A 54,045-nucleotide genomic window follows, 5' to 3' on the forward strand; every position below is an offset into this window, starting at 1 on the left:
GTGAAGCTGACACCCTCATCATCGCTTGCGCTAGAGGGCCGACATGCAAGCTTCAAGGTCGAAAACCGACCAAACCGCCCGCATATCTCTTCAGATATCCATCAATGTCAAAAAGCAGAGGAAACAAAATCGCGGATCAAGCGCCAATCTCTCGACGCCCAGCCCGGTCATCCATTCCCAAAATCTCTTCCGGTCCAGACCCGCGCCTCGCAGCGCTCCCCTTCCCGGCCCCTCCAGCGTTCCCGCCTTCGGTGAAGCGGTATTTACGGAGACACGCACCCACCCGCAAGTCCAAAACGACAGAAAAATGACGGAGCCTTGCAGAAAACTTGCAACCCATTGCGCGCATTTGTCTTTTTCACTTCGGCCGGCGCGCAGGCCCTCGAGGCGCCTCCAGAAGGCAGCGGAAATGACGAAGGGCGCGCCCTGCGGCGCGCCCTTGATGATGTCGATGCTGGAAAGCTCAGCGCTTCGAGAACTGGAAGCTGCGGCGGGCCTTCGCCTTGCCGTATTTTTTCCGCTCGACGACGCGGCTGTCGCGGGTCAGGAAGCCTGCCGCCTTCAACGCGGCGCGCAGGCCGGGCTCGTACAGTTGCAGCGCCTGGCTGATGCCATGCTTGACCGCGCCGGCCTGACCCGAGAGCCCGCCGCCCTTGACCGTCGCCTGCACGTCGAACTGGCCGACGACGCCGGCAACCTCGAACGGCTGCTTCAGGATCATCTGCAGCACGGGGCGTGCGAAGTAGGCGTCGATGGCCTTGCCGTTCACGGTGACCTTGCCCGAACCGGGCTTCACCCAAACGCGGGCCACGGCGTCCTTGCGCTTGCCGGTCGCGTAGGAGCGGCCCAGCTCGTCGCGCTGCGCCTCGCGGCGCGGAGCCTCGGCAACGGCGGCACCGCCCGAGACGACCGATTTCAGATCGTCGAGAGTCTTGATGTCTTCGGCCATGATCATGCGCTCCGCGTGTTTTTCTTGTTCAGGACCTTCACGTCCAGAACCTCGGGCTGCTGTGCCTCATGCGGGTGGTCTTCGCCCGCATAGACGCGCAGATGGGTCATCTGCAGCTTACCCAGCTTGTTGCGGCTGATCATGCGCTCGACAGCCTTGGTGACGACGCGCTCGGGATGGGCGCCTTCCAGGATCTGGCGCGCGGTCCGGTGCTTGATGCCGCCCGGGTGGCCGGTGTGCCAGTAGTATTTCTTGTCGTCACGCTTGTTGCCGGTCATCTGCACCTTGTCGGCGTTGATGACGATGACGTTGTCGCCCATGTCCATGTGCGGCGTGAACGTCGGCTTGTGCTTGCCGCGCAGGCGGTTGGCGACGATCGTGGCGAGGCGGCCCAGAACGACGCCCTCGGCGTCGATCAGGATCCACTTCTTCTCGATCTCCGCCGGTTTCGCGGTATAGGTCTTCATCTGTCGTCCCTTCAGGGTCGTGATATTCGAGATGCGCCTATATCAGGGAAGCCGCCCGATGCGTCAAGATCGGGAAGCGCGATATTGCCGTGCAAGATCAGCGGTTTGAAAGATAGGTAACAGAATACCGCGCCGCAGCCCCCCGGTGCGGCGGTCATTTCTGCGGAATCGCGTAGGTCATCGAGGCGCGGGCGACGGGCGGCTCGCTCCCGTCGGAGCGGATCAGCGCGTCGGCCACGGCCAGCAGCCGACCCAGCTTCAGAAGCCGGCATACCGCCAGCAGGTCACGTCCCGCCGCGGGCTTTCTGAGGAAGTCGACCGAGGCGCTGGTCGTCACCGCCAGCGGCACCTGCCCGATCCGCGACAGGATCACGCCATAGATGGCAAGGTCCGCCAGCGCGAAGATCGCGGGTCCGCTGACCGTGCCGCCGGGCCGCAGATGCGCCTCGGTCACGTGCAGCCGGGCGGCCAGCCGGACCTCGTCGACGTCCTCGATGGAGAAGCTGCCGTTCAGCTGCGGAAAGACCTCGGCCAGATATGCGTTCAGTGCCGCGGCCCCCATCACGATCTTCATGCTTCCCCCTGCACGTCCCTGCCGCTTACGCTTTCCGCAAAAGAGGAGGAGTTCAAGATGCCCGATCTGCTGCGGCGCGAGGATCATGGCGCCATTGCCCGGCTGGTCCTGTCCGATGCGTCCCGCCACAACGCCCTGTCAGCCGGGATGATCGCCGCGCTGCGACGCGCCTTGAACGCGATCGCGGACGACGAGACGATCCGTGTCGTGATCCTGGCCGCCGAGGGTCGCGCCTTCTGCCCCGGCCACGACCTGCGCGAGCTGCAGGCGCTGGCGGGCGAGGCATCCGCCGTGCGCCGGCTGTTCGAGGAGTGCAGCGCGCTGATGCAGCAGATCGTCGCCCTGCCCCAGCCCGTTATCGCCGAGGTTCAGGCGGTCGCGACCGCCGCCGGCTGCCAGCTGGTCGCCTCCTGCGATCTGGCCGTCGCGGCCGAACGGGCACGCTTCGGGGTCAACGGCATCAATATCGGGCTTTTCTGCACCACGCCGATGGTGGCCCTGACCCGCGCCATCCCGCCCCGCGCTGCCTTCGAGATGCTGGTGACGGGCGAATTCATCCCGGCCGAGCGGGCGCACGAGCTGGGCCTTTTGAACCGCGTGGTCCCGCCTGAGCAGCTGGCGGAGGCGACGATGGAGCTGGCGCGGACGATCGCAGCCAAGCTGCCGACGGCCGTGCGCCTCGGCAAGCGCGCCTTCCGACAGCTTCAGGACCGGACGCTGGAGGCGGCCTATGGCGAGGCGGCCGGGATCATGTGCGCCAACCTCATGGACGCCGACACCGCCGAGGGCATCAAGGCGTTCCTCGAGAAGCGCCCGCCCTCCTGGGCGTGATCAACGCAGCGCTTCGACCAGCCGGACGAAATGCTCGCCGCGCTTCTCGAAGTTCGGATACTGGTCGAAGCTGGCGGCGGCGGGGGCCAAGAGAACCGTCTCGCCCGCCTCGGCCTCGGCTGCCGCGCGGGCGACGGCCTCGTCCAGCGTCTCGACGACCTCATGCGGCGTGGCGCCCAGCTCCAGCGCAAAGTCGCGCGCCGAATGGCCGTAGAGATAGGCCTTCACCACCTGCGCCAGATGCGGGGCGAGCGCGGCGATGCCGCCGTCCTTGCCGAGGCCGCCGGCGATCCAGCGGATGCGCGGAAAGGCATCCAGCGCCTTGGCCGCCGCATCCACGTTGGTCGCCTTCGAATCGTTCACGAACCGCACGCCGCCGATCTCGGCGACCAGCTGGCTGCGATGCGGCAGGCCCTTGAAGCTGTGGAACGCCGCCTCGATGTCGCGCGGCGCAAGGCCCACGGCGCGGCAGGCCGCATAGGCGGCGCAGGCGTTCTGGTGGTTGTGCGCACCGGGCAGGCCCGCAATCTCGCGCAGGTCGATCGAGGCCGCCTGCCGGCCCTTGCGGTATTCCGACAGGAAACCCTTGCGCGCGAAGACGGTCCAGGCGCCCTTGTCCAGCTTCTGCCCCGAGGACACGCGGATGACCCGGTCGTCGCGCGGCCCCATTGAAAGCTGGTTGGCGATGAACCGCCCCTCGATCTCGTCGACGCCGATCACGGCGCGGTCCGGCCCGCCCTCGGCGAACAGCCGGCGCTTGGCGGCGAAATAGCCGCCCGGCCCGCCATGCCGGTCCAGATGATCCGGCGAGAGGTTGGTGAAGACCGCGACATCCGGGGTCAGCGCGCGGGCCAGCTCGGTCTGGTAAGAGGACAGCTCCAGCACCACGACCTCGCCATCCGTCGCGGGCTCCAGCGACAGGACGCCCCGGCCGATATTGCCGCCCATCTGGCTGGGCCGTCCGCATTCGGTCAGGATGTGATGGATCAGCGCCGTGGTGGTGGACTTCCCGTTCGAGCCGGTGACGGCGATCACCCGCGGCGCACGCTCGAACTCGCCCCATTCGTTGGTGGCGTAGCTGCGGAAGAAGAGGCCGATGTCGTTGTCCACCGGCACGCCCAGCTCGTAGGCAAGCGCGATGGCCGGGTGAGGGCGCGGATAGAGATGCGGGATTCCCGGGCTGACGATAAGCGCCGCAACTCCCTCCCACGCCGCGGGGCGGGTCAGGTCGACGAGGTCCAGCCCCTCGGCGGCGGCGGCCTCGCGGGTATCCTGCCCGTCATCCCAAGCGATGACGCGGGCGCCGCCGGCGGCCAGCGCGGCAGCGGTGGCCTTGCCCGATCGGCCGAGGCCGAGAACGGCGATGGTCTGGTCTTCGACGCCTTCTACGGGGATCATGTGCGGCTCCTGTGGCAAGAGGCGAGGGCTTCGCGCCCGTCGCCGGCCGGTTCTTGAACCGGTGGCGTACCGACCGGCAACCCCCCGCGGGATATCTGAAGATCAAAGCAGGACTAGCGCAGCTTCAGAGTGGCGAGGCCGATCAGGGCGAGGATCAGGGCGATGATCCAGAAGCGGATCACGATCTGCGCCTCGCCCCAGCCCTTCTTCTCGAAATGGTGGTGGATCGGGGCCATCAGGAAGACGCGCTTGCCGGTCCGCTTGAAGTAGAGGACCTGGATGATGACGGAAAGCGCCTCGACCACGAAGAGGCCGCCGACGATGGCAAGGACGATCTCGTGCTTGGTGACTACCGCGATGGCGCCGAGCGCGCCGCCGAGGGCGAGAGAGCCGGTATCCCCCATGAAGACGGCCGCCGGGGGGGCGTTGTACCACAGGAACCCAAGCCCGCCGCCGATCAGGGCCGAGACGAAGATCAGGATCTCGCCGGTGCCGGGGACGTGGTGGACGCCCAGGTATTCGGTGAAGTCGACGCGGCCGACGGTGTAGGCGATGACGCCGAGCGTGCCGGCCGCGATCATCACCGGCATGATCGCGAGCCCGTCGAGCCCGTCAGTCAGGTTCACCGCGTTGGCCGCCCCAACGATCACGATCATCGCGAAGGGCACGAAGATCCAGCCGAGGTTGATCAGCACGTCCTTGAAGACCGGCAGCGCCAGCTGGCCGGTAAGCGCCGCCGGGTGCAGGCTGGCCGCCGCCACCGCCGCGGCTGCCGCGATGGCGAGGCCCAGCAGCATGCGGATGCGCGAGCTGACGCCCTTGGTGTTCTGCTTGGTGACCTTGGCATAGTCGTCGGCGAAGCCGATGGCGGCGAAGCCCATCGTCACCAGCAGCACGATCCAGACATAGCCGTTGTCCAGCCGCGCCCAGAGCAGGGTTGAGAAGATCAGCGCCGACAGGATCAGGATGCCGCCCATCGTGGGGGTGCCGGCCTTGGCCAGGTGCCCTGCGGGACCGTCGTCGCGAATCGGCTGGCCCTTCTTCTGCACGCGCCGGAGCCATGCGATCATCCGGCCGCCGAAGAGGAAGCCGAAGAACAGCGCCGTGAAGAAGGCTGCCCCAGCGCGGAAGGTGATGTAGCGGAAGAGGTTGAAGACGTCCCCGCCCTCGGAGAGGCTGCTGAGCCAGTAGAGCATGGCTACTCCTTCTTTTCTTCTTGGGCCAGGTGGGCTCGCAGGGCGTCCACTACGGCCGAGATGCGCGACGATTTCGAGCCCTTGACCAGGACCACGTCGCCCGGCCGCACCAGCGCTGCCGCGTCGGCCGCCAGTTCCGCGGCCGTCTCGCGCCACGCGCCGCGCTTTTCCTCGGGCAGCGCGTCGTGCAGGTGCCGCATCCGCGGGCCGGCCGAATGGACCAGCGCGATGCCGTCCATCGCCGGGTCGGTGGCCAGGGCGCGGTGCATCGCCAGTTCGTCCGCGCCCAGCTCCAGCATGTCGCCGAGGATTGCGACGCGCCGGCCGGGCAGGCCCGCCAGCGTCGCGAGGCCCGCGGCCATCGAGGTCGGGTTGGCGTTGAAGGCGTCGTCGATAAGGCGGATGCCGCCCAGAGCCTCGACCGCGCCGCGGCCCTTGGGGGGCTGCCAGTCGCCGATGGCGGCGGCGGCCTTGGTCAGGTCCGCGCCGGCCGCCGAAAGCGCCGCCAGCACGCCGACCGCGTTCATGACGAAGTGCTGGCCGGTGGTTGCCAGCGTAAATCCGACACTTTCGCCGGTGATGCGGGCGCGGCAGGCGAGGGCGCCGTTCTGCGGCTCGATCCTCAGCGGGCGGGCCATGCCGTCCTTGCCGAAGCCGATGACCACCGCGCCGGCCGCGTCCGCGCAATCGCGCAGGATCTGGGTCACGGGCAGGTCCTCGGGCAGGATGGCGGTGCCGATCGGCTCCAGCCCCTCGAAGATCGCGCCTTTCTCGCGCGCGATGCCCTCGATCGCGCCGAAGGCCTCCAGGTGCGCGGCGCCGACGGTGGTGATCAAAGCGACATGCGGGCGGGCGAGGCGCGAGAGCGGCGCGATCTCGCCGGGGTTGCTCATGCCGATCTCGATGATCGCGAAGTCCGCGTCGGCCGGCATCCGCGCCAGAGTCAGCGGCACGCCCCAATGGTTGTTGTAGCTGGCCTCGGCGGCATGGATCACGCCCTGCCCCGCCAGCGCGATCCGCGCCATCTCCTTGGTCGAGGTCTTGCCGACCGAGCCGGTGATCGCGACGACCTTGCCGCCCATCCGGGCGCGGCCCGCGCGGCCGAGCGCCTCGAGGCCCGTCAGCACGTCATCGACCACCAGCAGCGAGGCGTCCGGGGCACAGCCCTCGGGGATGCGGCTGACCAGCGCGGCGGCGGCGCCCTTCTCAAGCGCCTGCGCCACGAAGTCGTGCCCGTCGCGCGCCGCCGACAGGGCGACGAACAGATCGCCCGGCTGGATCGTGCGGGTGTCGATGGAGACGCCCGTGACGCTCCAATCCCCCTGCGCCCGCCCGCCGGTGGCGGCGGCGGCGTCCTTGGCTGTCCAGAGCGCGCTCATATCGTGCCGTCCAGCGCGGCCACCGCGACCGAGGCCTGTTCGGCGTCGTCGAAGGGATAGACGTCGGTGCCGATGATCTGGCCGGTCTCGTGCCCCTTGCCCGCGATCAGCAGCGCGTCGCCGGGCTGCAGCGCATCGACGCCGCGCAGGATCGCCTCGGCCCGGTCGGCGACCTCGGTCGCCTCGGGGCCTGCGCCTTCCATCACGGCGGCGCGGATGGCGGCCGGGTCCTCGGTCCGCGGGTTGTCGTCCGTCACGATGACCACGTCGGCATGCTCGCGCGCGGCGGAGCCCATCAGCGGGCGCTTGCCGGTGTCGCGGTCCCCGCCCGCGCCGATGATGCAGATGATCCGGCCCAGCACATGCGGGCGCAGCGATTGCAGCGCCGCGATCACCGCGCCGGGCTTGTGGGCGTAGTCCACGAAGACTGCCGCGCCGTTCGCCCGCTGCGCGGCCAGCTGCATCCGGCCGCGGACCGTCACCAGTTCGGGCAGGACGCGGATGATGGCTTCCGCCGAATCGCCCGCCGCGAGGCAGAGGCCCATCGCCGCCAGCGCGTTCTCGGCCTGAAAGCCGCCGATCAGCGGCAGGCGCACCATGTGGGTCTGGCCCATGACCGAGAAGCGCAGGTCCTGGCCCGTCGCGTCGAAGCGCTGGCCGAGGATGCGGAGCATCGCGCCCTCGCCCGTCCCGACCGTCGTCAGCGCCAGCCCGCGATCCGTCGCGATGTCCGCCATCTGCCGACCGCGCGGGCTGTCCACGTTGATCACCGCGGCCGAGCCATCCTCGAGGATGTGGTTGAAGAGCAGCGCCTTGGCCGCGAAATACTCGTCGAAGCCGGCGTGGTAGTCGAGGTGATCCTGGCTGAGATTGGTGAAGGCGCCGGCCTCGACCCGCACCCCGTCCAGCCGCCGCTGGTCCAGCCCGTGCGAGGAAGCCTCCATCGCGGCATGGGTGACGCCCGCCGCCACCGCCTCGGCCAGGACACGGTGCAGCGTCAGCGGATCGGGCGTCGTATGCGCCAGGCGCGCGTGGAAGTCGCCCTCGACCCCCATCGTCCCGAGGCTGATCGCCTTGTGGCCCAGCCCCTGCCAGATCTGCCGCGTGAAGCTGGCGACCGAGGTCTTGCCCGAGGTGCCCGTCACCGCCACCACATGCGCGGGCTGCTCGCGGAACCACAGGGCGGCGGCGCCGGCCAAGGCGGCGCGGGCATCCTCGGCCACGACCAGCGCGCCGTCCCAGCCTGCCAGCACGTCAGCCGCGATCTCGGCCCCCGCGCGGTCGGTCAGGACGGCCGCCGCCTGCATCCGCAGCGCGTACTGGATGAACTCGCCGCCATGCAGGGCCGAGCCGGGCAGCGCGGCGAACAGGTGGCCGGGCTTGACCTGCCGGCTGTCGAGCGAGAGGCCCGTGATCTCGGGATCGCGCCCGTCCCTTGCCCGCAGCCCCAGCTGCGACAGCCTCGTTCCCGTCGTCACGTCCTGCCCCTCATTGGTTCGCGACGAGCTTTATCTCACCGGGCTCGCCGGGTTCAACACGCGGCTCGAATCGCGGCGCGATGCTCGGCAGGTTTTCGTCGGTCTTCGGCTCGAGGCCCAGCAGCGGCGCGATGCGGCGGATCACCTCGGCCGCGACGGGCACGGCGGTGGTGCCGGCGGTGCGGCTCTCGCCGCCGCCCGCGGTCTGGGTCGAAGGCTCGTCCAGCGCCACGATCAGCACGTATTCGGGGTCCGAGGCCGGGAAGACAGAGGCGAAGGTCGCGATCACCTTGTTCTTGTAGTAGCCGCCCGAGGCGCGCGGCTTGTCGGCGGTGCCGGTCTTGCCCGCGACCTCGTAGCCCGGCACGTCGGCGCCGCGCGCGGTGCCGCGCGTCACCACCTGCCGCAGCATGTCCACCGACATGGCGGCGGCGCGCGGCGACAGGACCTGCTCGCCTTCGGGGCGCTGGCGGCCATGCACCAGCGTCGGCGTGACGCGGCGGCCGTTGTTCGCGATGGTCGCATAGGCGGCCGCCAGGTGCAGCGGGCTGGCAGCCAGCCCGTGCCCGAAGCTGACCGTGGCCGAGGTCACGGCCGGCCAGCGTTGCGGCACCAGCGGCTGGCCCGTCGGCGCCTCGACCATCTCGATGGTGGTCGGCACGAAGAGGCCCAGCTTCTCCAGGAAGTCCTTCTGCCGCTCGACCCCGATCATCTGCGCGATCCGCACCGTCGCCACGTTCGAGGATTTCACGATCACGTCCGTCGCCGACAGCTCGCGTCCGTAATTGTGGAAGTCGTTGATCAGGAAGCGCCCGATCCGCATCGGCGCCTGCGCGTTGATCCCCGAGGAGGGATTGATCAGCCCCAGGTCCAGCGCCTGCGCGACGGGGAAGATCTTGAAGGTCGAGCCAAGCTCGTACTGCCCCTGCACCGCGCGGTTGAAGAGCGGGCTGTCCGAAGGATCGCCCTTCAGCAGCGGGCGCGGGCGGTCGTTCGGGTCGAAATCGGGCAGGCTCGCCATGGCGAGGATCTCGCCGGTCTTCACCTCCATGAGGATGCCGGTCGCGCCTTTGGCGTTCATCAGCCGCATGCCGGAGTAAAGGACGTCCTCCATCGCCTGCTGCGTCGTCAGGTCGATCGACAGGGCCAGCGGCGCGCCCTCGTTCGCCGGATCGCGCAGCCAGGCGTCAAACGCCTTTTCCACGCCGGCGATGCCGATCACCTCGGCGCTGTTGACGCCCTCGTTGCCGAAGCCCGAGCCGCCGAGGATATGGGCGGCCAGATCGCCGTTGGGGTAGACGCGCATCTCGCGCGGGCCGAACAGCAGGCCCGGCTCGCCGAGGTCATGGACCGCCTGCATCTGCTCGGGGCTGATCTTGCGCTTGATCCACATGAACTTGCGCTCGCCGGTGAAGTCGCGCGTCAGCCGCTCTTCGTCGAGGTCGGGGAAGATGCGGGCGAGGCCCCTCGCGGCGCCGAGGGGATCGACCATCTGGTGGGGATGGGCATAGACCGAATGGGTCAGGAGGTTCGTCGCGACCACCCGGCCGCGCCTGTCGGTGATGTCGGCCCGCTGCGACATGATCTGGGCCGAGAGCACCTCGGCCCGCGGCTCGGTCGGCTGGCTCGAGGCCAGCGCCCCCATGCGGACCCCCACCGTCGCGAAGGCCATCGCGAACAGGCCGGCCATCAGCAGCAGCCGCCCCTCGGCGCGGCGATGGGCCCGAGCCTGGATCTCCTCGTGGCGGCGGCGGCGGTTCTCGGCCTCGATGTCGTCCGGGTTTTCGCCGCGCTCGCGGGCACGAAGGATGCGGGCCAGGGGGCGCAGGGGGGTGCGGATCATGGCTGTGTCTCCGTGGGGGAAGGGGTGGCGGGGTCGGCAAGCTCGGGTTCGGGCGGCGGCGGGGGCTTGGGGTAGTCGATGTGGCGCAGGTCCATCTGCTGCCCGGCTTCCAGCGGCACCAACTGCAGCCGCTCGAAGTTCAGGTCGACCAGCTCGCGCAGCCGGTCGGGGCGGTTCAGATAGGCCCATTCGGCCCGCAGGATGCCCAGCTCGTCGCGCAGGGCGGCGATCTCGCGCCGGACCTGCGACATCTCCCCGATCGAGGCCTGCGTCGCGTAATTCTCGCGATAGGCCCAGAAGGCGAGGCCCATCACCGTCAGCACGCAGAGCAGATAGGTCAGCGAGCGCATCAGCCGCGCTCCTTGCCGGGCAGGCGCGGCATCGCCAGCGCGCGGGCGTCGATGCTGCCGGCGGGCGCCTCGGTGCGGACGGCCACCCGCAGAAGGGCGCTGCGGGCGCGGGGATTTTCGTCCAGCTCGTCGGGATCGGGGCCGACGGCGCGGCGGAAGGGCAGCGTGAAGGCCGGTTCCTGGGTCTGCTGCACCGGCGCGTAGCGGTTTCCGCCCCCGCCCGCATCGGCGCGGGCCTGCATGAAGCGCTTCACGATCCGGTCCTCCAGCGAGTGGAAGCTGACCACGGCCAGCTGCCCGCCGGGCTTCAGCGCCCGCTCGGCCGCCGAAAGGGCCGCGACAAGCTGGCCGAACTCGTCGTTGACCCAGATGCGGATCGCCTGGAAGCTGCGGGTCGCGGGATGGCTCTGCCCGGGCTTGGGCCGCGGCAGGCAGCCGGCCACGATCTCGGCCAGCTCCGAGGTGCGGGTCAGCGGGCGCGCCGCGACGATGGCCTTGGCGATGCGGCGGGCCGCGCGCTCCTCGCCGTAATGGTAGAGCACGTCCGCGATCTGGTCCTGCTCGGCGCTGTTCAGAAGCTCGGCCGCGGACGGCACGTCCCCGCCCATCCGCATGTCGAGCGGCCCGTCGCGCAGGAAGGAAAAGCCGCGCTCGGCCTGGTCCAGCTGCATCGAGCTGACGCCGAGATCCAGCACCACCCCGTCCAGCGGCGCGCCCGCCAGGGCGTCGAGCTGCGAGAAGGTGCCCTCGACCAGCCGCAGCCGCTCGCCGTAGTCGCCGGCCCAGGCCTTCGCCATCGCGAAGACCGACGGGTCCCGGTCCAGGCCGATCACCTGGTCCGCACCGGCGTCCAGCAGGCCGCGCGCATAGCCGCCCGCGCCGAACGTGCCGTCAAGCCAGGTGCCGCGGACGGGCGCCACGGCCCTGAGAAGCGGTTTCAGCAGGACGGGAAGATGGGGTGCCGCCACGGCTCAGTCCTCGCCCGGCCCGGAGGCGGCGGCATCGAGGAAGGCGCGCGGATCGAATTCCGGCCCCTTGCTGGCGGCGAAATCCTCCAGCGCGGCCACGTCCTTGGGCCGCTCGTCCGGGTGATAGACCTGGATGTAATCGCCGCGCGATTCGAAGATCGTCTCGGTACCCTCGGAAAAGCGCAGCTTCTCGCGCAGCTTCTGCGGCAGGACCAGCCGGCCCTCTCGGTCGATCTCGAGATCGGTGGACTGCCCGTTCATCAGCAGTTCCAGCCAGCGCCGTTCCTGGCTGCCGCGCGTGAGGCGGTCGATCTGGGCGTCGATCTCTTCGATGGCGTCGATGGTGTAGAGCTCGATCCAGTTCCACCAGTCGGGGCCGTAGACGGCCACCAATTGCGTGCGTCCGGCCGAGGACGAGGAGAAGCCCGGATCGCCGGCGTCGAAGACCCGCCGCAGACGGGCCGGGACCGACATGCGACCCTTTCCATCCACCTTGACGGTTTCGGTGCCTCTGAACTTCCGCGCCACCTTGCGCCCGCCCCCTCACTGTCCGCTCTTTCGCCCGCCCGAAAGAGAAAGGGCGGATCGGGCCGCTGCCACTGCCCGATCCGCCGCCCTCGTTCCCGTTACCGGGCCCCTTTGCGGGGTTGGTTGGCCATCCTGTCGCGCGCCACCTGGGGGAGGTGCTGCTCGCACGCGCGGACGGCTCTCTATTGGAAAACGGATGCCTGTATGAAGCCTGCTTCGCCTTCAGCGGGGTCTTCTTGCCCCTTACTCACTGCCCGTTTTCGTGAGTTCGTTGTGACATGGGAATTCATGGGAGGCAATGGATTTTTGGGGGCGTCGGCGAGTCTGCGCAGGGGAAGAAGAGGCTGTAGATGCCGCGAATCTCACGAACATCTGAAGAACTCGCCCAGAAGTTGCGTGCGTTGCCGCCAAAGCACACAAGATGTGGAGACTGCGCTGAGCGGCACCACCAGGTGCTTTTTCTCGCGCTCTGCTGCACGGCAGACACACATATGCCTGCGTCAAGCACAAGATCATCCCGCGACATGGAAATTACGGATAGGAGCTCACGAAAGCTCACGAAAACGAGAGCGCATTCTGGGCCCGTTTTTGCGTCCCGCTGCGCCGGCCTCGGCTTCCCGTGAAATCCCACCGAAGGGGCATGTCAGCCTCAGGCAATCCCGCCTTTGACCAGCCGGTCGGCCAGCCGCGCGTAGGCCTCGGAGGTCGGGCCCTCACCCAGGGCGACTGGCCGTCCCGAATCGCCGCCGAGCCGGACCTCCAGCTCCAGCGGCAGCTCGCCGAGGAACGGCAGGCCCAAGGTCTCGGCCTCAACCGCGACCCCGCCATGGCCGAAGGGATGCGCCTCGTGGCCGCAATTGGGACATATATAAGTCGACATGTTCTCGACGAGGCCCAGGACCGGGGTCTTCAGCTTGCCGAACATGTCGATCGCGCGCCGGGCGTCCAGAAGCGCGACATCCTGCGGCGTCGAGACGATGATCGCGCCGCTGACCGGCGCCTTCTGGCAGAGGCTCAGCTGCACGTCCCCCGTTCCCGGCGGCAGGTCGATCAGCAGGACGTCCAGCTCGCCCCACATCACCTGTTGCAGCATCTGCTGCATCGCGCCCATCAGCATCGGCCCGCGCCAGACGACGGCCTCGCCCTCCTTCAGCATGAGGCCGATGGACATGACCGTGACGCCATGCGCGTGCAGCGGCTCGATGCGCTGGCCGTCCGGGCTGGCGGGGCGCCCGCTGATTCCCATCATGCGCGGCTGCGAGGGGCCGTAGATGTCCGCGTCCAGCAGCCCCACGCGCCGCCCCGCCCGCGCCAGCGCCACCGCGAGGTTCGAGGTGACGGTAGACTTCCCAACCCCGCCCTTGCCCGAGCCGACGGCGATGATGTGGCGCACGCCGGGGATCGGCTGCGGCCCGGCCTGCGGCGTCGGGTGCCCGCCGACCTTCAGCGTGGGCGCGGCCTGCGGCTTGGTCGGCGCCGTCATGACGACCTGGACCTTCTCGACCCCCGGCAGGCGCATGAGCCGCGCGCGCGCCTCGGCCTCGACCGGCGCCATGGCGCGCGCGGCCTCGGCATCGGCCACCTCGAGCACGAATCGCACCAGCCCGTCCTCGACCACCAGCGCCCGGATCAGGTCCGCCGCGCCGAGCGTTCCACCCCCCGGAAGGACGATGGGGGCAAGTTCCCCTAGGACAGCTTCGCGGGTGATGGGCATGTGACGGTTCCGTGACTTGGGTTCGGCTGCAGCATGGACGATCCGCCCCCCGCCCTCAAGCGCCTGCGACAAGTCGTGCCATCCGCCGATTAACCCTCTCAGAATACGCGAATTTGCAGCTGCGGCGTGATCGCTAACGATTTTGTAGCGTCAATTTTCTGTTAATTTTTCAAGCACAAATGCAACAGTAGGTCAGCTTTAGTCATGCACTTGCCGCATGGCAGCATTGGCGAAGCGTCCATTGTGCACTCGCAGCGAAAGGGCAATATTGGTCTCAAGAAAAGGCGCCGGGCCATCCGGGTCAGGTGCCAGCCGGATGAACCGAAAGGACGCAATATGGCTGTTATCGCCCAGGCTCACAACACTGCCGCCGACGCCGGCCTGCGTGGCCGCCTGCTGACCGCGATCCAGCGCATGCAGGAACACCGTGCCCGCCGCGCCGTTTATCGGCAGACGGTCCGCGAACTGAACGCCCTGACCACCCGCGATCTGACCGATCTGGGGATCAGCCGTTCGATGATCACCCGCCTGGCCCATGAAGCGGCCTGGGGCGCGGCGAAGTAAGACCCCGGCAGCGCAAGCTGCCCCGAGATAGCGCGGATGCCCCTCCTCCTCCCTGGGCCTTCGCGTTCAGCGGCGCCTCCCTCCTCCTCCCTGGAGGCGCCGCACTAGATAGCCGCCCCATCTGCGGCACCCAGATGCGCCTTGCCCCTCCTCCTCCCTGGGCCGGGCGCAAGCGGTTCCGGCCTCTCCTCCTCCCTGGCCGGCACCGCGCCCCATACGCGGCCCCTCCTCCTCCCTGGGCCAGCGTTACGCGGCGCCTCCCCTCCTCCTCCCTGGAGGCGCCGCACCTCATAGCCGCCCCATCTGCGGCAACCCGATGCGCCTGCCCCTCCTCCTCCCTGGGTGTGGCGCTATGCGGTCCTGGCCCTCCTCCTCCCTGGCCGGTACCGCACCCCAAACGCGGCCCCTCCTCCTCCCTGGGCCAGCGTTCAGCGGCCGCGCCCCTCCTCCTCCCTGGGCGCGGCCGCGTTTCGTTTCACGCCCCGGAACCAAGCCGCCCTCCGCGCATTGCCCGTCAGGCAAGCCGAGGAGAGATGCATGTCATTCCGCAAGGGCACGAAGGTCCGCTGGAACTGGTCCGGCAGCACCGCGACGGGCAAGATCACCGAGATCTTCACCGAGGATGTCGAGCGCACGATCAAGGGCAGCAAGATCAAGCGCAAGGCCAGCAAGGACGACCCCGCCTACATGATCGAGCAGGAGGACGGCGACCGAGTCCTGAAGTCGAAATCCGAGATCGAGCGCGCCGATTGAGCCTTCCCGCCCCGCTGCCGGCGCGCTAATCGGGGCCATGCTCAGCTACCAGCACGCCTACCACGCCGGAAATCTCGCGGATCTCCACAAGCACGCGCTTCTGGCCTGCGCGCTCGACTACCTGACGCGCAAGGACAAGCCGCTCAGCTATCTCGAGACCCATGCCGGCCGCGGCCTCTACCGGCTCGACGCGCTCGAGGCCCGCAAGACCGGCGAGGCCGAGGCCGGGTTCAACCGCGCTGAAGCCGAGGGCTGGCTGGCCAGCGACCACCCGCTGATGCGCGCCGTTGCCGCGACCCGCGCCCGGCGCGGACGCACGGCCTATCCCGGCTCGCCCCTCGTCGCCGCGCATTTCCTGCGCCATGACGACCGCGCCCACCTTGCCGAGCTGCACCCGGCCGAGGCAGAGGCGCTGCACCCCGTCGCCGGCTTCGCCACGCTCCACCGGATCGACGGCTTCCAGATGGCGCGCGCCCTCTGCCCGCCGACGCCCCGCCGGGGCATGATGCTGATCGACCCCAGCTACGAGGTGAAGGCCGATTACGACGCCATCCCTCGGCAGATCGCCGGCATCGCGCGGCGCTGGAACGTCGGCGTCGTCGCCCTCTGGTATCCCATCCTTCAGGACCACCGGCATCTCGGCATGACCGCCGCCCTCGTCGCCGCCCATCCCGAGGCGCTGCTGTCCGAGGTCCGCTTTCCCCCCGCCCGCGCCGGCCACGGCATGACCGGCTCGGGCATGTTCGTGCTGAACCCGCCCTTCGGCCTTGCCGAGGAGGCCGCGCGGCTCGAACGCCTCTTCGCCGCCCGCGCCGGAAGCTGAGGGGATTCCCCACCCGCCGCCGCCGCGCTATGATGCCGACGCCACGAGGAAACACGTCATGCCCCAACGCCTGTCGATCGGCGCCATCGCCTTCATCGTCCTGACCTGCGGCCTCGGCCTCTACTTCGCCTTCGCGGCCGTCCAGGGCCCCTCGGGCATCCTGCGCCGCATCCAGATCGAGGCCGAGACGGCCGAGCTCGAGGCGCAGCGCGACGCGCTCCGCGCCGAGGTGAGCCAGATGCAGAACCTCACCCGCCGCCTCTCGGACGATTATCTCGACCTCGACCTCCTTGACGAGCAGGCCCGCGAGGTCCTCGGCCTCGTCCGCCCGGACGAGGTGATCCTGCGCTAGCCTCCTCTTGCCTGCCCGACAAGCTGCCGCTGAAAGGCAGTGCCGCCACGGCTCCCTCGACCAGCAGGCGCAGGGGCCGGACTGCCTCCGGCGGCCGCGCCCGGCAAGGTCCAGCGCCGCCGTCAGCCCGCCGCCCGACCGCCATTGCACCCCTCCGGGTGATAGGCTACGGATAGTTTAACGCTGAACTATCCCGACCACGCCTCAGGAGGATCCATCCGCATGGCCAGGAAACCGAGCTCCGCGAAGGACGCTCCCGCGAACGTCTCCAAGGACGAGCTGCTCAAGTACTACCGCGACATGCTGCTGATCCGCCGCTTCGAGGAGAAGGCCGGCCAGCTTTACGGCATGGGCCTGATCGGCGGCTTCTGCCACCTCTATATCGGCCAGGAGGCCGTCGTCGTCGGGCTCGAAGCCTGCGCGAAAGAGGGCGACAAGCGCATCACCTCCTATCGCGACCACGGCCACATGCTGGCCTGCGGCATGGAAGCCCGCGGCGTCATGGCCGAGCTGACCGGCCGCGAGGGGGGCTATTCCAAGGGCAAGGGCGGCTCCATGCACATGTTCAGCCGCGAGAAGCATTTCTACGGCGGCCACGGCATCGTCGCCGCGCAAGTTCCGCTCGGCGCGGGCCTGGCCTTTGCCGACAAGTATCTGGGCAACGACAACGTCACCTTCACCTATTTCGGCGATGGCGCGGCGAACCAGGGCCAGGTCTACGAGACCTACAACATGGCCGAGCTGTGGGACCTGCCGGTCGTCTTCGTGATCGAGAACAACCAGTACGCCATGGGCACCTCGGTCAAGCGCTCGACCAAGTCGGTCAGCCTGTTTGGCCGCGGCGAGGCCTTCGGCATTCCGGGCGAGCAGGTGGACGGCATGGACGTGCTGGCCGTCAAGGCCGCCGGCGAGAAGGCCGTCGCCCACTGCCGCGCGGGCAAGGGCCCCTATATCCTCGAAGTGATGACCTACCGCTACCGCGGCCACTCTATGTCGGACCCGGCGAAGTACCGCACCCGCGACGAGGTCCAGAAGATGCGCGACGAGCGCGACCCGATCGAGAATGTCCGCGAGATGCTGCTGACCGGCAACCACGCCTCCGAGGACGAGCTGAAGGCGCTCGACAAGGAGATCAAGGACATCGTCAACGATTCGGCCGAATTTGCCAAGGAAAGCCCCGAGCCTGCGCTCGAGGAGCTGTGGACCGACATCTATGCCGAGAACCTGCCGCAAGGCAGCGCGACCGAGAACGCCTGAGGGGGACGCACCATGGCAACCGAAATCCTGATGCCCGCCCTGTCGCCGACCATGGAGGAAGGCACGCTGGCGAAATGGCTGAAGAAGGAAGGCGACGCGGTCAAGTCCGGCGACATCATCGCCGAGATCGAGACCGACAAGGCCACGATGGAATTCGAGGCCGTCGACGAGGGCATCCTCGGCAAGATCCTGATCGAGGAAGGCACGCAGGGCGTCGCCGTCAACACGCCCATCGCCGTTCTGGTGGAAGAAGGCGAGTCCGCCGACGACGTGAAGACCGAGACCGCCGAGAAGGCCCCCGCGCAGGTCGCCTCGCCCTCGACCAAGGAAGGCCCGGACGACAAGGGCCAGCCCGGCAAATCCGCCGTGGAAGCGGTCAAGACGCCCGAGCCGGACCGCAGCCCCGACTACCCCGAGGGCACCAAGATGAAGACCATGACCGTGCGGGAAGCCCTGCGCGAAGCCATGGCCGAAGAGATGGAGCGCGACGAGACCGTGTTCCTGATGGGCGAGGAAGTCGGCGAATACCAAGGCGCCTACAAGATCAGCCAGGGCCTTCTGGACAAGTTCGGCCCCCGCCGCGTCGTCGATACCCCCATCTCGGAAATCGGCTTCGCCGGCATCGGCACGGGCGCGGCGTTGGCCGGCCTCCGCCCCATCGTCGAGTTCATGACCTTCAACTTCGCCATGCAGGCGATCGACCACATCATCAACTCGGCCGCCAAGACGCTCTATATGTCCGGCGGCCAGATGGGCTGCCCCATCGTCTTCCGCGGCCCGAACGGCGCCGCCGCCCGCGTGGGCGCCCAGCACAGCCAGGACTACGCCGCCTGGTATGCCGCGATCCCCGGCCTCAAGGTCGTCATGCCCTACACCGCCGCCGACGCGAAGGGCCTGATGAAGACCGCGATCCGCGACGCGAACCCGGTCATCTTCCTTGAAAACGAGATCCTCTACGGCCGCTCCTTCGAGGTGCCGGACCTGCCCGACTTCACCATCCCCTTCGGCAAGGCCGCCATTGCCCGCAAGGGCAGCGACGTGACCATCGTCAGCTTCGGCATCGGCATGGCCCACGCGCTCGAGGCGGCAAGCAAGCTGGCCGAGGACGGGATCGAGGCCGAGGTGATCGACCTCAGGACCCTGCGCCCGATCGACTACGGAACCGTCATCGAATCGGTGAAGAAGACCAACCGCTGCATCACCGTGGAAGAGGGCTTCCCGGTCGGCGCCATCGGCAACCACCTCTCGGCCTATATCATGGAGAACGCGTTCGACTATCTCGACGCGCCGGTGATCAACTGCACCGGCAAGGACGTTCCCATGCCCTATGCCGCGAATCTCGAAAAGCACGCGCTCATCACCGCCGCCGAGGTGGTCGAGGCCGCGCGCAAAGTCACCTATCGCTGAGAGGAGCCGCAGATGCCCGTGGAAATCCTGATGCCCGCGCTCTCTCCCACGATGGAAGAGGGCACGCTGGCCAAGTGGCTGGTCAAGGAAGGCGACGAGGTCAAGTCCGGCGACGTGATCGCCGAGATCGAGACCGACAAGGCCACGATGGAGTTCGAGGCCGTGGACGAGGGGACCATCGGCAAGATCCTCATCGCCGAAGGCAGCGCCGGGGTGAAGGTCAACACCCCCATCGCTATGCTGCTGGAAGACGGCGAGGACGCCTCGGCCGCTGACGCCGCTCCGGCCCCCAAGGCCGAGGCCGCCCCGAGCCAGGAACCCGAGCCGGCCGAAAAGGGCTATGGCGGCCCCATCGGCGCGCCCGTGGCTGGCGAGCAGAAATCGTCGGATGCCAAACCCGCCGCCAGCGGCGGCAAGGACGGCGAGCGCGTCTTCGCCTCCCCCCTCGCCCGCCGCATCGCGGCGGACAAGGGGCTGGACCTGTCCCAGATCAAGGGCTCCGGCCCGCGCGGCCGGATCGTCAAGGTCGATGTCGAGAACGCCCAACCCGGCGCCGCCCCCGCCAAGGCCGAAAGCGCGGACAAGGCGCCCATCGCCCATGCCAGCCCGGCAAAGGAACCCTCGGCCCCCGCACCGGCCAAGGGGCTGTCGACCGAGGCTGTCCAGAAGATGTTCGCCGATCGCGAGACGACCGAGGTGCAGCTCGACGGCATGCGCCGCACCATTGCCGCCCGCCTTTCCGAGGCCAAGCAGACCATCCCGCATTTCTACCTGCGCAAGTCCGCGAAACTCGACGCGCTGATGGAGTTCCGCGGCACGCTCAACAAGCAGCTGGAAGCCCGGGGCGTGAAGCTGTCGGTCAACGACTTCATCATCAAGGCTTGCGCGCTGGCGCTGCAAGAGGTGCCGGACGCGAACGCGGTCTGGGCCGGCGACCGGATCCTGAAGCTGAAACCCTCGGATGTGGCCGTTGCGGTCGCCATCGAAGGCGGCCTCTTCACCCCGGTCCTGAAGGACGCCGAGACCAAGACGCTCTCGGCTCTTTCGGCCCAGATGAAGGACCTCGCTTCGCGCGCCAAGTCGAAGAAGCTCGCCCCGCATGAATACCAGGGCGGCAGCTTCGCGATCAGCAACCTTGGCATGTTCGGGATCGAGAACTTCGATGCGGTCATCAACCCGCCTCATGGCGCGATCCTCGCCGTCGGCGCGGGCATCCAGACTCCGGTCGTGGAAAAGGGCGAAGTCGTCATCCGCAACGTGATGTCGATGACCCTCTCGGTCGATCACCGCGTGATCGACGGCGCGCTCGGCGCCCAACTTCTGGACGCGATCGTCAAGCACCTGGAAAACCCGGTCGGCATGCTCGCCTGAGCCTGCCCCACCACGATGCCAGAAGGCCGCGACGCAGCAGCGTCGCGGCCCTTTTCATTTGGTGCGCTCAGATCGTCAGGCCGCAGGCCCGGCGGATGGCCTGCTGGACCGGCGACGGCGGCAGCGCCGGATCGAACTCTCCGCGGGGCAGCAGGGGCGGCTGCGCCATGAAGCGCATCGCCTTCAGCTGGGGTGCCGGGTGCGGCCGGTCAAGCCCCGGGGTCATGCCCGGCTCGGGCTGCGCTCAGAAGGAGACCGCCACCTCGGGCAGGCGCAGCTCGCCGATGAGGTCGCGCAGCTCCTGCCGCGCGGCGATGTGGGACATGCTCAGCGTCTCGACGCCTACGTCCTTCATGTCGAGCAGCGTCAGCCCGCGCGGGAACAGCTCGCGGAAGATCACCCGCTCCGAGAAGCCGGGGGCCACGCGGAAGCCGATGCGCTTGGAGAGGCTGGCCAGCGCGCCGCCGACCTTGCGCTTGTTGTGCATCTGCTGCGTGCCGAGCCGGTTCCGCAGCACCAGCCAGTCGATCGCCCCCGCCCCCGCCTGCGCCCGCATCTGCCGGGCGTTCCAGACCATCTCGGCATAGATCGACGGTCCCAGGATGTCGCCGTCGGGCGAGATGCGCGCCAGCAGGTCGAAGTCGATGAAGCTGTCGTTCAGCGGCGTGATCAGCGTGTCCGCCACCGCATGCGCCATCTGGCTGAGCCGCGTGTGCGAGCCGGGGCAGTCCAGCAGGATGAAGTCGCACTGCCTTTCCAGAAGCTCCAGCGCCGGGGTCAGCGGGTCCGGGCCCTCGCCCAGCTGCGCCATCACCGGCATCGGCAGGTCGAACCCCTCGCGCGCCTGGAAAGCGGCCCGGTTCTCGAGATAGCGCCCGAAGCTGCGCTGGCGCACGTCGAGGTCCAGCGCCCCCACGGCATGGCCCATCCGCGCGAGCGCGGTGGCGACATGCATCGAGGTGGTGGACTTGCCCGATCCGCCCTTCTCGTTGCCCACGACGATGATATGCGCCAATCCCGTCTGCCCTTCCGGTTCGTCCCGCCGCGGACCCTAGCCGGGCCACGGGGTCTTGAAAAGCCGCCCGAGCGCCGCCCGCGCCGTGCCCCGCTCGCCTGCGGCGCGAAAGCCGCAGGGCGCCTCGCCTCAGTGCTTCGCCCTAGTCCAGCAGCCCCTGAAGCGCGCGCAGCACCGCCTGCACCTTGGGCGTGCGATGCAGGTCCACATGGCTCACCAGCCAGAGCGTCGGGTTCCATTCCGGCCGGTGCAGCGCCTCGACAAGCCCGTCCGTCCGCCCGCCCCGCAGCGGCCCGACGGCCAGGCCCGCGCGGATCACCGCCTCGCGCGCTTCGGCGTCGTTCGTCGTCAGCACCCGCGCCTCGGGCGCCAGCCGCTCGGCCAGCCAGCGCATGAAGGGCGCCCCCCGCCCCTCGGGCCCCGGCAGGGCGAAGCGGTGGCCGGCCAGATCGTCCAGCGGCCCGTGCCGCTCGAGGTAGTCGGGCGTCGCATAAAGCGCCTGGTGCAGCTGGCCGAGCGGGCGGACGACGTAATCGGGCTCGGACGGCTCGACCCCGGCGCGGATCGCCACATGCGCCTCGCCCGCGTCCAGCCGGAAGAGGCGCACATCGGTCATGTAGCTCAGCCGCAGCCCGGGATGGGCCGCCAGAAGCTGCGTCAGCCGCGGCATCAGGATCTCGGACAGCTCGGGCAGCGAGGTGACCAGCAGATCCCCCTCGATCCGCTCGCCGCCGCCCGCGATCTGGGCGGCCATCTGGCTGAAGCGCTCGTCCGCCGCGCTGGCCGCCGCCAGCAGCAGCCGCCCCGCCTCGGTCAGCGCATAGCCCCGCGGGTGGCGCTGGAAGAGCTTCGCGCCAAGCGCCGCCTCCAGCGCGTCGATGCGCCGGATCACCGTGGCATGGTGCACCCCCAGCACCCCCGCCGCCCCGCTGACCGTCCCCGACCGCGCCACGGCCAGCGCCGCCCGCAGATCGTCCCAACTCTCGATCCTCATGTGCATCCCCGCACAAAACCTGCGCGCTTATCGCCGTTTCCCCCGGCGGAACCCAGACCTAAATCAACCCCAACGCACAAGCAGGAGACAGCCATGCACATCCTCCATCTCGACAGCGCCATCACCGGCGACGCCTCGGTCTCGCGCCAGCTGACCGCCGACATCGTCGCCCGCCTCAAGGACGCGAACCCGGGCGCCACCGTCACCTATCGCGACCTGAACGAGGGCGTTCCGGCCATCGACACCGACTGGTTCGTCGGCGTCCGCGTCGGCACCGAGAACCCGACCCCCGAGCAGAAGGCCCATCTGGACGCCTCGAACGCCTATCTGAAGGAAGTTCAGGACGCCGACGTGCTGGTCATCGGCCTGCCGATCTACAACTTCACCCTGACCGCGCAGCTGAAGAACTGGCTGGACCAGATCGCCCGCGCCGGCGTCAGCTTCCGCTACACCGCCGAGGGCCCCGAGGGCCTGCTGACCGGCAAGCGCGCCTATATCGCCTATGCCGCCGCCGGCACCCCCATCGGGTCCGAGATCGACTTCGCTTCGGACTACATCCGCCACATGCTGGGCTTCCTCGGCATCACGGACGTGACCTTCGTGCCCGCGGACGGGCTGGCGATGGACCGCGAGGCCGGCATGGCCCGCGCCCGCGCCGCGCTGGAGAAGATCGCGGCCTGATCCGTTCCAAGGCCATGCGAGGCGGCGCCGGTTGACTCCGGTGCCGCCTTTGCGTATCAGGCACCGGATTCCCGGAAGGTCTTGCCTTCCGGTCCCTGCCGCGCGTAGGGATCGCCCCCCGTCAGCGCGTCGCGCCCACGGGGGCGTTATCGTTTTGCTGCGCCCCTCCGGGCGCTTCGTGTTTGGACCGAAGGAGGCTAGGGCGATGTTCGAGAACCTTTCCGACCGTTTGGGCGGCGTCTTCGACCGGCTGACGAAGCAGGGCGCCCTGTCCGAGGATGACGTCACCGCCGCCATGCGCGAGGTCCGTGTCGCCCTGCTGGAAGCCGACGTCTCGCTGCCCGTCGCCCGCAGCTTCGTCAAGTCCGTGACCGCCAAGGCCACCGGCGCCGCCGTGACAAAGTCTGTCAGCCCCGGCCAGCAGGTCGTCAAGATCGTCCATGACGAGCTCATCCGCGTGCTGCAAGGCGACGATGCCCCCGAGGCGCTGCGCATCGACAACCCGCCCGCCCCGATCCTGATGGTCGGGTTGCAGGGCTCGGGCAAGACGACGACCACCGCCAAACTCGCCCTGCGCCTGAAGGACCGCGAGAAGAAGCGCGTGCTGATGGCCTCGCTCGACACCAACCGCCCCGCGGCGATGGAGCAGCTGGCCATCCTCGGCCAGCAGATCGGCGTCGACACCCTGCCGATTGTGCCGGGACAGACCGCCCCCCAGATCGCGCAGCGCGCCAAGACGCAGGCCAGCCTCGGCGGCTATGACGTGGTCCTTCTTGACACCGCCGGCCGCCTCCATATCGACGAAACCCTGATGTCCGAGGTCCAGCAGGTCCGCGACATCGCCCAACCGCGCGAGACGATCCTGGTCGTCGACGGCCTCACCGGCCAGGACGCGGTGAACGTTGCGACCGAGTTCGACGGCAAGGTCGGCATCTCGGGCGTGGTGCTGACCCGCATGGACGGCGACGGCCGCGGCGGCGCAGCACTGTCCATGCGCGCGATCACCGGCAAGCCGATCCGCTTCGTCGGCCTCGGCGAGAAGATGGACGCGCTGGAGACCTTCGACGCGCAGCGCGTCGCAGGCCGCATCCTCGGCATGGGCGACATCGTCGCGCTGGTCGAGAAGGCCCAGCAGGTGCTGGAGGTCGAGCAGGCCGAGCGCATGATGAAGCGGTTCCAGAAGGGCCTCTTCAACATGAATGACCTGCGTGGTCAGCTTGAGCAGATGCAGAAGATGGGCGGCATGCAGTCGGTCATGTCGATGATGCCGGGCATGGCCAAGATGGCCAAGCAGGCGGATGCGGCGGGCTTCGACGACAAGGCCATCAACCGCCAGATCGCGCTCATCAACTCCATGACGAAGAAGGAGCGGGCCAATCCCGACATGCTGCAGGCCAGCCGCAAGAAGCGCATCGCGGCCGGCGCGGGCATGGACGTGGCGGACCTGAACAAGCTCCTCAAGATGCAGAAGCAGATGGCCGACACGATGAAGAAGCTCGGCAAGATGGGCAAGGGCGGGCTGATGAAGCAGGCCATGCGCGCGATGACCGGCAAGGGCGGCGGCCTGCCCGACATGGAGAACATGGACCCCGCGAAACTGGCCGAGGCGCAGAAGATGCTCTCGGACCCCCGCGGCCTCGGCGGCCAGCTGGGCAAGGCGGGCCTGCCCGGCGGGCTCGGCGGGATGTTCGGGAAGAAGTGACGTGACGGTGGGTCTGGACAGATTGGCGGCCTCGGTGCCGGTCCTCGAGACCGAGCGCCTGATCCTGCGCGCCCCGCGCCTGTCGGATCTGGACGCCATCACCGGCTTCGTCACCTCGGACCGCGCCGCCTTTGTCGGCGGGCCGGGCAAGCCCTGGGACGGCTGGACCAGCCTCACCTCGCTGATCGGCCATTGGATGATCCGCGACTTCGGCTGGTGGATGATGGAGGACCGCGCGACTGGCGCCACGGTCGGCCGCACCGGCATCGGCTTCCACGCGGACTGGCCCGAGCCAGAACTCGGCTGGCACATCTACGCGGGCTTCGAGGGCCGCGGCCTTGCGCATGAAGCGGCCCTCGCTGCCCGCACCCACGCACACCGCGTCATGGGCCTCGGCCCCGTCATCTCGCTGATCCACCCCCATAACACCCGCTCGCGGCGTCTCGCCGAACGGATGGGCGCGACGGTGGAATCCGAAACCGTCGTGCGCGAGACGCCCTGCCTCGTCTACCGCCACCCTGTCGAGGTCCCCGCATGACCCGAAAAATCGCACGCCGCTCGGTGCACGTCCTGTGCCGGAACGGTGCACGAACGGTGCACGGCGCCCTTCAGCAAAATCAACCGCTTGGAGAGACAGCGTGACGGACCCCGCCACCCGCGCCGCGGCGCTCCTCAAGGACCACCGCGCCAGCATCGACCGGCTGGACGCGATCCTCGTCTACACCTTGGCCGAGCGGTTCAAGCACACCCAATCCGTCGGCCGCCTCAAGGCCGACCACGACCTTCCTCCGTCCGACCCGGCCCGCGAAGCGAGCCAAATCGAGCGGCTGGAACGCCTCGCGCGCGAGGCCGATCTCGACCCGGAATTCGCGCGCAAATTCCTGAACTTCGTGATCGCCGAGGTTATCCGGCACCACGAGCAATACCAGTCCTGAGGGTCCGCCCTCACCGCCATTCACAAGGAGATACCGCAATGGCCATGAAGATCCGCCTCGCCCGTGGTGGCAGCAAGAAGCGCCCCCACTACGCCATCGTCGCCTCGGATTCGCGCATGCCGCGCGACGGCCGCTTCATCGAGAAGCTGGGCACCTACAACCCGCTGCTCGCCAAGGACAGCGAGGACCGCGTGAAGATGGACATCGAGCGCGTCCAGTACTGGCTGGGCGAAGGCGCGCAGCCGACCGACCGCGTCGCCCGCTTCTTGGAAGCTGCCGGCGTGAAGGAAAAATCCGAGCGCGCCAACATGAAGAAGGCCGAGCCGGGCAAGAAAGCCAAGGCCCGCGCCGAAGAGCGCGCCAAGAAGGCCGCCGCGCCGGCCGACGCCGAATAAGCCACATGGCCCGGCAGTCCCTGCCGGGCCGTTCCTCCTCTGCTGGCCTCAACTGCTGGAACGCCTCATGACGGACAAGATCTGTGTCGGCGCGATCGCCGGGGCCTTCGGGGTCCATGGCGAGGTCCGGCTGAAAAGCTTCTGCACCGAGCCCTCGGACATCGCCGAATACGGCCCCCTCACGACCGAGGACGGCGGGCGCAGCTTCACCATCCGCCTGACCCGCCCCGTGACCGGCGGCATCGGTGCGCGCATCGGCGGTGTCGCGACCCGCGAAGAGGCCGAGGCGTTGAAGGGCACGACCCTCTGGGCGCCGCGGTCCGTGCTGCCCTCGCTGCCCGATGACGAATTCTACCATGCCGACCTGATCGGGCTCACCGTCGTCGATCCCGGCGGCGCGACGCTTGGGCGCGTGCGGGCGATCTACGACCACGGCGCGGGCGACATCCTCGAGGTCGTCGGCGGCGCGCAGCTCCTGCTTCTGCCCTTCACCCGCGCCGTCGTCCCGACGATCGACCTCGGCGCCGGCCGCATCATCGCCGATCCGCCCGGCGAGGGCGTGGCCGACGATGACTGAGCCGAAGTCCCACGGCCGCCTGCAGGTCCGCCCCAGCCTGAAGCCGCGCGAGCTGATGGCCGAGCCGCAGGTTGCGGGCGCCTGGACCGCACGGATCGTGACCCTGTTCCCCGAGGCCTTTCCCGGCATCCTCGGCCTGTCGCTGACCGGCAAGGCGCTGGCGCAGGGGCTGTGGAACCTGCAGACCATCCCTCTGCGCGAGCATGGCATCGGCCGGCACCGCAACGTGGACGACACGCCCGCGGGCGGCGGCGCCGGCATGGTCATCCGCCCGGACGTGCTGGATGCGGCCCTGCGCGCGGTGGGCCCCGGCCTGCCGGTGATCTACATGTCGCCGCGCGGCAAGCCCCTGACGCAGGCCCGTGCCCGCGCGCTGGCGCAGGGGCCGGGCGTCACCCTGATCTGCGGCCGCTTCGAGGGGGTGGACCAGCGCGTCCTCGACGCCCATGCCATCGAAGAGATCAGCATCGGCGACTACGTCCTGACCGGCGGAGAGATCGCGGCTCAGGTCTTGATCGACGCGACGGTCCGGCTTATACCGCGCGTGCTGGGGAATCAGGACTCTCTGGCCGAGGAATCCTTTTCCATCGGCAACAGGGGCCTTCTGGAAGCTCCCCAGTTCACGAAGCCCGCCCTCTGGGACGGCCGCGAGATCCCGCCGGTTCTTCTGTCGGGCAATCACGCGGCCATTGCCGCATGGCGGGCCAGTGAGGCCGAAAGGCTGACCAAGGAACGCCGCCCCGACCTGTGGCGGGCATACCAGGACGGTATGGACCCGGCAAAGGACCGACAGCTCTCGGGCGCATCAGACCAATCGCGGAGCCACCGCGAGCATCACAAGGATCCAGAGCGATGAACCTGATCGCAGAACTCGAAGCCGAGCAGATCGCCCAGCTCGGCAAGACCATCCCGGACTTCAAGGCCGGCGACACCATCCGCGTTGGCTACAAGGTGACCGAGGGCACCCGGTCGCGCGTGCAGAACTACGAAGGCGTCTGCATCGCACGCAAGGGCGGCAGCGGCATCGCGGCCAGCTTCACGGTCCGCAAGATCAGCTTCGGCGAGGGCGTGGAGCGCGTGTTCCCCCTCTATTCGACCAACATCGATTCGATCGAGGTCGTGCGCCGCGGCAAGGTCCGTCGCGCCAAGCTGTATTACCTGCGCGACCGTCGCGGCAAATCGGCCCGTATCGCTGAAAAGACCAATTACCGTCCCCAAGCGGACGCGAAAGCCTGAGACGAGGTCACCCGATGAAAAAAGACATCCACCCCGACTACCACATGATCGAGGTCAAGATGACCGACGGGACGCTCTATCAGACCCGTTCGACCTGGGGCAAGGAAGGCGACAGCATGTCGCTGGACATCGACCCGACCTCGCACCCCGCCTGGACCGGCGGCTCCACGAAGCTGATGGACGCCGGCGGCCGTGTGACGAAGTTCAAGTCGAAATACGCCGGCCTCGGCTTCTGAGCCGGACGGACAGCACGACATTGCAGCGCCGCTCCCTCGGGGGCGGCGTTCTGCGTCAGGCCTTCACCTCGCGGGTGTCGACCTGGCGGCATTTCCAATGCGTCACCATCTCGCCCGGATGGGTGTCGATCCATTTTGCCAGCTCGGCCTGACCCTGCATCAGGCAGGTCATCACGCCGACATCGGCGGTGTAGAGAAGGCTGCGGTCGCGGCATTCTTCCGGCGCGGCGGCAAGGCAGGTGACGAAGAGCAACTCGATCATGGCACACCTCGTTAAGGAACGCCTTGATCATGACCCCCATGCTGCAATGCAGCAAAGAATTCGAATGTGCCTGCACTGGCTTCTGAGCCCTCTGCATGCGCCAAAGGCACCGTCGGGGCGCAGTGCCTTTCTGCGCTGCAGCAACTTGACGCGCGGCGCTCAGGCCCGGCGCTCGCCCTCGCCGGCATAGCGGCATTTCCACTGCTGGACGCGCTCGCCGGGATGGGTCTCGACCCATTGCGCCAGCTCGTTCTGGCCGCGCAGCATGCAGCTGAACAGCCCGTTGCGCTCTTCGAAGAGCAGGCTGTGGTCCTTGCACACCTCGGGCTGGCCGATGAGGCAGGTCACGAAAAACAATTCGATCATCTTGTGCCTCCATCGGCGCGAACATTGTTAACACGCGCGAGCGGGGCAAAGAGTTGCATGGGCAGGCGCCGCCCCTTCGCTTTCCCGCCACGACGAGCTAGATGGGGGCGATGACATCCAGCGCCGCCGTCCCCACCCTTTCTCCCGATCAGGCGGATGCCTGGGACAGCCTGGCCGAGACCTTCGGGGCCGCCGGCATCGACATCATCGCCGAGGAGCTGCACCCGCCCGTCGAGGGCAAGGGCCGCGTGATGGCGGTGATCGGCAAGGCGGGCTCGGGCAAGACGCTGATGCTGTCGCAGATCACCAAGGCGCTGCTCGGCGCCGGTGTCGAGCTGATCAGCCCGGACTGGGAAGGCAAGCGCCGCAAGGACCGGCGCAGCGTCGCGGTGCTGGCGCCGACGAACAAGGCCGCCTTCGTTCTGAGGATGCGCGGCGTGCCGGCGACGACGATCCACCGCATCCTCTACAGCCCGGTCTACGATCCGGATTACGAGAAGATCGCCGAGTGGCTGACCGGCACCGGCGAGCGGCCGACGGTCGAGGGGCTGCCGGACCCGGCGCTGGACCGGGCTCACGCCTTCTACCAGCAGAACGCCTCGATCCCCGGCGCGCTGGCGGCGGCGGGGCTGCGCGGCTCGGACTTCATCCGGGGCTGGAAGCGGCGCGAGGAGGGGCTGGATGTCGGGCTGATCGACGAGGCCTCGATGCTGGACGAGAAGCAGCTGGAGGATCTGCGCGAGATCTTTCCGGTGCTGGTCCTCTTCGGCGATCCGGCGCAGCTGGCGCCGGTCGGCCAATCGGGCGAAATGGTCTTCGACAAGCTGCCCGCCCCGCAGCGCCTGATGCTGAGCCGCATCCACCGGCAGTCGGATGACAGCCCGATCCTGGACCTGGCCCATGCGCTGGCCGACGATCGGCTGAGTTTCGAGGATTTCGAGAGCATGATCCGCCAGGCGGCGCGCCGCGACGACCGCGTGGTCTGGGCCGAGCGGGTCGAGAGCGACCTGATGGCCCGCAGCCCGGTCCTCGTCTGGCGCAACGCGACGCGCATCCGGCTGATCCACGCCTTCCGCACCGCCTTCGGCGCGCCCGGCGACGCGCTGCTGCCGGGCGAGCCGCTGATCTGCGACGGGCTGGAGCTGCCGCTGAAGCACCGCAAGAAGCGGATCGACCTGGAGGCGCGCGGCCTCATCAAGGGGGCGCAGGTCGTCTATCTGGGGCCGGGGCGCAAGCCCGGCTTCTCGCGCCTGCACGTGATCGGGGCCGAGGACCCGCGCCTCTCGGCCGCCTCGATCGTGAAGATCGAGATGCCGGATGCCGAGGAGCCCTTCATCCCCTATGCCGCGCGCATGGGCGCGGCCTTCCTGCACGGCGCGGCGGTGACGATCCACAAGGCGCAGGGCAGCCAGTGGCCCGCGGTGCAGGTCTTCGGCCCCGACATCAGCGCCGCCGCCTGGTCAAACCGGAACGAGGCGGGCATTCCGCTGTGGAAGCGCCTTGCCTATGTGGCCATCACGCGGGCGCAGGAGCGGCTGCTCTGGGTGACCAAGGCGCGGCTGGCCCGCCCGTCGGCGCCGCTGCATGTCGAGGATCTGGACGCGGTCGCGGCGCCCTTGGCGCTGGAGAGCGGCGAGGAGTGATCTGCGTCCCGCGACGGCCGGGGGCGCTTCGCCCCCCGGACCCCCCGAGGATATTGGCAGACCAAAGCAGGGATCAGGCGCGGCGGAGTGCCAGTTGCAGCGCCTCGGCCAAGGCCTCGCGCGGCAGGCCGGTTTCGCGCGCGAGGCGCAGCAGGCCGAAATGGACGCGCGCCAGTTCCTGGTAGTAGCGGGTGAAGGCGTAGTTCAGCGAGGCGCCGGCGAGGGCGCCGATGACCGGGGCGGACTGGACGGCGAGCTTCTGGCCCATCACCATCGACAGGCGCGGCGCCATGGTGCCGATGAGGCCCTGGATCCCCGAGCCGGCGATGGGCAGGCGCGCGGTGCCAAGGCCCGGTTCGGTCTCTTCTGGGACCGGTCCGGCGGCGGCGAAGATGCGCAGGCATTCGAGGCGCACCGCCTCGTCTTCGGGCTCGAAGCCGTGCTCCTCGGCGATCTCCAGCATGGCGCGCAGGAGGAGCGAGATCATGACCGGCAGCTCGGCCAGCGCGCCGGCGAGGCCGGCGGCGCCCCCCGCCGCCCCCGTGGCGGCGAGGCCGAGCCGGTTGAACCAGTCGCCGCGCGGGCGCAGGATGCGGCGGCTGGTGCCGGCGGCGGAAAAGGCACGGCTCAGCCCGGCCCGCGTCGCCCAGTCCAGCTGCGCCCGCCAACCGGCCGGCAGGCGGGCCAGCAGCCGCTCTCCGGACAGGCCGAGGCGGCCGAGTGTCTTCATGACCGGGCCGGCGGCCTCGGCTTGGCGCCGGGCCAGCCGCTCGACCTGCGCCAGGATGCCGGGGTCGGTGATGGGCGGCAGGATCAGCGGGCGTGGGTCTGGCATGAGGCTCTCAGGGTTCGGGGATGGTGACGCATTCGCCGGCGGGAGCCGCGCGGCGGGCATCCTCGGGCGCCCGCTCGACCTCGCCCCCCACGCCAACCCATGCGCCCGCCACCAGTTCCAGCCCGAGGACGCGGTCGGGATTCGTCGGCGGCGGCATCTCGACGTCCTCGAGCTTGGCAAAGCCGAAGCGGTTGTAATAGGGCGCGTCTCCGACCAGCAGCACCCGGCTCCAGCCCAGATCGCGCGCGCGGGCGAGGCTGTCGCGCATCAGCAGCGCCCCCAGCCCCTCGCCCTGCGCCGTCGGGTGGACGGCGATGGGGCCGAGCAGCAGCACCGGCTGGTCCGCCACGCGCACCGGCCAGTAGCGGATCGCCGCCTTCAGGATGCCGTCCTCGCTGCGCAGCACGAGGCAGAGCGGGGCGACCCGCGCCACCCCCTCGCGCAGGCGGTAGGAGGACAGCGCCGTCCGCCCCGGCGCGAAGCAGAGGTCGTAGAGCGCCTCGACCTCGGGCTCGTCGGCAGGGGTCTCGGGGCAGATCTCGGCCATGCGCGTCCTCGTTTTTCGCGGCCCTTATCATGGGTCCGCCGCAGGGGGAACATTGCACGCCCTGAAAAGCGGTGGCAGATTGCGCGCGCATGACATTCAGGAGGCCGTCCATGTTCTATCGCCCCGAAGCCGGACACGGCCTGCCCCACAACCCCTTCAACGCAATCGTGGCGCCGCGCCCGATCGGCTGGATCTCGACCCGCGGCAGCAAGGGCGACAACCTCGCGCCCTATTCCTTCTTCAACGCCGTCGCCTATGTGCCGCCGCAGGTGATGTTCGCCTCGACCGGCAAGAAGGGCGACCGGCCCGGCACCAAGGACAGCGTGGCGCAGATCATCGAGACGGGGGTGTTCTGCGTGAACATCGCCAGCGGGAAGGACCGCGAGGCCGTCAACGCGTCGAGCGCGCCCTTGCCCGCGGGGGTGAGCGAATTCGAGAAGGCCGGGCTGGAGGTTGCCGCCTGCGACAGCATCGACTGCCCGCGCGTTGCGGGTGCTGTGGCGTCGCTGGAGTGCCGGATGACGCAGATCGTGCCCTTGGCGGGCGAGGCGAACTTCGCCGTCTTCGGCGTCGTCACCGGCGTGCATCTGCGCGACGACTGCATCCTGGACGGCCGCTTCGACCCGCGCGCCGCGGGTGGCTGGCTGGCCCGGCTCGGCTACAAGGACTACACGGCCGTGACCGAGCTGTTCGAGATGGAGCGCCCGGCATGAGCCGGTCCGTCCGCGACTACATCCGGTCCATCCACGATTTCCCGCATGAGGGGATCATCTTCCGCGACGTGACGACCCTTTTCGCCGATGCGCGCGGCTTCCGGATGGCCGTCGATCAGCTGCTGCACGGCTATGCCGGGGCGCGGATCGACAAGGTCGTGGGACTGGAGGCGCGGGGCTTCATCCTGGGCGGGGCGGTGGCGCATCAGCTGTCCACCGGCTTCGTGCCGATCCGCAAGAAGGGGAAGCTGCCGGGCACGGTGATCTCGGAGGCCTACCAGCTGGAATATGGCGAGGCGATCATGGAGATCCATGACGACGCGCTGCGCCCCGGCGAGCGGGTGCTGATCGTGGACGACCTGCTGGCGACGGGCGGGACGGCGGCCGCGGCGATCAAGCTGTGCCGGCGCCTTCAGGCCGAGGTGGTGGGCTGCGCCTTCGTGGTGGACCTGCCCGAGTTGGGCGGGCGCAAGCTGCTGGAGGGCATGGACATGCCCGTCCACGTCCTTTGCGAGTTCGAGGGGACCTAGGCGAGAATCACGCCGGGGTTCATGATCCCGACCGGGTCCAGCGCGGCCTTGATGGCGCGCATCGCCGCCAGCCGGGCGGGATCGCCCCATTCCGCCAGATCCGCCGCCTTCAGCCGCCCCACCCCATGCTCGGCCGAGAACGAGCCGCCGCGCGCCACGACCATCTCGTGGATGCGGCGGGTCATGGGCTTGCGATACTGGTCATAATCCTCGCGGGTCCGGCCGGGGGCGGGGAAGAAGTTGTAATGCAGGTTGCCGTCCCCCAGATGGCCGAAGCAGTTGATCCGCATGTCGCCTTCCGCCGCGATCATCGCGCCGGCATCCGCGATGAAGCGGGCGATCTCGGACAAAGGCAGGCTGATATCGTGGTTGGCGATGGCGCCGACATGGCGGTTGGCCAGCGGGATATGCTCGCGCAGGGCCCAGAGTTCGGCAGCCTCGCGGCCCGATTGGGCGATGACGCCGTCGCTGGCCAGCCCCGCCTCGACACCGGCCGCGAAGAGGCCTTCCAGCGCGGCCTGCGCGGAGAGGCCGTCGGGCAGGCCGACCTCGATCAGCACGCTCCAGTCGGGGGGTGCCGGGAAGGGCTGGCGCATCTCGGGAAAGGCCTCGGCGAGAAAGCGCAGCCCCTGCCCCGCGATCATCTCGAAGGCGGTGACGCCGCCCGCCATCCGCGCCTGCGCCAGCGACAGAAGGGTGAGCGCGGCCTCGGGGCCGTCCACGACCAGCAGCGCCACCCCCGTCTCGGCCGGCACCGGCGCCAGCACCAGCGAGGCGGCGGTGATGATGCCAAGCGTGCCCTCGGCGCCGATCAGCAGGTCGCGCAGGTCGTAGCCGGTGTTGTCCTTCCGAAGGCGCTTCAGGTCATGCATCACCTCGCCCGACGGCAGAACGGCCTCGATGCCAAGGCACAACGCGCGGGCGTTGCCGTAGCGCAGCACGTTCACGCCGCCCGCATTCGTCGCCAGCACGCCGCCGATCTGCGCGCTGCCCTGCGAGGCCAGCGACAGCGGGAACTGCCGGCCGACGCGTGCGGCCGCCTCGCGCGCGGCGTGCAGGGTGACGCCGCTCTCGGCGATCATGACGCCCTCGTCCGGGTGGATGCTGCGGATGGCGGTCATCCGCTCCAGCGACAGGACCAGCGGCGCCGGCCCCTGCGACATGACCTGCCCGCCGACCAGCCCCGTGCCGCCGCCGCGCGGGACGACGGGCACGCGGGCTTCGGCGCAGGCGCGGATGATGGCGGCGCATTCCGCCGTGTCGCGGGGGGCGGCGATCAGGCCGGCCTGCCCCAGCCAGCGGCCGCGCGGCTCCTCCAGATAAGCGGGGGCGGGATCGCGCAGCACGCCCTGCGGCAGGCGCGCGGCAAGCGCGGCATCGGCGGGGCAGAGGTCAGCGGGCATCCGTGCGCCCCCTGCGGTCGCGTCGCAGATTGGCGTAGAGGACGTGGTTCCGCCAGCGCCCGTCGATCTGAAGGTAGCTCTGCGCGACGCCCTCGTACTTGAAGCCGGACTTCTCCAGCACCCCGCGCGAGGCGGTGTTCTCCGGCAGGCAGGCGGCCTCGATGCGGCTGAGGTCCAGCGAGGTGAAGGCGTGGTGCACGAGGACGCCGATCGCCTCGGCCATGTAGCCCTGGCGGGCAAACGGCTCGCCGATCCAGTAGCCGATGGTGCCGGATTGCGCCGGGCCGCGCCGGATGTTGTCGAGCGTGATGGCGCCCAGAAGCGCCCCGTCGCTGCGCCGCGCGATGAAGAGCGGGAAGGCCGTGCCCGCGCGGCTGGCCCGGGCCGCCCAGGTGACGCGGTTGGTGAAGCTTTTGCGGGAAAGGTGGTCGGCGGACCAGACCGGCTCCCACGGGGTCAGGAAGGCGCGGCTTGCGTCGCGCAGCCCGGTCCAGGCGTTAAAGTCGGAATGGGCGGGCAGGCGCAGCACGATCCGCTCGGCGTCCAGCCGGACCGGTCGGCGCCTTAGGGTGATCATGCGGCAAGCCTGCGCGCCAGGTCCTCGCGTGCAGGCGCGCCCTCGACCGGCCCGTAAAGCGCCAGCGCCGGCCGCGCCTGCGCGATCAGCGCCTCGGCATGGGCGCGGACATCGGCCAGGGTGACGGCCGCGATGCGGTCCGCGACCTCGGCGGGATCGGGCACCCGGTCCCAGATCGCCAGCGTCCGGGCCATGCGCTCGGCCTGCCCCGACGGGCTTTCGAGGCCCATCAGCAGCCCGGCGCGCAGCTGCGCCTGCGCCCGCGCCATTTCGGCCGGGGTCATGTCCTCGGCGGCGCGCTTCATCTCGTCGATGGTCAGGTCGGCAAGCTCGGCCAAGTCCTCGGCGCCGGTACCGGCATAGATGGTCAGCATCCCGGTATCGTCATGGAAGCCCGACTGCGCGAAGATGGTGTAGCACAGCCCCCGCTCCTCGCGCAGCTTCTGGAACAGCCGCGAGGACATGCCCCCGCCAAGCGCCGAAGAGAAGATCTGCGCGGCGTAGAAGTCAGGCGCCAGGTAGCCCGGCCCCTCCAGCGCCAGCGCGAAATGCGCCTGCTCCAGCGGCTTGATCTGGCGCGTCTCCAGACCCTGCCAGCGCGCCGCCTCACGCGCGGGCTGGATCACGGGCGAGAGGTGGCCAAAGGCCGCCTCGGCCAGCCGCAGGATGCGGTCGTGATCCACCGCCCCCGCCGCCGAGACGATCATCTGGCCCGGGCCGTAGTTCTCGGCCACGAAGCCGGCCAGGTCCTGGCGGTCGAAGCGGCTGACCCGCTCGGCCGGGCCCAGGATGGTGCGGCCCATCGGCTGGTCGGGATAGGCGGCCTCTTGCAGCCAGTCGAAGATGATGTCGTCGGGCGTGTCGAGTGCCTGCCCGATCTCTTGCAGGATGACGCCGCGCTCGACCTCGATCTCGCGGCCGTCGAAGATGGGGTTCAGCACGATGTCCGAGATGACGTCGAAGGCCAGGTCGACATCGTCCTCCAGCACCCGCGCGTAATAGGCCGTGACGTCCCGCGAGGTATAGGCGTTGATGTAGCCGCCCACGTCCTCAATCGCCTCGGCGATCTGCAGCGGCGTGCGGCTGGTCGTGCCCTTGAAGGCCATGTGCTCGAGGAAATGGGCGATGCCGTTCTGCTCGGCCCGCTCGTTGCGCCCGCCGGCGCCGATCCAGATCCCGAGAGCGGCCGAATGCAGCCCGGGCATGTGGCGCGTCACGACGCGCAGGCCGTTGGAAAGGGTCGAGACCCGTGTCAGGCTGCTTTCGCTCACTGCGTTCTCCGTTCAAGGATGAGCGATTTAAGCGCCTCCACGTCGTTTTCAACCCGGCTGACCCGCTCGGGCAGGTCGAACAGCTCGGCCATGTGCGGCGGCAGCGGGGGGCGAATGCCGATGGCACGCTCGACGGCGTCGGGGAACTTGGCCGGATGGGCGGTGGCCAGCGTGACCATCGGCACGCCCGGCTCGATGTGCTGCTCGGCCACGGCGACGCCGATGGCGCTGTGCGGGCAGAGCACCTCGCCGGTGGCCTCGCGCGTGCGGCGGATCGTCTCCAGCGTCTCCTCCTCGGACACGCGGCCCGAGCGGAACTCTTCACGCAGCGTCTCCAGCGCGCCTTGGCTGATGGTGAAGCCGCCCGCCTTCAGCTCGTCCATCAACTGCCGGATCGCGCCGGCGTCGCCGCCATAGGCGAGGAACAGCGCCCGCTCGAAGTTGGAGCTGACCTGGATGTCCATCGAGGGGCTGATCGACGGCGCGACCTCGCCCACCCGGTACTCGCCCGTGGTCAGGGCGCGGTGCAGGATGTCGTTCTGGTTCGTCGCGACGATCAGGCGGCGGACCGGCAGGCCCATACGCTTGGCGATGGAGCCGGCAAGGATGTCGCCGAAATTGCCGGTCGGCACGCAGAAGTCCGTGGGGCGCATCCCCAAGCTTGCGGCGGCGGTGAAGTAGTAGACGATCTGCGCGACGACCCGCGACCAGTTGATGCTGTTGACGCCGGCCAGCCCGACCTCGTCCCGAAAGGCGTGGTCGTTGAAGAGGTCCTTCAGCCGCGCCTGGCAGTCGTCGAAATGGCCCGTCACCGCCAGCGCGTGGACGTTGGCGTTGGGCGGCGTCGTCATCTGGCGGCGCTGCACCTCGGAGACGCGGCCATGCGGATACATGATGAACACGTCCACGTTGTCGATGCCGCGGAACGCCTCGATCGCAGCCGAGCCGGTGTCGCCGGAAGTGGCCCCGACGATGGTGATCTTCTGTCCCGAGCGTTTCAATGCGATCTCGAAGAGCTGCGCGATCAGCTGCATCGCGAAGTCCTTGAAGGCCAGCGTCGGGCCGTGGAACAGCTCCAGCAGGTGATGGCCGGGGGCCAGCTGGACCAGCGGCGCGCGGGCGGCGTGGGCGATGCGGGCATAGGCCCGGTCGATGGCGCCGCGCAGCTCGGCGTCGGTGAAGCAGTCGCCGGTGAAGGGGCGGATGACGCGGAAGGCAACCTCTTCGTAGGGCAGGCCGTCCAGCGTCTCGAGCCCGTCCAGGGTGAGGATCGTCTCGGGGAGGTAGAGCCCGCCGTCACGCGCCAGCCCCGACAGCATGGCCTCTTCGAAGTTCAGAACCGGGGCCTGCCCGCGGGTCGAGACGTAACGCATCATTCGTCCTTCAGTATTGCCGCTGCCTGATACGCCAGATCAGCGCCAGTGTCATCACCGCCCAGGTGGCCGCGATCAGGAACCATTGCAGGGCATAGGCGAAGTGGTTGTTGGGGATTCCCTCGACCGCGACCGGGATCGGCTCGGCCCCTTGGTTGTCGCCGCGGATGAAGCTGGCGACGACCAGCACCGGCTCGGTGCCGAGCTGCGCCGCCATCGCATCGACGTCGCGCGCGAACCAGATGTTCTCGTCAAGGTTCGGCGCGGGCGTCGAGCTGGAGGCGTCCTGCGGCCAGTGCAGGTTGCCTGTGACCTCCAGCCGCACCGGCGGACGCTCGACCCGGCGCAATTCCTGCGGCACGAAACCGCGGTCCAGCAGGATGGCGCGGCCGTCATCGGTGATGAAGCGCGAGATGATCTGGTAACCGGCCCCCTGCTCGCGCGTGTGCGACAGAACGTCGATCTCGGCGCCCGAGGTGGTGCCGCTGACGGTGACCGGCAGGTACTTCATGTCCGGCGCGATCTCGGCCGGCAGAGGCACGGGGGACGCGTTGATGCCGGCCTCGATGTCAGCGATCAGCCCCTCTTTCCAATCGCGCCGGTCCAGCTGCCACAGGCCCAGCTGGACCAGGATGGCGCAGCCGACGATGCCGAGGATCAGGGGGAACAGATAGCGGCGCATGGCGGGACCTTGCTCTTCAATGAAAAACGCGCGGGGAAGGCTCCCCCGCGCGCTGCAATCTTTGGCCGGTGGGGATTAGCTGCCCCAAACGTAGATGACGGCGAAGAGGACCAGCCAGATCACGTCGACGAAGTGCCAGTACCAAGCAGCGGCCTCGAACCCCAGGTGCTGGTTGGGGGTCATCTGACCGCGCATGAAACGCACGAGGCAGACGGCCAGGAAGACCGTGCCGATGATGACATGGGCGCCGTGGAAGCCGGTGGCGATGTAGAAGGCCGAGGCATAGGCGGTGTCGGCAAGGCCGAAGGCTGCATGGCTGTATTCGTAGGCTTGCAGGCCGGTGAAGATCACGCCCAAGGCGACCGCGACGGCGAGGCCGTTGATCGCGACCTTGCGGTTGCCCTCATGCGCCCAGGCATGGTGCGCCCAGGTGACGGCGACGCCCGAGAGCAGCAGGACCAGCGTGTTGATGAAAGGCAGGTGCCAGGGGTCGAAGGTCACGATCCCTTCGGGCGGCCAGACGCCGTCGCGGATCGGGCTTTCCGGTCCCATCGGATAGAGGACGTGCTTGATGAAGTTCCAGAACAGCGTGACGAACAGCATCGCCTCGGAGATCACGAACAGGATGAAGCCGTATTGCAGGCCGATCCGCACGACGGGGGTGTGATCGCCGGACTCGCCCTCGCGCACCATGTCCGCCCACCAGCCGAAGCTGGCATAGCAGAGCGCGACGAAGCCGATCAGGAACATCCACGGCCCGGTGATGGCGACGCCCGCGACCGAGACCTCGCCCGTCATCCAGGCGACGCCGCCGAACAGCGTGACGAAGACCGCCACCGAGGCGAGGAAGGGCCAGATCGAGGCCGGAAGAATATGGTAGTCGTGGTTCTTAGCAGTCGCCATTGCGGATCCCCGTCGGCCCCCTCGAAGTCGTCTTAGTTGATGGTCTCGGACGAAGCCGTGTCAAGCGCCGCCCGGCGCGGCTCGGTCCGGTGGAAGGTGTAGGACAGCGTGATGTCGCGGACCCAGGACGCGTCGCGGTCCTTCACGATCGACGGGTCCACGTAGAAGCTGACGGGCATCTCGATACGCTCGCCGGGCTGCAGCGTCTGCTCGGTGAAGCAGAAGCACTCGATCTTGTCGAAGTAGTAGCCCGAGATCTCGGGCGCGACGTTGTAGCTGGCGGTGCCAGTGATCGGCACGTCCGAGTTGTTGATCGCCTCGTAGAAGGCCAGCCCGTTCTCGCCGATGCGCAGGTCCATGCGGGTCTGCATGGGGCGGAAGGTCCATTCGAGGTTGGGATCGACGTTGGCGTCGAAGCGCACGCGCACGACCTCGTCCAGCACCTCGTCGGGCGCGGCGGTCGAGATCTGCGTCGTGCCGCCGAAGCCGGTGACGCGGCAGAACCAGTCGTAGAAGGGGACGGCGGCCCAGGACAGCGCGCCCATGGTGACGACGACGCCGACCAGCATCGTGACGGTGCGGCCTTCGGGGCTCATGCGCTTCATCATCGGGCTGCCTCCGCCGCCGGTGCGGCCGCCTCCGGCTCCATCGGCAGAAGCGTGGTGCGCGGCTGGTGGTCGTAGGCCTCCAGCAGATGGCCCTGCGTGACCTTGACCACGGTCAGCGCGAAGACCAGCGCGACGAAGGCGATCAGCACGATGCCGAGGCCGACATTGCGCGAGCGGCGGCGGCCGTGGAGTTCGTGTTCGGTTTGAAGCTGCATCACCATGTTCCCATCCAGTTCTGGATCAGCAGGGCCAGGAAGTGCAGGAACAGATAGGACAGCGACAGCCTGAAGACCCGTTTCTCGGTGGCGAACCCGTCGGCGCGGGCCGCCCCCTCCTCGCGGCGCAGGACCTGCCAGCCGCCGCGGATGAAGGCCGCGTTCAGCACCAGCGCCACGGCCAGATAGACCGGCCCGCCGACCGAGGTCAGCCCCAGCCAGATCGAGAAGCCGGCCAGCACCAGCGTGTAGGCGAAGATGTGGCGCCGGGTGACGGCGCGGCCATGCGTGACGGTCAGCATCGGCACGCCCGCGTCCTTGTAGTCGTCCTTCATGAACAGCGCGAGCGCCCAGAAATGGGGCGGCGTCCAGAAGAAGATCAGCGCGAACATCAGGAGCGACTCGATCGAGATGCCGCCCGTGGCGCAGGCCCAACCGATCATCGGGGGGAAGGCGCCCGCGGCGCCGCCGATGACGATGTTCTGCGGCGTCCAGCGCTTCAGCCACATCGTGTAGACGACCGCGTAGAAGAAGATCGTAAAGGCGAGGAAGGCGGCCGCGAACCAGTTGGCGACAAGGCCCAGCATCATCACGGCAAGCCCGGACAGCGCGAGGCCCACGGCCAGCGCCTCGCCCGGCTCGACCCGGCCCGAGGGGATGGGCCGCAACTGCGTGCGCTTCATCACCGCGTCGATGTCGGCGTCGTACCACATGTTCAGCGCACCCGAGGCGCCGCCGCCGAGCGCGATGAACAGCACCGCGCAGAAGGCCAGGAACGGATGCACGTCGACCGGCGCGATCCACAGGCCGACGAAGGCCGTGAACACCACCAGCGACATCACCCGCGGCTTGAGCAGCGCGACGTAGTCGCGGAACTCGGCCTCGGGCGCGGCGGCGTGATAGGCGTTGGCGTCGGCGGCGTTGATGTCGGTCATCGCGGGTCCTTCCTGGGCAGGACCGGCGTAGGGCCGGTCCTGCCTTGGTCATCAGATTACTCGGCGCGGGCCAGCGTGACCTCGGCCTCCGGGTCCAGCGCGGCGGTTTGCGCCGCCTCGGCGCCGTCCAGCGTGCCGCCCTGGCTCTCGATCCAGGCGGCGTAGACGTCCGGCTGCACGGCCTTCACGACGATGGGCATGTAGGCGTGGTTGATGCCGCACAGTTCGCTGCACTGGCCGAAATAGGTGCCCTCGGTCTCGACGTTGAACCAGGCCTGCGCGATCCGGCCGGGAACGGCGTCCTGCTTCACGGCAAAGGCGGGAATGGTCCAGGAATGGATCACGTCGCTGGCGGTGACCTGCAGCAGCACGGTCTGCCCCACGGGCACGACCACGGCGGTGTCGGTGGCCAGCAGGTATTCGTCGGGCGCGTAGCCGTAATCGGCCAGCTCGTCCTCGGCCAGCATCAGCGAGTCGAAGGCGACGCCGTTCTCGGGATATTCATAGGACCAGTACCACTGGTGGCCGGTCACCTTGATGACGAGGTCGGGGTCCTCGGGCATCTCCTGGCTGCGGAACAGGATCGGCAGCGAGAAGGCCCCGATGGCCACCAGGATCAGCACCGGGCCGAGCGTCCAGGCGATCTCGATCGGGGTGTTGTGCGTGAAGCGGGCGGGAACCGGGTTCGACTTCGAGTTGAAGCGGAAGATGACGATCAGCAGCAGCAGGCAGACCAGCACCGTGATCGCGGTGATGATATAGAGCACGAAGTGATCCAGCCACTGCTGGTCCCGCGCCAGTTCCGTCGCGGCCGGCTGGAAGCTCGTCCCGCGCGCAACCGGTTTTCCGATCGTGGGCAGATCGCCCAACACGTCCTGCGCCAGCGCCGTGCTCGCCACCATGCCCGCAGTCGCGAACCCCGAAGCTGCCGCGACTGCACGGCGAATCATCGCTCTTGCCATCATTCCATCCCGTTGCGTTGGCCCGGCCTCAACAGCCGCGGGGGCGGCCGGGAGGCTGCCCCTTTTCCTTTCACAGTGACCGCTCTATGACCATATCTCGCCCTCTCGGGCAAGTGATACCTAGACAAGTTCGGCCGGAATGGGAACGCGACCCGCTGCCGCGTCTGCCGCCCGGCGCCCCGCTTCAGGAGACCGCGATGAGCCGTGCCCCCTTCGATCCCTTCGCCAGCCTCCTCGACCGCGACGAGGCGCTGGCCATCCTGCAAGGAGCCGTCGCCGGGGCCGAGGACGGCGAGATCTTCCTCGAGCGCAGCCAGACCGAGGCGCTGACCTTCGACGACGGCCGGCTGCGCAACTCCAGCGCGATGGCGGGACAGGGCTTCGGCCTGCGCGCCGTGCGCGGCGAGGTGACAGGCTACGCCCACGCCACCGAAATTTCGGCCGCCGCCCTGCGCCGGGCCGCCGAGACGGCGCGCCTGGCCGTCGGCGCGGGCGGGGGGCAGCTGGCCGACCCCTCGCCGATGCGGCCGGTCGCGCTCTACCCGGCGCTGGACCCGGCCGAGGGCATCTCGGTCGCCGCCCGGATCGAGATGCTGCGCGAGATCGACGCCTATGTGCGGGCGCTCGACCCGCGGGTCGTGCAGGTGACGGTCAGCGTCGCCAGCGCGCTGCAGGAGGTCGCGATCCTGCGCCCCGAGGGCACGCTCGCGACCGATATCCGCCCGATGGCGCGACTGAATGTCGCAGTGATCGTCGAGAACAACGACCGCCGCGAAAGCGGCAGCGCCGGCGGCGGGGGGCGCATCGCGCTGACCGGCCTCATGGAGCCGGCGCATTGGCGGGCGGTCGTGGACGAGGCGCTGCGGATCGCGCTGGTCAACCTGCGCTCGGTCCCGGCGCCGGCCGGGGTGATGGATGTCGTCCTCGGCCCCGGCTGGCCCGGCATCCTGCTGCACGAGGCCGTCGGCCACGGGCTGGAGGGCGACTTCAACCGCAAGAAGGCCAGCGCCTTCGCCGGCCTGATGGGACAGCGCGTGGCGGCCAAGGGCGTGACCGTGGTCGATGACGGAACCCTTCCCGATCGCCGCGGCAGCATCAACATCGACGACGAGGGCACGCCCCCGGCGCGGAACGTGCTGATCGAGGACGGCATCCTCGTCGGCTACATGCAGGACCGCCAGAACGCCCGCCTCATGGGCGTCGCCCCCACCGGCAACGGCCGCCGCGAGAGCTTCGCCCATGTGCCGATGCCGCGCATGACCAACACCTACATGCCCGGCGGCGACGCCGACCCGGCCGCCATCCTGGCGGGCCTCAAGGACGGCATCTACGCCACCGGCTTCGGCGGCGGGCAGGTGGACATCACCAACGGCAAGTTCGTCTTCTCCTGCACCGAGGCCTACCGGGTGAAGAACGGCGTCATCGGCGACTCGATTCGCGGCGCGACGCTGATCGGCGACGGCGCCACCGCGCTGCAGCAGGTGCGCGCGGTCGGAAACGACATGGCGCTCGATCCCGGCATCGGCAATTGCGGCAAGCAGGGGCAATGGGTTCCCGTGGGGGTCGGCCAGCCGACGCTGATGATCGGCGGGCTGACCGTCGGAGGCTCGGCCGCGTAGATTTCTGCGCTGCGGGCCGCCGCGCTAACCGAATCTTAACCAAGCCTGCCGTATTCCTCATCTCGAATGAGGCGGAGGCGACATGGACAACGGGTTCGCATTTTTCGACACCCCCAACACCCCACACAGCCCGAAGGATGACGATCTCAGCTTCCTCCGTCTCATTCGCTCCCGGAAAGTGGGTCCGGCAACCTTTCACCGGCTGATCGCGGAACATGGCAGCGCGGCCGAGGCCCTGCGGGCGCTGCCGCAGATCGCGGCCGAGGCCGGGCTTGCCGATTACGAGGCATGTCCCGAAGGCGTGGCGGCGGCCGAGCTGAGCGCGGGCCGCCGGGCCGGCGCGCGGATGCTGCGCTGCGATTCCCCGCTCTACCCCGCCGCGCTGCGCGGCATCGACGGCGCGCCGCCCGTCCTCTGGGTGCGCGGCGATCCCGCCTGGCTAGCGCATCCGACGGTCGCGGTGATCGGCGCGCGCAACGCCTCCTCGCTCGGGCTTCGCATGGCGCGCGGCATGGCCGCGGGCCTCGGCGAGGCGGGGCTGGCCGTCGCCGCGGGCCTCGCGCGCGGCATCGACACGGCCGCCCACAACGCCGCCCTGCCGACCGGCACGATCGCGGTGATGGCCGGCGGCGTCGACGTGATCTACCCGGCCGAGAACGCGATCCTCGCCGCGCAGATCGCCGAGAAGGGCCTTCTCGTCTCCGAGCAGCCGCCGGGGACCGAGCCGGCGGCCCGCCACTTCCCCACCCGCAACCGCATCGTCTCGGGCCTTTCCCGCGCCGTGATCGTGATCGAGGCCGCGCACCGCTCGGGCACGCTGATCACCGCCAAGAACGCGCTGGACCAGGGGCGCGAGGTGATGGCGGTGCCGGGTCATCCGATGGATGCCCGCGCCGCCGGCTGCAACGCATTGATCCGCGACGGCGCCCTTCTTGTCCGCAGCGCCGCGGATGTCGTCGAGGCGCTGGCCGCGGCCGAGGACGCCCCCGTTGCGCGCCCCGCAGCCATCGCCGCACCCGTGCCAGCCCCGCAGCGTCTTGCTCCGGCGCCTGCCCGGCTGGCACGGGACAGCGGCGGGCCGGTGCAGCTGGAGGCACGCATCCTCTCGCGCCTCGGCCCCTCGCCGACCGAGGAGAACATGCTGATCCGCGATCTCGGCATCCCGGCCGCCATGGCCAGCGCCGCGATCCTGGCCCTGGAGCTGCAGGGCCGCGTGACCCGGATGGCGGGCGGGCGGCTGGCCCTGAGCTGAGGGGCCGGCGGGGGGGGGGCGGGTCCAAAGGCCCCGTTGACACGACCGGGCCCCGGACCCATGTTGCCGCCCCATTGCATCTGCCCGAGGTCTTCATGCCCGTTGTCGTCGTCGAATCTCCGGCCAAGGCCAAAACCATCGAGAAATATCTCGGCGGCGACTACCGCGTGCTCGCCAGCTTCGGCCATGTCCGCGACCTTCCCCCGAAGGACGGCAGTGTCGATCCCGACCATGACTTCGACATGAAATGGGAGGTCGCGGCCGACAGCAAGAAGCACCTCAAGGCGATCAAGGACGCGCTGAAGGACGACCAGAACCTGATCCTCGCCACCGACCCTGACCGCGAGGGCGAGGCGATCAGTTGGCACCTTCTGGAGGCGCTGGCCCCTGCCCTGAAGAAGGGCGCCGCGGTGAACCGCGTCACCTTCAACGCCATCACCAAGTCCGCCGTGACCGAGGCCATCGCCAAGCCTCGCCAGATCGACCAGCCGCTGGTCGATGCCTACCTGGCCCGCCGCGCGCTGGACTATCTTGTGGGCTTCAACCTCTCGCCGGTCCTCTGGCGCAAGCTGCCGGGCGCCAAGTCCGCCGGCCGCGTGCAGTCCGTCTGCCTGCGCCTGATCGTCGACCGCGAGATGGAGATCGAGGCCTTCAAGCCCCGCGAATACTGGTCCGTCCATGCCCGCCTCGCCACCCCCGCGGGCGAGGAATATGACGCGCAGCTCGTCTCGCTGGCCGGCTCGAAGCTCGACCGCTTCGATCTTGGCACGGCCGAGAAGGCCGCGATAGCCCTCAGCGCGGTGACCAGCCGCGATCTGACGGTCGCCAGCGTCACCGCCAAGCCCGCCAGCCGCAATCCCTGGCCGCCCTTCATGACCTCGACCCTCCAGCAGGAGGCGAGCCGCAAGCTGGGCATGGGCGCGAAGGCCTGCATGTCGGCGGCGCAGCGGCTCTACGAGGCGGGGCTGATCACCTACATGCGGACCGACGGGATCGACATGGCGCCCGAGGCGGTGATGTCGGCCCGCGACGCGATCAAGGCGAAGTTCGGCGAGAATTACCTGCCGAAGTCGCCGCGCATGTACAAGAACAAGGCCAAGAACGCGCAGGAAGCGCATGAATGCATCCGCCCGACTGACATGATGATGTCGCCGGACCGGCTGAAGGTCAGCGCGGACGACCAGCGCAAGCTTTATGACCTGATCTGGAAGCGCACCATCGCCAGCCAGATGGAAGCGGCGCGGATGGAGCGCACGACGGTCGAGATCGCCAGCCAGGATGCCCAGGTCGGCCTGCGCGCGACGGGCCAGGTGATGCTGTTCGACGGTTTCCTGCGCGTCTACGACCAAGGCCGCGACGATGACGAGGGCGAGGACAGCTCCCGCCTGCCCAAGATTGCCGAGGGCGAGGCCGCGCACCTTGTCCCCGCCGCCTTCGATGACGAATTGGCGAAGGCCCGCGAGAAGGGCGGCGATGCGATCAGCGCACCCGCCGGCCAGCGCGGCGCGCCGGGCCTGCTGACGGATGAACGCGCCGCGGCCGCCGCCCGCCAGCACTTCACCCAGCCCCCGCCCCGCTACACCGAGGCGACGCTGGTCAAGCGCATGGAGGAGCTGGGGATCGGCCGCCCCTCGACATATGCCAGCATCGTCACGACGATTCAGGACCGGGATTACGTCCGGAAGGATAAGAACCGCCTGATCCCCGAGGACAAGGGCCGGCTGGTCACGATCTTCCTGCTGAAATACTTCCCGCGCTATGTCAGCTACGACTTCACCGCCGACCTGGAAACCGAACTGGACGAGATCAGCGCGGGCGACCGGGTCTGGCGCGACGTTCTCGGCCGGTTCTGGAAGGATTTTTCTAAAGCGCTTGAAGGCACGTCCGAGCTGCGGATCACCGAGGTTCTGAACGCCATCGACGAGGCGCTGGCGCCGCATCTCTATCCGCCGCGGGCGGATGGGGGCGATCCGCGCGTCTGCCCGCTTTGCAACGCGGGGCGGCTGAACCTGAAGACGGCCCGCTCGGGCGGGGCCTTCATCGGCTGCACGAACTACCCCGAATGCCGCTACACGCGCCCCCTCTCGGCCCCTGATGGCGAGGCGCCGGTGGGCGACCGGGTGCTGGGCGAGGACGCGGGCGACCCGATCAGCCTCAAGACCGGGCGCTTCGGCCCCTATGTCCAGCGCGGCGAGGCGACCGAGGAGAACCCCAAGCCGCCGCGTGCCTCGATCCCCAAGGGCTGGGATGCGGCGAGCCTCGATCTTGAGAAGGCCGTGCAGCTTCTGGCCCTGCCCCGCCCCGTGGGGCCGCATCCCGAGGACGGCGTGCTGGTCGAGGCCGGCATCGGGCGCTTCGGCCCCTACGTCAAGCACGGCAGCAAATACGCCAACATCCCTGATGTGGACGAGGTCTTCACCATCGGCATGAACCGCGCGGTGGAGGTTCTCGCCTCCAAGCAGATCCGCGGCCGGGCACCGGCCGCCGCCCCGCTGCGCGAGATGGGCGATCACCCGGACGGCGGGGCGATCCAGGTGATGAACGGCCGCTACGGAGCCTATGTGAAGTGGGAGAAGGTGAACGCCACCCTGCCCCGCGACGTGCAGCCCGAGGACCTGACGCTGGAGCAGGCGCTGGAGCTGATCGCGGCCAAGGCGGCGAAGTCGCCCAAGAAGGCGACCAAGAAGCCGGCGGCCAAGAAGGCAGCGCCTGCAAGCAAGGCCACGGCCGCCGCGAAACCCAAGGCCAAGCCCAAGCCCAAGCCCAAGGCCGCCGAGTAGCGGCTGCGGGCGGTAACATCCCCTGCTGCAATTGACAGTCCGCGTCGCACGCCTACTGTGCAGGCGCAGAAACAGTCAGACGGGGGAGGCCGATGAAAAAGGTCTATGGCAGTGCCGACGAGGCGCTGGAGGGATTGCTTCATGACGGGATGTTCATCGCGGCGGGCGGCTTCGGCCTCTGCGGCATTCCCGAGCTTCTGATCGACGCGGTGGTGAAGTCGGGGGTCAAGGACCTCACCATCGCCAGCAACAATTGCGGCGTGGACGGGTTCGGCCTCGGCAAGCTCCTCGACACGCGGCAGATCCGGAAGATGATCTCCTCCTATGTCGGCGAGAATGCCGAGTTCATGCGCCAGTACCTCTCGGGCGAGCTGGAGCTGGAGTTCAACCCGCAAGGCACCCTGGCCGAGCGCATGCGCGCCGGCGGCAGCGGCATCCCGGGCTTCTACACCAAGACCGGCGTCGGCACCGTCATCGCCGAGGGCAAGGAAGTGAAGAACTTCGACGGCCAGGACTACATCCTCGAGCGCGGCATCGTCGCGGACCTGTCGATCGTGAAGGCATGGAAAGCGGATGACACCGGCAACCTGGTGTTCCGCAAGACCGCCCGCAACTTCAACCCGCCGGCGGCCATGTGCGGCAAGATCTGCGTCGCCGAAGTGGAAGAGATCGTTCCGCGGGGCAGCCTCGACCCTGACCTGATCCACCTGCCCGGCATCTACGTGCACCGGATCATCCAAGGCCAGCACGAGAAGCGCATCGAGCAGCGCACCACCCGCAAGAAGGAGACCGTCTGATGCCCCAAGCAGCTAAAGGGTGGGACCGCAACCAGATGGCGGCGCGGGCCGCGCAGGAGCTGGAAGACGGCATGTATGTCAACCTCGGCATCGGCATCCCGACGCTTGTGGCGAACTACGTGGGCGACAAGGACATCACCCTGCAATCCGAGAACGGCATGCTGGGCATGGGCCCCTTCCCCTATGAGGGCGAGGAGGACCCCGACCTCATCAACGCCGGCAAGCAGACCATCACCGAGCTGTCGCGCACGTCCTATTTCGACAGCGCGACCAGCTTCGGCATGATCCGCGGCGGCAAGATCGCGGCGGCGATCCTGGGCGCGATGGAGGTCTCGGAAGAGGGCGATCTGGCCAACTGGATGATCCCCGGCAAGCTGGTCAAGGGCATGGGCGGCGCGATGGACCTGGTCGCGGGCGTCGGCCGGGTCATCGTGGTGATGGACCACACCAACAAGGCCGGCGAGAGCAAGGTGCTGAAGGCTTGCACCCTGCCGCTGACCGGCAAGGCCGTGGTGGACCGGATCATCACCAACCTCGGCGTTCTGGACGTCGTGCCGGGCGGGCTCAAGATCGTCGAGCTGGCCGATGGCGTCTCCGAGGACGAACTGCGCGCCTCGACTGAGGCGACCATCGTCTGAGCGGCGTCGCCGCGGCATGGGGCTCTGCCTCCATCGCCCGCGGCGGCTCCCCCCGGTTATTTCTTGTGAAGGTGGTTGGGCATGGAGGCCGAGCGGATCGCCGCGCTGTTCACGCGCGAGGACGGCAGCTTTCTCTGCGCGCGGTGGGGCCGGCCGGTCGCGCCGGTGATCTTCGGACTGGCCGAGGAGAGCCTTGCGATCTTCAGCGCTGCGATCCGGGCCGGGTTCGCCCATGCCGGACATCCCGTCGCCGAGACCGATCCCGAGATGGGCGCCAACCTCATGGTCTTCGCGGTGCGGGACTGGGACGAACTGGCGGGCGTGCCGGACTTCGATCTCCTGACCGGGCAGCCGGGCCTGCCGGGCCGGCTGTCGCGCAGCGGCGCCGACCAGTACCGCATCCAGCGTTTCGACGCCGATGGCGGCATCCGCGCCTGCGTGATGCTGCTGCGGCTCGGCGGGGCGCTGTCCGAGGCGCACCCTGCCGCGCTGGCCGAGGCGCTGACGATGCGCGCCGCCCTGAGTTTCGCGACCGAGATCGCGCCCGAGCCCTCGGTCGCCGCGCTGATCCGCGCCGCCTATGACCCGGTCCTGCCGGTCGCGGCCCGTGATCCCTCGCATGCGCTGCGGCTGGCGGCACGGCTGGTGCGATGACCCATCGCCTGTCCCTGCGCGTCTATTATGAGGACACCGACCTTGCCGGAATCGTCTATTACGCCAATTACCTGAAGTTCATCGAGCGCGGCCGCAGCGAGTGGCTGCGCGAACTGGGCGTGGACCAGGCCGCGCTGAAGCGGCAGGGGCGCGTCTTCGCCGTGCGCCGGATCGAGGCGGACTACCTGCGCCCCGCCCTCTACGACGACCTTCTGAGCGTCGAGACCAGCCTGGGCGAGTCCGCCCGGGCGCGCCTCGTGCTCGAGCAGAGGGTGCTGCGCGGCGAGGAGACGCTGTTTTCCGCGCGGGTCATCATCGCCTGCCTGGATGCCGCGGGCCGGCCCGTGCGGCTGCCGGACGGGCTGCCGGCGCTGCTGGGCGGCAAGAGCTGAGGGCGCGGCGGCGCCCTGTGCCCCGCGCGGGACAGGAGGCGGGAATTTGCTGTAAAGTGACGCCATTGTGTTGCGCCGGGGGCTGAAAGCCGTGTCAGGAACGCGGTAGAAGGCGCGCAAGCCCGCCGGCCCGGTGCAGCAGGCGGATCAAGACGATGAGGCAGTGAAGATGGAACCCATTCAGGCCGCCGAGGCCATCGATTTCTCCGCCGTGGCGCTGTTCATGCGCTCCTCGCTGACCGTGCAGGTGGTGATGGTCATGCTGATCGCCGCCTCGTTCTGGGGCTGGGCGATCATCGTGCAGAAGTATCTGGTCTTCGCCCGCGCCCGGCGCGAGGCGGCGCAGTTCGACCGCGCCTTCTGGTCGGGCGAGCCGCTGGACGATCTCTATGACCGGCTCGGCGACCGGCCCAAAGGCGCGTCCGAGCGGATCTTCGCGGCCGGCATGACCGAGTGGCGGCGCAGCCATCGCGACGACGGCCGCCTGATTCCCGGCGGCATCCCCCGCATCGACCGCGCCATGAACGTCGCCATCCAGCGCGAGGAGCAGCGGCTGTTCCGCGGCCTCTCGTTCCTGGCGACCGTCGGATCGACCGCGCCGTTCATCGGCCTCTTCGGGACGGTCTGGGGGATCAAGACCGCCTTCGAGGGGATCGCGCTGAGCCAGGACACCAGCCTCGCCGTCGTCGCGCCCGGCATCGCCGAGGCGCTGCTGGCCACCGCGCTCGGCCTTGTCGCGGCCATCCCGGCCGTCGTCTTCTACAACAAGCTCTCGGGCGACGCGGACCGCATCACCGGCGCTTGGGAAAACTTCGCCGACGAGTTCAGCACGCTGCTCTCGCGCCAGATCCAGGAACCCGCGGCATGAGCGCATCCGTCGTCAAGCGCGAGGCCCGCAAGGGGCGCGGACGGCGGCGCAACGCGCCCATGTCCGAGATCAACGTCACGCCCTTCGTGGACGTGATGCTGGTCCTGCTGATCATCTTCATGGTCGCCGCGCCCCTGATGACGGCCGGCGTGCCGCTGAACCTGCCGCAAACCGCGGCGAATGCCGTGCCGACCGAGCAGGAGGAGCCGCTGGTCATCTCGGTCCCGGTCGAGGGGCCGACGCTGCTGATGGACCAGCCCATCGGGGATGACGAGATGGTCACCCGCCTGCGCGCAGTCATTGCCGAGCGGCAGTCATCGCGGGTCTTCCTGCGCGCGGATGGGGGCATTCCCTATGCGCGCGTCGTGCAGATCATGGGCGCGCTGAACGCGGCGGGCATCACCGACATCGTCCTGGTCACCGAGACCGGCGGCCCGCGCATGGACGGCTGAGCGATGGCGGATCGGGAAGAGCGGATCGGCAGGTGGGTTTCGGGGGGCGCGCATGGCGCGCTGATCCTCTGGGCCGTGCTTGGCGGCGCGCTGTTCCGGCCGCAGCCGACGACGCCGGTGCGCAGCACGCAGGTCTCGACCATTTCGGGCGCCGAGTTCGAGGCGCTGGCCGCGGCCTCGCGCGGGGCGGGTCCCGTGGGGGCCGAGGCGACGGCCGTGGCGACGCTGCCCGCCCCCGCCGCCGACGAGGCGGCCGCGCCCCCCGCGGGCACGACCGCGCCGCAGTCGCAGGCCGCGGCCGAGCTGCCGCCGCCGGGCGACGCTGAAGCCGCGCCTGACCTGAGCGATTTTGGCGCGCAGGAGCCCGTCGCGGTGGCCAGCGAGCTTGCCCCGCCGCCCACGCCCCCCGCACCCGCCGCCGAGGCGCTGCCCTCTGCGCCGGTGGCCGAGGCCGCCCCGCAGCAGGCCACGGCGCCGGTGCTGGATGCGCCGATCCCGCCGCGCTCGGCGCTGGCGCTGGACGCATCGCCCCGCCCGGTGGAGCGCCCGGCCGACCTGGTCGCCGCGCGCGAGCGGCGCCTCGCGGAACGCGCCGCCGCCGAGGAGGCCGCGCGCCTTGCGGCCGAGGCGGCGACCCGCGCCGAAGCCGAACGCCAGGCCGCGGCCGAGGCCGCCGCCGCCGAGGCCGCGCGCCAGGCTGCGGCTGCCGCCGAGCGGGCCGAGGCGGAACGCCAGGCCGCCGCGCGCGCCGAGGCCGAGCAGCGCGCCGCCGCGGACCGCGCGGCCGAGGAGCGTCGTGCCGCCGAGGCCGCCGCCCGCGCCGAAGACGAACGCCGCGCGGCTGCTGCCCGCGCCGAGGAAGAACAGCGCGCCGCCGAGGCCCGTGCAGCTGACGAGCGCCGGGCCGCAGAAGCCGCGGCGGCCGCGGCCGAAGAACGCCGGGCGGCCGAGGCCGCCGCCCGCGCCGAGGAAGAGCGCCGTGCAGCCGCCGCTCGCGCCGAGGAGGAACGTCTCGCCGCCGAGCGGCGGGCCGAGGAACAGCGCCGCGCCGCCGAGGCCGCCCGCGCCGAAGAGGAACGTCGCGCGGCCGCCGAGCGCGACGCCGAGGCGCGCCGGGCCGCGGCTGAGCGCGAGGAGGCCGAGCGCCGCGCCGCCGCCGCCCGCGCCGAGGAGGAACGCCGCGCTGCCGCCGAAGCCGCCGAACGTCAGGCCGCCGCCCGCGAGGCCGCCGAGCGGCAGGCGCTGGAGGACGCGCTGCGCGAGGCGCAGCAGGGACAGGCGGGCGCGGCAGGCACCGACACCGCCTCGACCGGGGACGCCTTCGGCGGCGACCGGCAGCGGATCGAGGGCGGCGACGGCGCTTCGGCCGGCCTCGACCCGCTGGCGGCGGCCCTGGCGGGCGCCCTGTCCGGCAGCGGCGGCGAGGCGGCTCCGGCGCCCGTGCCGGGTGACGTGATGCAGCTTGCGCCGGGGGTGGTCCGCCCTCTCCCGCCGCTTGACGAGGAGGCCGATGCGGGTGCCGCGGGCCGCCAGCTTCCGATGGGCGCGCCGCTGTCGCAGGCCGAGCGCGACGGGCTGCGCGTCGCCATCCAGGACTGCTGGAACGTCGGCGCACTGTCGGTCGAGGCGGCGCAGATGTCGGTCTCGGTCTCGTTCTCGCTCGGACCGGACGGGGTGCCGGAGCCGGGCAGCCTGCGCATCTCGGACTTTCGCGGCGGCTCGGCCGGGGCGGCGCAGCAGGCTTTCGACGTCGCCCGCCGGGCGATCCTGATGTGCGGGAGCCGCGGCTTCGACCTGCCGGGCGCGAAATACGGCCGCTGGCGCGACGTCGATGTGACGTTCCGCCCGGACGGCATTGATTTCTGACATGAAACGGCCACCGGCGCGGCTTCCGCCCGGCCCGCAGCTGAAGTAAGAGGACGCCATGTTCGCCAAGCTGACCCTTGCCCCCGCCCTCGTCTCGGCTCTCGCGCTGAGCCTTGCGGGCGCGACCGCCCTGCCGGCCCTCGCGCAGGAGGGCCCGCTGCGGATCGAGATCACCGACGGCGTGGTTGAGCCAATGACCATCGCCATCCCGGCCTTCCACGGCGATGCCGAACTTGCCGCGCGCGTGCGGCAGGTCGTGGCCGACGACCTGACCGGCACCGGCCTCTTCCGCGAGATCCCGGCCGAGGCCCATATCGCCCGCCCCGCCAGCTTCACCGAGGCGGTCAGCTACGAGGACTGGCGCGCGGTCAATGCCCAAGGCCTCGTCTCGGCCGAGGTGACGCGGAACGGCGAGGACATCAGCGTGCGCTTCCGGCTGTTCGACGTCGTCTCGGGCCAGCCGCAGGGCGACGGGATGCAGTTCGACGCCCGTGCGACCGACTGGCGCCGGGCGGCGCACAAGATCGCGGACCAGATCTATGCCCGGCTGACGGGCGAGCGGCCTTATTTCGACAGCCGCGTCGCCTTCGTGCAGGAGACGGGGCCGAAGAACGCCCGCATCAAGCGGATCGGCGTGATGGACTATGACGGCGCGAACGTGCGCTGGATGACCGACAGCTCGTCGCTGGTGCTGGCCCCGCGCTTCTCGCCCGACGGGCGGCGGCTGCTTTATACCAGCTGGGACAGCGGCTTCCCGCAGATCCGCATGATGGACGTCGCCAGCGTCACCTCGCGCCCGGTCACGCAGGACGGCGCGACCATGGCCTTCTCGCCGACCTTCAGCCCCGACGGGCGCTGGATCGCCTATTCGCGCGAGCAGGGCGGCAACACCGACATCTGGCTGATGGACGCCGGCACCGGCGCGCAGC

At 69.5% G+C, this 54,045-nt stretch carries 61 protein-coding genes (1 of these 61 only partly in view); 32 read left to right on the forward strand and 29 right to left on the reverse strand.

What is annotated here, in order from left to right:
- On the forward strand, positions 1-255 hold a 255-nt coding region (locus BLP73_RS19625), incomplete at its 5' end, for a hypothetical protein (protein WP_217630701.1).
- Positions 256-463: 208 nt separating this feature from the next.
- Here BLP73_RS19625 and rpsI read toward each other — a convergent pair.
- From rpsI to BLP73_RS15345, 3 genes are all read right to left on the reverse strand, one after another.
- On the reverse strand, positions 464-949 hold the full coding sequence (gene rpsI, locus BLP73_RS15335) for a 30S ribosomal protein S9 (protein ID WP_090746896.1): 486 nt from the start codon (positions 947-949) through the stop codon (positions 464-466).
- A gap of 2 nt (positions 950-951) precedes the next feature.
- A complete protein-coding gene (gene rplM / locus BLP73_RS15340; RefSeq protein WP_090746644.1) occupies positions 952-1,416 on the reverse strand; it encodes a 50S ribosomal protein L13 in 465 nt (154 codons plus the stop codon).
- 154 nt (positions 1,417-1,570) lie between these two features.
- The gene (locus tag BLP73_RS15345) at positions 1,571-1,990 is read right to left on the reverse strand and encodes a PaaI family thioesterase (RefSeq protein WP_090746647.1); all 420 of its coding nucleotides are present in this window, start codon (positions 1,988-1,990) and stop codon (positions 1,571-1,573) included.
- A gap of 57 nt (positions 1,991-2,047) precedes the next feature.
- Between BLP73_RS15345 and BLP73_RS15350 the strand changes: the two genes are divergently transcribed.
- The gene (locus BLP73_RS15350) at positions 2,048-2,821 is read left to right on the forward strand and encodes an enoyl-CoA hydratase (RefSeq protein ID WP_090746650.1); all 774 of its coding nucleotides are present in this window, start codon (positions 2,048-2,050) and stop codon (positions 2,819-2,821) included.
- On the opposite strand, the gene murD is transcribed toward BLP73_RS15350, so the two are convergent.
- The 9 genes from murD to BLP73_RS15395 form a co-directional block, all read right to left on the reverse strand.
- Positions 2,822-4,237 (reverse strand): UDP-N-acetylmuramoyl-L-alanine--D-glutamate ligase, encoded by a 1,416-nt coding sequence (murD, locus tag BLP73_RS15355; RefSeq protein ID WP_342672091.1) that lies wholly within the window; start codon positions 4,235-4,237, stop codon positions 2,822-2,824. It lies immediately after the preceding gene.
- A gap of 95 nt (positions 4,238-4,332) precedes the next feature.
- Positions 4,333-5,415 (reverse strand): phospho-N-acetylmuramoyl-pentapeptide-transferase, encoded by a 1,083-nt coding sequence (mraY, locus tag BLP73_RS15360; RefSeq protein WP_090746656.1) that lies wholly within the window; start codon positions 5,413-5,415, stop codon positions 4,333-4,335.
- Between the two features lie 2 nt (positions 5,416-5,417).
- On the reverse strand, positions 5,418-6,794 hold the full coding sequence (locus tag BLP73_RS15365) for a UDP-N-acetylmuramoyl-tripeptide--D-alanyl-D-alanine ligase (RefSeq protein ID WP_090746659.1): 1,377 nt from the start codon (positions 6,792-6,794) through the stop codon (positions 5,418-5,420).
- Positions 6,791-8,272: a UDP-N-acetylmuramoyl-L-alanyl-D-glutamate--2,6-diaminopimelate ligase gene (locus BLP73_RS15370; RefSeq protein ID WP_090746662.1), complete on the reverse strand. Its 1,482-nt coding sequence runs from the start codon at positions 8,270-8,272 to the stop codon at positions 6,791-6,793. Before BLP73_RS15370 ends, BLP73_RS15365 begins: the two co-directional genes overlap by 4 nt.
- A gap of 10 nt (positions 8,273-8,282) precedes the next feature.
- Positions 8,283-10,115, reverse strand: coding sequence for a peptidoglycan D,D-transpeptidase FtsI family protein (locus BLP73_RS15375; protein ID WP_090746664.1), 1,833 nt, complete (start codon positions 10,113-10,115; stop codon positions 8,283-8,285).
- On the reverse strand, positions 10,112-10,465 hold the full coding sequence (ftsL, locus tag BLP73_RS15380) for a cell division protein FtsL (RefSeq protein ID WP_090746667.1): 354 nt from the start codon (positions 10,463-10,465) through the stop codon (positions 10,112-10,114). The genes BLP73_RS15375 and ftsL overlap by 4 nt, the downstream gene beginning before the upstream one ends.
- A complete protein-coding gene (gene rsmH, locus BLP73_RS15385; RefSeq protein WP_090746671.1) occupies positions 10,465-11,433 on the reverse strand; it encodes a 16S rRNA (cytosine(1402)-N(4))-methyltransferase RsmH in 969 nt (322 codons plus the stop codon). The genes ftsL and rsmH overlap by 1 nt, the downstream gene beginning before the upstream one ends.
- A gap of 3 nt (positions 11,434-11,436) precedes the next feature.
- Positions 11,437-11,907, reverse strand: a complete 471-nt coding sequence (locus BLP73_RS15390) for a division/cell wall cluster transcriptional repressor MraZ (protein WP_245686691.1) — start codon at positions 11,905-11,907, stop codon at positions 11,437-11,439.
- Between the two features lie 703 nt (positions 11,908-12,610).
- A complete protein-coding gene (locus BLP73_RS15395) occupies positions 12,611-13,675 on the reverse strand; it encodes an Mrp/NBP35 family ATP-binding protein (RefSeq protein ID WP_090746676.1) in 1,065 nt (354 codons plus the stop codon).
- Between the two features lie 204 nt (positions 13,676-13,879).
- On the opposite strand from BLP73_RS15395, the gene BLP73_RS19790 reads away from it, so the two are divergent.
- The 7 genes from BLP73_RS19790 (at position 13,880) to BLP73_RS15430 (ending at position 20,202) form a co-directional block, all read left to right on the forward strand.
- Complete coding sequence (locus BLP73_RS19790; protein ID WP_245686692.1) at positions 13,880-14,239, forward strand: DUF1127 domain-containing protein; 360 nt, start codon at positions 13,880-13,882, stop codon at positions 14,237-14,239.
- Between the two features lie 537 nt (positions 14,240-14,776).
- A complete protein-coding gene (locus BLP73_RS15405; RefSeq protein WP_090746679.1) occupies positions 14,777-14,992 on the forward strand; it encodes a hypervirulence associated TUDOR domain-containing protein in 216 nt (71 codons plus the stop codon).
- Positions 14,993-15,029: 37 nt separating this feature from the next.
- Positions 15,030-15,815: a 23S rRNA (adenine(2030)-N(6))-methyltransferase RlmJ gene (gene rlmJ / locus BLP73_RS15410; protein WP_090746682.1), complete on the forward strand. Its 786-nt coding sequence runs from the start codon at positions 15,030-15,032 to the stop codon at positions 15,813-15,815.
- 58 nt (positions 15,816-15,873) lie between these two features.
- Positions 15,874-16,167: an FtsB family cell division protein gene (locus tag BLP73_RS15415; RefSeq protein WP_090746685.1), complete on the forward strand. Its 294-nt coding sequence runs from the start codon at positions 15,874-15,876 to the stop codon at positions 16,165-16,167.
- A 222-nt stretch (positions 16,168-16,389) separates the two neighbouring features.
- On the forward strand, positions 16,390-17,424 hold the full coding sequence (gene pdhA, locus BLP73_RS15420; protein ID WP_090746688.1) for a pyruvate dehydrogenase (acetyl-transferring) E1 component subunit alpha: 1,035 nt from the start codon (positions 16,390-16,392) through the stop codon (positions 17,422-17,424).
- A gap of 12 nt (positions 17,425-17,436) precedes the next feature.
- Positions 17,437-18,831 carry a pyruvate dehydrogenase complex E1 component subunit beta gene (locus tag BLP73_RS15425; RefSeq protein WP_090746691.1) on the forward strand — a complete coding sequence of 465 codons (1,395 nt, stop codon included), beginning with the start codon at positions 17,437-17,439 and terminating at the stop codon, positions 18,829-18,831.
- A 12-nt stretch (positions 18,832-18,843) separates the two neighbouring features.
- Positions 18,844-20,202: a pyruvate dehydrogenase complex dihydrolipoamide acetyltransferase gene (locus tag BLP73_RS15430; RefSeq protein WP_090746694.1), complete on the forward strand. Its 1,359-nt coding sequence runs from the start codon at positions 18,844-18,846 to the stop codon at positions 20,200-20,202.
- A gap of 67 nt (positions 20,203-20,269) precedes the next feature.
- Here BLP73_RS15430 and BLP73_RS19455 read toward each other — a convergent pair whose 3' ends face one another.
- The 3 genes from BLP73_RS19455 to BLP73_RS15440 all read right to left on the reverse strand — a co-directional run bounded on the left by BLP73_RS19455 (position 20,270) and on the right by BLP73_RS15440 (position 22,211).
- The gene (locus tag BLP73_RS19455; protein WP_245686693.1) at positions 20,270-20,428 is read right to left on the reverse strand and encodes a hypothetical protein; all 159 of its coding nucleotides are present in this window, start codon (positions 20,426-20,428) and stop codon (positions 20,270-20,272) included.
- Positions 20,429-20,446: 18 nt separating this feature from the next.
- Entirely contained in the window at positions 20,447-21,217 is a 771-nt protein-coding gene (locus BLP73_RS15435; protein WP_090746697.1) for a division plane positioning ATPase MipZ, read from the reverse strand.
- 142 nt (positions 21,218-21,359) lie between these two features.
- Positions 21,360-22,211, reverse strand: coding sequence for a LysR family transcriptional regulator (locus tag BLP73_RS15440; RefSeq protein WP_090746901.1), 852 nt, complete (start codon positions 22,209-22,211; stop codon positions 21,360-21,362).
- A 93-nt stretch (positions 22,212-22,304) separates the two neighbouring features.
- Here BLP73_RS15440 and BLP73_RS15445 point away from each other — a divergent pair, with 93 nt between their 5' ends.
- From BLP73_RS15445 to rpmE, 9 genes are all read left to right on the forward strand, one after another.
- A complete protein-coding gene (locus tag BLP73_RS15445; protein WP_090746700.1) occupies positions 22,305-22,892 on the forward strand; it encodes an FMN-dependent NADH-azoreductase in 588 nt (195 codons plus the stop codon).
- A 205-nt stretch (positions 22,893-23,097) separates the two neighbouring features.
- Complete coding sequence (gene ffh / locus BLP73_RS15450; RefSeq protein WP_090746703.1) at positions 23,098-24,594, forward strand: signal recognition particle protein; 1,497 nt, start codon at positions 23,098-23,100, stop codon at positions 24,592-24,594.
- A gap of 1 nt (position 24,595) precedes the next feature.
- Positions 24,596-25,132 carry a GNAT family N-acetyltransferase gene (locus tag BLP73_RS15455; RefSeq protein WP_245686694.1) on the forward strand — a complete coding sequence of 179 codons (537 nt, stop codon included), beginning with the start codon at positions 24,596-24,598 and terminating at the stop codon, positions 25,130-25,132.
- 100 nt (positions 25,133-25,232) lie between these two features.
- Positions 25,233-25,529 carry a chorismate mutase gene (locus BLP73_RS15460; RefSeq protein WP_090746706.1) on the forward strand — a complete coding sequence of 99 codons (297 nt, stop codon included), beginning with the start codon at positions 25,233-25,235 and terminating at the stop codon, positions 25,527-25,529.
- A gap of 38 nt (positions 25,530-25,567) precedes the next feature.
- Positions 25,568-25,924, forward strand: a complete 357-nt coding sequence (rpsP, locus tag BLP73_RS15465) for a 30S ribosomal protein S16 (protein WP_090746710.1) — start codon at positions 25,568-25,570, stop codon at positions 25,922-25,924.
- Positions 25,925-25,991: 67 nt separating this feature from the next.
- A complete protein-coding gene (rimM, locus tag BLP73_RS15470; RefSeq protein ID WP_090746713.1) occupies positions 25,992-26,501 on the forward strand; it encodes a ribosome maturation factor RimM in 510 nt (169 codons plus the stop codon).
- Positions 26,494-27,357 (forward strand): tRNA (guanosine(37)-N1)-methyltransferase TrmD, encoded by an 864-nt coding sequence (gene trmD, locus BLP73_RS15475; protein ID WP_090746715.1) that lies wholly within the window; start codon positions 26,494-26,496, stop codon positions 27,355-27,357. Before rimM ends, trmD begins: the two co-directional genes overlap by 8 nt.
- Positions 27,354-27,737, forward strand: a complete 384-nt coding sequence (rplS, locus tag BLP73_RS15480) for a 50S ribosomal protein L19 (RefSeq protein ID WP_090746718.1) — start codon at positions 27,354-27,356, stop codon at positions 27,735-27,737. Before trmD ends, rplS begins: the two co-directional genes overlap by 4 nt.
- Before the next feature lie 14 nt (positions 27,738-27,751).
- Complete coding sequence (gene rpmE, locus BLP73_RS15485; protein WP_090746720.1) at positions 27,752-27,973, forward strand: 50S ribosomal protein L31; 222 nt, start codon at positions 27,752-27,754, stop codon at positions 27,971-27,973.
- A 55-nt stretch (positions 27,974-28,028) separates the two neighbouring features.
- Here rpmE and BLP73_RS15490 read toward each other — a convergent pair whose 3' ends face one another.
- Entirely contained in the window at positions 28,029-28,235 is a 207-nt protein-coding gene (locus BLP73_RS15490; protein ID WP_090746723.1) for a hypothetical protein, read from the reverse strand.
- A gap of 159 nt (positions 28,236-28,394) precedes the next feature.
- The gene (locus BLP73_RS15495) at positions 28,395-28,601 is read right to left on the reverse strand and encodes a hypothetical protein (protein ID WP_090746726.1); all 207 of its coding nucleotides are present in this window, start codon (positions 28,599-28,601) and stop codon (positions 28,395-28,397) included.
- A gap of 110 nt (positions 28,602-28,711) precedes the next feature.
- On the opposite strand from BLP73_RS15495, the gene BLP73_RS15500 reads away from it, so the two are divergent.
- Positions 28,712-30,244: an ATP-dependent DNA helicase gene (locus BLP73_RS15500; protein WP_090746908.1), complete on the forward strand. Its 1,533-nt coding sequence runs from the start codon at positions 28,712-28,714 to the stop codon at positions 30,242-30,244.
- A gap of 73 nt (positions 30,245-30,317) precedes the next feature.
- On the opposite strand, the gene BLP73_RS15505 is transcribed toward BLP73_RS15500, so the two are convergent.
- Together BLP73_RS15505 and BLP73_RS15510 are read right to left on the reverse strand one after the other, a co-directional pair.
- Positions 30,318-31,079 (reverse strand): EcsC family protein, encoded by a 762-nt coding sequence (locus BLP73_RS15505; RefSeq protein ID WP_090746729.1) that lies wholly within the window; start codon positions 31,077-31,079, stop codon positions 30,318-30,320.
- Between the two features lie 7 nt (positions 31,080-31,086).
- Positions 31,087-31,626 carry a GNAT family N-acetyltransferase gene (locus BLP73_RS15510; RefSeq protein ID WP_090746732.1) on the reverse strand — a complete coding sequence of 180 codons (540 nt, stop codon included), beginning with the start codon at positions 31,624-31,626 and terminating at the stop codon, positions 31,087-31,089.
- 110 nt (positions 31,627-31,736) lie between these two features.
- Here BLP73_RS15510 and BLP73_RS15515 point away from each other — a divergent pair, with 110 nt between their 5' ends.
- Positions 31,737-32,339: a flavin reductase family protein gene (locus tag BLP73_RS15515; RefSeq protein ID WP_090746735.1), complete on the forward strand. Its 603-nt coding sequence runs from the start codon at positions 31,737-31,739 to the stop codon at positions 32,337-32,339.
- Entirely contained in the window at positions 32,336-32,869 is a 534-nt protein-coding gene (locus tag BLP73_RS15520; RefSeq protein WP_090746738.1) for an adenine phosphoribosyltransferase, read from the forward strand. Before BLP73_RS15515 ends, BLP73_RS15520 begins: the two co-directional genes overlap by 4 nt.
- Here the strand turns inward: BLP73_RS15520 and BLP73_RS15525 are convergent.
- The 10 genes from BLP73_RS15525 to coxB all read right to left on the reverse strand — a co-directional run bounded on the left by BLP73_RS15525 (position 32,866) and on the right by coxB (position 41,786).
- Positions 32,866-34,272: an FAD-binding oxidoreductase gene (locus tag BLP73_RS15525; RefSeq protein ID WP_090746741.1), complete on the reverse strand. Its 1,407-nt coding sequence runs from the start codon at positions 34,270-34,272 to the stop codon at positions 32,866-32,868. The genes BLP73_RS15520 and BLP73_RS15525 overlap by 4 nt on opposite strands.
- Complete coding sequence (locus BLP73_RS15530) at positions 34,262-34,849, reverse strand: GNAT family N-acetyltransferase (RefSeq protein WP_090746744.1); 588 nt, start codon at positions 34,847-34,849, stop codon at positions 34,262-34,264. Before BLP73_RS15530 ends, BLP73_RS15525 begins: the two co-directional genes overlap by 11 nt.
- Positions 34,846-36,120: a M16 family metallopeptidase gene (locus BLP73_RS15535; RefSeq protein ID WP_281179932.1), complete on the reverse strand. Its 1,275-nt coding sequence runs from the start codon at positions 36,118-36,120 to the stop codon at positions 34,846-34,848. Before BLP73_RS15535 ends, BLP73_RS15530 begins: the two co-directional genes overlap by 4 nt.
- On the reverse strand, positions 36,117-37,493 hold the full coding sequence (gene thrC / locus BLP73_RS15540) for a threonine synthase (RefSeq protein WP_090746746.1): 1,377 nt from the start codon (positions 37,491-37,493) through the stop codon (positions 36,117-36,119). The genes BLP73_RS15535 and thrC overlap by 4 nt, the downstream gene beginning before the upstream one ends.
- A 10-nt stretch (positions 37,494-37,503) precedes the next feature.
- Positions 37,504-38,175 carry an SURF1 family protein gene (locus tag BLP73_RS15545; RefSeq protein WP_090746749.1) on the reverse strand — a complete coding sequence of 224 codons (672 nt, stop codon included), beginning with the start codon at positions 38,173-38,175 and terminating at the stop codon, positions 37,504-37,506.
- 75 nt (positions 38,176-38,250) lie between these two features.
- Entirely contained in the window at positions 38,251-39,078 is an 828-nt protein-coding gene (locus tag BLP73_RS15550) for a cytochrome c oxidase subunit 3 (RefSeq protein ID WP_090746752.1), read from the reverse strand.
- A gap of 32 nt (positions 39,079-39,110) precedes the next feature.
- Positions 39,111-39,686 (reverse strand): cytochrome c oxidase assembly protein, encoded by a 576-nt coding sequence (locus BLP73_RS15555; protein WP_245686695.1) that lies wholly within the window; start codon positions 39,684-39,686, stop codon positions 39,111-39,113.
- Positions 39,683-39,901 carry a hypothetical protein gene (locus BLP73_RS15560; RefSeq protein WP_090746917.1) on the reverse strand — a complete coding sequence of 73 codons (219 nt, stop codon included), beginning with the start codon at positions 39,899-39,901 and terminating at the stop codon, positions 39,683-39,685. The genes BLP73_RS15555 and BLP73_RS15560 overlap by 4 nt, the downstream gene beginning before the upstream one ends.
- Positions 39,901-40,836 (reverse strand): heme o synthase, encoded by a 936-nt coding sequence (cyoE, locus tag BLP73_RS15565; protein ID WP_090746755.1) that lies wholly within the window; start codon positions 40,834-40,836, stop codon positions 39,901-39,903. The genes BLP73_RS15560 and cyoE overlap by 1 nt, the downstream gene beginning before the upstream one ends.
- A 56-nt stretch (positions 40,837-40,892) precedes the next feature.
- Positions 40,893-41,786, reverse strand: a complete 894-nt coding sequence (gene coxB, locus BLP73_RS15570) for a cytochrome c oxidase subunit II (RefSeq protein WP_245686696.1) — start codon at positions 41,784-41,786, stop codon at positions 40,893-40,895.
- 209 nt (positions 41,787-41,995) lie between these two features.
- On the opposite strand from coxB, the gene tldD reads away from it, so the two are divergent.
- The 11 genes from tldD to tolB form a co-directional block, all read left to right on the forward strand.
- A complete protein-coding gene (gene tldD / locus BLP73_RS15575; protein ID WP_090746761.1) occupies positions 41,996-43,417 on the forward strand; it encodes a metalloprotease TldD in 1,422 nt (473 codons plus the stop codon).
- Between the two features lie 82 nt (positions 43,418-43,499).
- Positions 43,500-44,669, forward strand: coding sequence for a DNA-processing protein DprA (dprA, locus tag BLP73_RS15580; RefSeq protein ID WP_090746764.1), 1,170 nt, complete (start codon positions 43,500-43,502; stop codon positions 44,667-44,669).
- Between the two features lie 95 nt (positions 44,670-44,764).
- A complete protein-coding gene (gene topA / locus BLP73_RS15585; protein ID WP_090746919.1) occupies positions 44,765-47,449 on the forward strand; it encodes a type I DNA topoisomerase in 2,685 nt (894 codons plus the stop codon).
- Between the two features lie 92 nt (positions 47,450-47,541).
- The gene (locus tag BLP73_RS15590) at positions 47,542-48,246 is read left to right on the forward strand and encodes a CoA transferase subunit A (protein ID WP_090746768.1); all 705 of its coding nucleotides are present in this window, start codon (positions 47,542-47,544) and stop codon (positions 48,244-48,246) included.
- Positions 48,246-48,884 (forward strand): CoA transferase subunit B, encoded by a 639-nt coding sequence (locus BLP73_RS15595; protein ID WP_090746771.1) that lies wholly within the window; start codon positions 48,246-48,248, stop codon positions 48,882-48,884. Before BLP73_RS15590 ends, BLP73_RS15595 begins: the two co-directional genes overlap by 1 nt.
- Positions 48,885-48,965: 81 nt before the next feature.
- A complete protein-coding gene (locus BLP73_RS15600) occupies positions 48,966-49,538 on the forward strand; it encodes a hypothetical protein (RefSeq protein ID WP_090746774.1) in 573 nt (190 codons plus the stop codon).
- Positions 49,535-49,930 carry a tol-pal system-associated acyl-CoA thioesterase gene (gene ybgC, locus BLP73_RS15605; RefSeq protein WP_090746777.1) on the forward strand — a complete coding sequence of 132 codons (396 nt, stop codon included), beginning with the start codon at positions 49,535-49,537 and terminating at the stop codon, positions 49,928-49,930. Before BLP73_RS15600 ends, ybgC begins: the two co-directional genes overlap by 4 nt.
- 169 nt (positions 49,931-50,099) lie before the next feature.
- Positions 50,100-50,798 (forward strand): protein TolQ, encoded by a 699-nt coding sequence (gene tolQ, locus BLP73_RS15610; protein ID WP_090746922.1) that lies wholly within the window; start codon positions 50,100-50,102, stop codon positions 50,796-50,798.
- Positions 50,795-51,250, forward strand: a complete 456-nt coding sequence (locus BLP73_RS15615) for an ExbD/TolR family protein (RefSeq protein ID WP_090746780.1) — start codon at positions 50,795-50,797, stop codon at positions 51,248-51,250. Before tolQ ends, BLP73_RS15615 begins: the two co-directional genes overlap by 4 nt.
- Positions 51,251-51,253: 3 nt before the next feature.
- Positions 51,254-53,116: a hypothetical protein gene (locus BLP73_RS15620; protein ID WP_090746783.1), complete on the forward strand. Its 1,863-nt coding sequence runs from the start codon at positions 51,254-51,256 to the stop codon at positions 53,114-53,116.
- A 58-nt stretch (positions 53,117-53,174) separates the two neighbouring features.
- Positions 53,175-54,045, forward strand: the 5' portion of a protein-coding gene (gene tolB / locus BLP73_RS15625; protein WP_090746785.1) for a Tol-Pal system beta propeller repeat protein TolB. Its footprint extends 461 nt past the window's final position; the window shows 871 of its 1,332 coding nt (coding positions 1-871); it begins with the start codon at positions 53,175-53,177; its stop codon lies off the right edge, out of view.

It is taken from the genome of Paracoccus tibetensis (assembly GCF_900102505.1).
Classification (GTDB): domain Bacteria; phylum Pseudomonadota; class Alphaproteobacteria; order Rhodobacterales; family Rhodobacteraceae; genus Paracoccus; species Paracoccus tibetensis.

Bases quoted from the DNA above. Each gene is read 5' to 3' on its own strand.
- BLP73_RS15345 (WP_090746647.1), bottom strand. From the start codon at position 1,990: ATGAAGATCGTGATGGGGGCCGCGGCACTGAACGCATATCTGGCCGAG.
- BLP73_RS15365 (WP_090746659.1), bottom strand. From the start codon at position 6,794: ATGAGCGCGCTCTGGACAGCCAAGGACGCCGCCGCCGCCACCGGCGGG.
- BLP73_RS15510 (WP_090746732.1), bottom strand. From the start codon at position 31,626: ATGGCCGAGATCTGCCCCGAGACCCCTGCCGACGAGCCCGAGGTCGAG.
- BLP73_RS15615 (WP_090746780.1), top strand. From the start codon at position 50,795: ATGAGCGCATCCGTCGTCAAGCGCGAGGCCCGCAAGGGGCGCGGACGG.
- BLP73_RS15595 (WP_090746771.1), top strand. From the start codon at position 48,246: ATGCCCCAAGCAGCTAAAGGGTGGGACCGCAACCAGATGGCGGCGCGG.
- BLP73_RS15490 (WP_090746723.1), bottom strand. From the start codon at position 28,235: ATGATCGAGTTGCTCTTCGTCACCTGCCTTGCCGCCGCGCCGGAAGAA.
- BLP73_RS15395 (WP_090746676.1), bottom strand. From the start codon at position 13,675: ATGCCCATCACCCGCGAAGCTGTCCTAGGGGAACTTGCCCCCATCGTC.
- trmD (WP_090746715.1), top strand. From the start codon at position 26,494: ATGACTGAGCCGAAGTCCCACGGCCGCCTGCAGGTCCGCCCCAGCCTG.
- BLP73_RS15495 (WP_090746726.1), bottom strand. From the start codon at position 28,601: ATGATCGAATTGTTTTTCGTGACCTGCCTCATCGGCCAGCCCGAGGTG.
- rplS (WP_090746718.1), top strand. From the start codon at position 27,354: ATGAACCTGATCGCAGAACTCGAAGCCGAGCAGATCGCCCAGCTCGGC.
- BLP73_RS15350 (WP_090746650.1), top strand. From the start codon at position 2,048: ATGCCCGATCTGCTGCGGCGCGAGGATCATGGCGCCATTGCCCGGCTG.
- coxB (WP_245686696.1), bottom strand. From the start codon at position 41,786: ATGATTCGCCGTGCAGTCGCGGCAGCTTCGGGGTTCGCGACTGCGGGC.
- BLP73_RS15440 (WP_090746901.1), bottom strand. From the start codon at position 22,211: ATGAGGATCGAGAGTTGGGACGATCTGCGGGCGGCGCTGGCCGTGGCG.
- BLP73_RS15405 (WP_090746679.1), top strand. From the start codon at position 14,777: ATGTCATTCCGCAAGGGCACGAAGGTCCGCTGGAACTGGTCCGGCAGC.
- rlmJ (WP_090746682.1), top strand. From the start codon at position 15,030: ATGCTCAGCTACCAGCACGCCTACCACGCCGGAAATCTCGCGGATCTC.
- BLP73_RS15590 (WP_090746768.1), top strand. From the start codon at position 47,542: ATGAAAAAGGTCTATGGCAGTGCCGACGAGGCGCTGGAGGGATTGCTT.
- BLP73_RS15530 (WP_090746744.1), bottom strand. From the start codon at position 34,849: ATGATCACCCTAAGGCGCCGACCGGTCCGGCTGGACGCCGAGCGGATC.
- BLP73_RS15430 (WP_090746694.1), top strand. From the start codon at position 18,844: ATGCCCGTGGAAATCCTGATGCCCGCGCTCTCTCCCACGATGGAAGAG.
- rpsI (WP_090746896.1), bottom strand. From the start codon at position 949: ATGGCCGAAGACATCAAGACTCTCGACGATCTGAAATCGGTCGTCTCG.
- pdhA (WP_090746688.1), top strand. From the start codon at position 16,390: ATGGCCAGGAAACCGAGCTCCGCGAAGGACGCTCCCGCGAACGTCTCC.
- BLP73_RS15505 (WP_090746729.1), bottom strand. From the start codon at position 31,079: ATGCCAGACCCACGCCCGCTGATCCTGCCGCCCATCACCGACCCCGGC.
- BLP73_RS19455 (WP_245686693.1), bottom strand. From the start codon at position 20,428: ATGACCCCGGGGCTTGACCGGCCGCACCCGGCACCCCAGCTGAAGGCG.
- BLP73_RS15445 (WP_090746700.1), top strand. From the start codon at position 22,305: ATGCACATCCTCCATCTCGACAGCGCCATCACCGGCGACGCCTCGGTC.
- BLP73_RS15375 (WP_090746664.1), bottom strand. From the start codon at position 10,115: ATGATCCGCACCCCCCTGCGCCCCCTGGCCCGCATCCTTCGTGCCCGC.
- BLP73_RS15425 (WP_090746691.1), top strand. From the start codon at position 17,437: ATGGCAACCGAAATCCTGATGCCCGCCCTGTCGCCGACCATGGAGGAA.
- rimM (WP_090746713.1), top strand. From the start codon at position 25,992: ATGACGGACAAGATCTGTGTCGGCGCGATCGCCGGGGCCTTCGGGGTC.
- topA (WP_090746919.1), top strand. From the start codon at position 44,765: ATGCCCGTTGTCGTCGTCGAATCTCCGGCCAAGGCCAAAACCATCGAG.
- ftsL (WP_090746667.1), bottom strand. From the start codon at position 10,465: ATGCGCTCGCTGACCTATCTGCTCTGCGTGCTGACGGTGATGGGCCTC.
- rpmE (WP_090746720.1), top strand. From the start codon at position 27,752: ATGAAAAAAGACATCCACCCCGACTACCACATGATCGAGGTCAAGATG.
- BLP73_RS15515 (WP_090746735.1), top strand. From the start codon at position 31,737: ATGTTCTATCGCCCCGAAGCCGGACACGGCCTGCCCCACAACCCCTTC.
- ffh (WP_090746703.1), top strand. From the start codon at position 23,098: ATGTTCGAGAACCTTTCCGACCGTTTGGGCGGCGTCTTCGACCGGCTG.
- BLP73_RS15520 (WP_090746738.1), top strand. From the start codon at position 32,336: ATGAGCCGGTCCGTCCGCGACTACATCCGGTCCATCCACGATTTCCCG.
- BLP73_RS15415 (WP_090746685.1), top strand. From the start codon at position 15,874: ATGCCCCAACGCCTGTCGATCGGCGCCATCGCCTTCATCGTCCTGACC.
- tolQ (WP_090746922.1), top strand. From the start codon at position 50,100: ATGGAACCCATTCAGGCCGCCGAGGCCATCGATTTCTCCGCCGTGGCG.
- BLP73_RS15545 (WP_090746749.1), bottom strand. From the start codon at position 38,175: ATGCGCCGCTATCTGTTCCCCCTGATCCTCGGCATCGTCGGCTGCGCC.
- BLP73_RS15525 (WP_090746741.1), bottom strand. From the start codon at position 34,272: ATGCCCGCTGACCTCTGCCCCGCCGATGCCGCGCTTGCCGCGCGCCTG.
- mraY (WP_090746656.1), bottom strand. From the start codon at position 5,415: ATGCTCTACTGGCTCAGCAGCCTCTCCGAGGGCGGGGACGTCTTCAAC.
- BLP73_RS15390 (WP_245686691.1), bottom strand. From the start codon at position 11,907: ATGTCGGTCCCGGCCCGTCTGCGGCGGGTCTTCGACGCCGGCGATCCG.
- BLP73_RS15555 (WP_245686695.1), bottom strand. From the start codon at position 39,686: ATGATGAAGCGCATGAGCCCCGAAGGCCGCACCGTCACGATGCTGGTC.
- BLP73_RS15620 (WP_090746783.1), top strand. From the start codon at position 51,254: ATGGCGGATCGGGAAGAGCGGATCGGCAGGTGGGTTTCGGGGGGCGCG.
- BLP73_RS15550 (WP_090746752.1), bottom strand. From the start codon at position 39,078: ATGGCGACTGCTAAGAACCACGACTACCATATTCTTCCGGCCTCGATC.
- dprA (WP_090746764.1), top strand. From the start codon at position 43,500: ATGGACAACGGGTTCGCATTTTTCGACACCCCCAACACCCCACACAGC.
- BLP73_RS15600 (WP_090746774.1), top strand. From the start codon at position 48,966: ATGGAGGCCGAGCGGATCGCCGCGCTGTTCACGCGCGAGGACGGCAGC.
- BLP73_RS15500 (WP_090746908.1), top strand. From the start codon at position 28,712: ATGACATCCAGCGCCGCCGTCCCCACCCTTTCTCCCGATCAGGCGGAT.
- rplM (WP_090746644.1), bottom strand. From the start codon at position 1,416: ATGAAGACCTATACCGCGAAACCGGCGGAGATCGAGAAGAAGTGGATC.
- BLP73_RS19790 (WP_245686692.1), top strand. From the start codon at position 13,880: ATGCACTTGCCGCATGGCAGCATTGGCGAAGCGTCCATTGTGCACTCG.
- BLP73_RS15560 (WP_090746917.1), bottom strand. From the start codon at position 39,901: ATGCAGCTTCAAACCGAACACGAACTCCACGGCCGCCGCCGCTCGCGC.
- cyoE (WP_090746755.1), bottom strand. From the start codon at position 40,836: ATGACCGACATCAACGCCGCCGACGCCAACGCCTATCACGCCGCCGCG.
- tldD (WP_090746761.1), top strand. From the start codon at position 41,996: ATGAGCCGTGCCCCCTTCGATCCCTTCGCCAGCCTCCTCGACCGCGAC.
- rpsP (WP_090746710.1), top strand. From the start codon at position 25,568: ATGGCCATGAAGATCCGCCTCGCCCGTGGTGGCAGCAAGAAGCGCCCC.
- ybgC (WP_090746777.1), top strand. From the start codon at position 49,535: ATGACCCATCGCCTGTCCCTGCGCGTCTATTATGAGGACACCGACCTT.
- thrC (WP_090746746.1), bottom strand. From the start codon at position 37,493: ATGCGTTACGTCTCGACCCGCGGGCAGGCCCCGGTTCTGAACTTCGAA.